The 48124-nt window shown below is 66.3% G+C and carries 42 protein-coding genes and 1 pseudogene (1 of these 43 running past the window's edge); 15 read left to right on the forward strand and 28 right to left on the reverse strand.

The features are described 5' to 3' along the window. Window positions 1-37: the 3' end of a glycine zipper domain-containing protein gene (locus tag E4487_RS10375; RefSeq protein ID WP_150607647.1), read on the forward strand. Its footprint begins 407 nt before the window's first position; only the last 37 of its 444 coding nucleotides appear in the window; its start codon lies beyond the left edge, outside the window; it ends in the stop codon at window positions 35-37. On the opposite strand, the gene E4487_RS10380 is transcribed toward E4487_RS10375, so the two are convergent. The 6 genes from E4487_RS10380 to E4487_RS10405 form a co-directional block, all read right to left on the reverse strand. Continuing rightward, window positions 34-801, reverse strand: coding sequence for a DUF4824 family protein (locus tag E4487_RS10380; RefSeq protein WP_175253289.1), 768 nt, complete (start codon window positions 799-801; stop codon window positions 34-36). The two genes, E4487_RS10375 and E4487_RS10380, sit on opposite strands and share 4 nt — an antisense overlap. Continuing rightward, window positions 798-1862, reverse strand: coding sequence for a DUF2157 domain-containing protein (locus tag E4487_RS10385; RefSeq protein ID WP_175253290.1), 1065 nt, complete (start codon window positions 1860-1862; stop codon window positions 798-800). The genes E4487_RS10380 and E4487_RS10385 overlap by 4 nt, the downstream gene beginning before the upstream one ends. A 150-nt stretch (window positions 1863-2012) precedes the next feature. Beyond that, window positions 2013-2447, reverse strand: a complete 435-nt coding sequence (locus E4487_RS10390; protein WP_037050180.1) for a thioesterase family protein — start codon at window positions 2445-2447, stop codon at window positions 2013-2015. Window positions 2448-2464: 17 nt separating this feature from the next. Then, the gene (locus E4487_RS10395; protein ID WP_175253291.1) at window positions 2465-3628 is read right to left on the reverse strand and encodes an iron-containing alcohol dehydrogenase; all 1164 of its coding nucleotides are present in this window, start codon (window positions 3626-3628) and stop codon (window positions 2465-2467) included. 85 nt (window positions 3629-3713) lie between these two features. Continuing rightward, window positions 3714-5504 carry an acyl-CoA dehydrogenase C-terminal domain-containing protein gene (locus E4487_RS10400; RefSeq protein ID WP_175253292.1) on the reverse strand — a complete coding sequence of 597 codons (1791 nt, stop codon included), beginning with the start codon at window positions 5502-5504 and terminating at the stop codon, window positions 3714-3716. Beyond that, window positions 5501-6742: a 3-hydroxyacyl-CoA dehydrogenase gene (locus E4487_RS10405; RefSeq protein WP_175253293.1), complete on the reverse strand. Its 1242-nt coding sequence runs from the start codon at window positions 6740-6742 to the stop codon at window positions 5501-5503. Before E4487_RS10405 ends, E4487_RS10400 begins: the two co-directional genes overlap by 4 nt. 96 nt (window positions 6743-6838) lie before the next feature. Between E4487_RS10405 and E4487_RS10410 the strand changes: the two genes are divergently transcribed. Then, window positions 6839-7735: a LysR family transcriptional regulator gene (locus E4487_RS10410; protein ID WP_175253294.1), complete on the forward strand. Its 897-nt coding sequence runs from the start codon at window positions 6839-6841 to the stop codon at window positions 7733-7735. A 13-nt stretch (window positions 7736-7748) separates the two neighbouring features. On the opposite strand, the gene E4487_RS10415 is transcribed toward E4487_RS10410, so the two are convergent. The 4 genes from E4487_RS10415 to E4487_RS10430 all read right to left on the reverse strand — a co-directional run bounded on the left by E4487_RS10415 (window position 7749) and on the right by E4487_RS10430 (window position 11983). Then, window positions 7749-9038 carry an NTP/NDP exchange transporter gene (locus tag E4487_RS10415; protein ID WP_175253295.1) on the reverse strand — a complete coding sequence of 430 codons (1290 nt, stop codon included), beginning with the start codon at window positions 9036-9038 and terminating at the stop codon, window positions 7749-7751. Window position 9039: 1 nt separating this feature from the next. Then, window positions 9040-9960, reverse strand: a complete 921-nt coding sequence (locus E4487_RS10420) for an aldo/keto reductase (RefSeq protein ID WP_175253296.1) — start codon at window positions 9958-9960, stop codon at window positions 9040-9042. 225 nt (window positions 9961-10185) lie between these two features. Next, entirely contained in the window at window positions 10186-10353 is a 168-nt protein-coding gene (locus E4487_RS10425; protein ID WP_167494397.1) for a hypothetical protein, read from the reverse strand. A 145-nt stretch (window positions 10354-10498) separates the two neighbouring features. Then, a complete protein-coding gene (locus E4487_RS10430; protein ID WP_175253297.1) occupies window positions 10499-11983 on the reverse strand; it encodes an NAD(P)/FAD-dependent oxidoreductase in 1485 nt (494 codons plus the stop codon). A 140-nt stretch (window positions 11984-12123) separates the two neighbouring features. On the opposite strand from E4487_RS10430, the gene E4487_RS10435 reads away from it, so the two are divergent. Genes E4487_RS10435 through E4487_RS10450 form a run of 4 tightly spaced genes read left to right on the forward strand, consistent with a single transcriptional unit; the run spans window position 12124 to window position 15556 of the window. Beyond that, window positions 12124-13263 (forward strand): ABC transporter permease, encoded by a 1140-nt coding sequence (locus tag E4487_RS10435; protein ID WP_134678159.1) that lies wholly within the window; start codon window positions 12124-12126, stop codon window positions 13261-13263. Further along, window positions 13260-14045: an ABC transporter ATP-binding protein gene (locus E4487_RS10440; protein WP_037050207.1), complete on the forward strand. Its 786-nt coding sequence runs from the start codon at window positions 13260-13262 to the stop codon at window positions 14043-14045. Before E4487_RS10435 ends, E4487_RS10440 begins: the two co-directional genes overlap by 4 nt. After that, the gene (locus tag E4487_RS10445) at window positions 14046-14963 is read left to right on the forward strand and encodes an MlaD family protein (protein WP_037050208.1); all 918 of its coding nucleotides are present in this window, start codon (window positions 14046-14048) and stop codon (window positions 14961-14963) included. Beyond that, on the forward strand, window positions 14960-15556 hold the full coding sequence (locus E4487_RS10450) for an ABC-type transport auxiliary lipoprotein family protein (protein ID WP_037050211.1): 597 nt from the start codon (window positions 14960-14962) through the stop codon (window positions 15554-15556). The genes E4487_RS10445 and E4487_RS10450 overlap by 4 nt, the downstream gene beginning before the upstream one ends. Before the next feature lie 29 nt (window positions 15557-15585). On the opposite strand, the gene E4487_RS10455 is transcribed toward E4487_RS10450, so the two are convergent. From E4487_RS10455 to hslO, 3 genes are all read right to left on the reverse strand, one after another. Next, window positions 15586-17517 (reverse strand): ATP-dependent DNA helicase RecQ, encoded by a 1932-nt coding sequence (locus E4487_RS10455; protein ID WP_175253298.1) that lies wholly within the window; start codon window positions 17515-17517, stop codon window positions 15586-15588. 260 nt (window positions 17518-17777) lie between these two features. Further along, on the reverse strand, window positions 17778-19319 hold the full coding sequence (locus E4487_RS10460; protein WP_134678155.1) for a phosphoenolpyruvate carboxykinase: 1542 nt from the start codon (window positions 19317-19319) through the stop codon (window positions 17778-17780). A gap of 158 nt (window positions 19320-19477) precedes the next feature. Then, on the reverse strand, window positions 19478-20365 hold the full coding sequence (hslO, locus tag E4487_RS10465; protein ID WP_037050218.1) for an Hsp33 family molecular chaperone HslO: 888 nt from the start codon (window positions 20363-20365) through the stop codon (window positions 19478-19480). Window positions 20366-20581: 216 nt separating this feature from the next. Here hslO and E4487_RS10470 point away from each other — a divergent pair, with 216 nt between their 5' ends. Continuing rightward, window positions 20582-21376, forward strand: coding sequence for a phosphatase PAP2 family protein (locus E4487_RS10470; protein WP_175253299.1), 795 nt, complete (start codon window positions 20582-20584; stop codon window positions 21374-21376). A 12-nt stretch (window positions 21377-21388) separates the two neighbouring features. Here E4487_RS10470 and E4487_RS10475 read toward each other — a convergent pair whose 3' ends face one another. Next, window positions 21389-21817, reverse strand: a complete 429-nt coding sequence (locus E4487_RS10475; RefSeq protein ID WP_037050222.1) for an RNA-binding S4 domain-containing protein — start codon at window positions 21815-21817, stop codon at window positions 21389-21391. Window positions 21818-21964: 147 nt separating this feature from the next. Between E4487_RS10475 and E4487_RS10480 the strand changes: the two genes are divergently transcribed. Genes E4487_RS10480 through E4487_RS10490 form a run of 3 tightly spaced genes read left to right on the forward strand, consistent with a single transcriptional unit; the run spans window position 21965 to window position 24197 of the window. Then, a complete protein-coding gene (locus E4487_RS10480; protein WP_167494399.1) occupies window positions 21965-22402 on the forward strand; it encodes an ATP-dependent zinc protease in 438 nt (145 codons plus the stop codon). Continuing rightward, window positions 22399-23304: a 30S ribosomal protein S6--L-glutamate ligase gene (gene rimK, locus E4487_RS10485; RefSeq protein WP_037050224.1), complete on the forward strand. Its 906-nt coding sequence runs from the start codon at window positions 22399-22401 to the stop codon at window positions 23302-23304. Before E4487_RS10480 ends, rimK begins: the two co-directional genes overlap by 4 nt. After that, window positions 23301-24197, forward strand: a complete 897-nt coding sequence (locus E4487_RS10490; protein WP_175253300.1) for an LD-carboxypeptidase — start codon at window positions 23301-23303, stop codon at window positions 24195-24197. The genes rimK and E4487_RS10490 overlap by 4 nt, the downstream gene beginning before the upstream one ends. Here E4487_RS10490 and E4487_RS10495 read toward each other — a convergent pair. The 3 genes from E4487_RS10495 to ompR form a co-directional block, all read right to left on the reverse strand. Further along, on the reverse strand, window positions 24187-27954 hold the full coding sequence (locus E4487_RS10495; RefSeq protein ID WP_175253301.1) for an EAL domain-containing protein: 3768 nt from the start codon (window positions 27952-27954) through the stop codon (window positions 24187-24189). The genes E4487_RS10490 and E4487_RS10495 overlap by 11 nt on opposite strands. Before the next feature lie 95 nt (window positions 27955-28049). Further along, window positions 28050-29363, reverse strand: a complete 1314-nt coding sequence (locus E4487_RS10500; protein WP_037050228.1) for an ATP-binding protein — start codon at window positions 29361-29363, stop codon at window positions 28050-28052. A gap of 85 nt (window positions 29364-29448) precedes the next feature. Beyond that, window positions 29449-30183 (reverse strand): two-component system response regulator OmpR, encoded by a 735-nt coding sequence (ompR, locus tag E4487_RS10505; RefSeq protein ID WP_037050229.1) that lies wholly within the window; start codon window positions 30181-30183, stop codon window positions 29449-29451. 202 nt (window positions 30184-30385) lie between these two features. Here ompR and E4487_RS10510 point away from each other — a divergent pair, with 202 nt between their 5' ends. The 4 genes from E4487_RS10510 (at window position 30386) to rmf (ending at window position 35099) form a co-directional block, all read left to right on the forward strand. Beyond that, complete coding sequence (locus E4487_RS10510; RefSeq protein ID WP_175253302.1) at window positions 30386-32713, forward strand: Tex family protein; 2328 nt, start codon at window positions 30386-30388, stop codon at window positions 32711-32713. Next, window positions 32710-33096: a PaaI family thioesterase gene (locus E4487_RS10515; protein WP_051800559.1), complete on the forward strand. Its 387-nt coding sequence runs from the start codon at window positions 32710-32712 to the stop codon at window positions 33094-33096. The genes E4487_RS10510 and E4487_RS10515 overlap by 4 nt, the downstream gene beginning before the upstream one ends. Before the next feature lie 102 nt (window positions 33097-33198). Beyond that, complete coding sequence (gshA, locus tag E4487_RS10520) at window positions 33199-34779, forward strand: glutamate--cysteine ligase (protein WP_047588517.1); 1581 nt, start codon at window positions 33199-33201, stop codon at window positions 34777-34779. A gap of 128 nt (window positions 34780-34907) precedes the next feature. Next, entirely contained in the window at window positions 34908-35099 is a 192-nt protein-coding gene (gene rmf / locus E4487_RS10525; RefSeq protein ID WP_037050232.1) for a ribosome modulation factor, read from the forward strand. A gap of 56 nt (window positions 35100-35155) precedes the next feature. On the opposite strand, the gene argA is transcribed toward rmf, so the two are convergent. The 4 genes from argA to E4487_RS10545 all read right to left on the reverse strand — a co-directional run bounded on the left by argA (window position 35156) and on the right by E4487_RS10545 (window position 39741). Then, complete coding sequence (gene argA / locus E4487_RS10530; RefSeq protein WP_037050234.1) at window positions 35156-36454, reverse strand: amino-acid N-acetyltransferase; 1299 nt, start codon at window positions 36452-36454, stop codon at window positions 35156-35158. A 66-nt stretch (window positions 36455-36520) separates the two neighbouring features. Next, window positions 36521-37687 (reverse strand): acetylornithine deacetylase, encoded by a 1167-nt coding sequence (gene argE / locus E4487_RS10535; RefSeq protein ID WP_175253303.1) that lies wholly within the window; start codon window positions 37685-37687, stop codon window positions 36521-36523. 69 nt (window positions 37688-37756) lie between these two features. Beyond that, complete coding sequence (locus E4487_RS10540; protein ID WP_037050236.1) at window positions 37757-39025, reverse strand: inorganic phosphate transporter; 1269 nt, start codon at window positions 39023-39025, stop codon at window positions 37757-37759. Window positions 39026-39063: 38 nt separating this feature from the next. Beyond that, window positions 39064-39741 (reverse strand): TIGR00153 family protein, encoded by a 678-nt coding sequence (locus tag E4487_RS10545; RefSeq protein ID WP_037050237.1) that lies wholly within the window; start codon window positions 39739-39741, stop codon window positions 39064-39066. 112 nt (window positions 39742-39853) lie between these two features. On the opposite strand from E4487_RS10545, the gene E4487_RS10550 reads away from it, so the two are divergent. Then, window positions 39854-41218 (forward strand): inorganic triphosphatase, encoded by a 1365-nt coding sequence (locus E4487_RS10550; protein WP_150607608.1) that lies wholly within the window; start codon window positions 39854-39856, stop codon window positions 41216-41218. A 116-nt stretch (window positions 41219-41334) separates the two neighbouring features. Here the strand turns inward: E4487_RS10550 and E4487_RS10555 are convergent, their stop codons facing one another. The 7 genes and pseudogenes from E4487_RS10555 to E4487_RS10585 all read right to left on the reverse strand — a co-directional run. Further along, entirely contained in the window at window positions 41335-42225 is an 891-nt protein-coding gene (locus E4487_RS10555) for an ABC transporter permease subunit (protein WP_037050240.1), read from the reverse strand. After that, window positions 42222-43103: an ABC transporter permease subunit gene (locus tag E4487_RS10560; RefSeq protein ID WP_167494398.1), complete on the reverse strand. Its 882-nt coding sequence runs from the start codon at window positions 43101-43103 to the stop codon at window positions 42222-42224. The genes E4487_RS10555 and E4487_RS10560 overlap by 4 nt, the downstream gene beginning before the upstream one ends. 23 nt (window positions 43104-43126) lie before the next feature. Then, on the reverse strand, window positions 43127-44281 hold the full coding sequence (gene potA, locus E4487_RS10565; protein WP_037050245.1) for a polyamine ABC transporter ATP-binding protein: 1155 nt from the start codon (window positions 44279-44281) through the stop codon (window positions 43127-43129). Between the two features lie 54 nt (window positions 44282-44335). Next, complete coding sequence (locus E4487_RS10570) at window positions 44336-45427, reverse strand: polyamine ABC transporter substrate-binding protein (RefSeq protein WP_037050248.1); 1092 nt, start codon at window positions 45425-45427, stop codon at window positions 44336-44338. Between the two features lie 69 nt (window positions 45428-45496). After that, the gene (locus E4487_RS10575; protein WP_175253304.1) at window positions 45497-46591 is read right to left on the reverse strand and encodes a polyamine ABC transporter substrate-binding protein; all 1095 of its coding nucleotides are present in this window, start codon (window positions 46589-46591) and stop codon (window positions 45497-45499) included. A 68-nt stretch (window positions 46592-46659) separates the two neighbouring features. Next, window positions 46660-47757: a polyamine ABC transporter substrate-binding protein gene (locus E4487_RS10580; RefSeq protein WP_037050251.1), complete on the reverse strand. Its 1098-nt coding sequence runs from the start codon at window positions 47755-47757 to the stop codon at window positions 46660-46662. Window positions 47758-47889: 132 nt separating this feature from the next. After that, a pseudogene (locus E4487_RS10585) lies at window positions 47890-48124 on the reverse strand (aspartate aminotransferase family protein); the annotation flags it as partial.

A 48124-nucleotide genomic window follows, 5' to 3' on the forward strand; every position in this document is an offset into this window, starting at 1 on the left:
GCATCGGAAACACCACAAGCACTGGCACCGTCGCTAACGCACGCCCAGTACCCAGGGTTCGTGGCGGCGACCGAAAGCGACATCGACCTGCGCCTTGAACCCTGACTGCTGATAGGCAGGCGTCCAGCCGCGCGCCTGCTCCCGGTAGGCATGGGGAACGCTCAGGCGTCCATTGTCCAGGCGGATGCTGGCGCCATAACCGCCTTGCTCCGAATGGCGGTAAGGTTCGATGCGTCCGGCCAGCAACACCTGACGCTGCCGATCCGGCCAGCGCTGGCGCAGCGCCTCAGGGTCCACCCCCGCATCCACCAGCATCAGGCGACTGGCCCGCTGTTCCTCGTGCTCCAGACGACGGCGACGCTCGTCCCGCTCCTGCTGCAGCAGTTCGCTGTCGGGGCTGGCCTGCAACTCGGCCTCGGCCAGGTTCAGCGCCTGGCGCACCTGCTCGACCTGGCGCCGGTAGCTCGGCCCATCCAGTTCCAGCACCAGCCAGACCTCGCGCGCCGGCTGTCGCCCCAGCTCGACCTGCCCGTCACCCACAGCGAACCCCAGCGCCCTGAGTTTGGCCGCGTCCAGCCAGGGCAGCTGCCAGTCGTCACCGGGGCGGCGCCAGAGCAGCTGCAGACGCGTCACGGCATCCCCCTCATCCGCCAGCCAGCCACTGGAAAAGCGCTGCAGCTCGCGCTCGCTGAGCGACAGGCGCGCCTCGGGCTCACCGCTGCGGTTGTACCAGACCCCCCCCAGGGTAACGGCGTTGCTCAGCAGCACGATACCCAGGGCCAGCCACAGGGGGCGCTTCATGCTGCACCGCCATTGGCCGTGCGCCGCCAGCGCTGCAGCAGCACCAGCAGCAGCAACGCGATCAGACCGAGCAGAAGGAAGAACAGGTAGCGTGGCAACAGCTGCCACCACCAGTCGAACAGTTTGGCGAACAGCATGATCAGGGCGAAGACCAGCCCGGTGCTGACCACTTCGCTCCAGCCACGGCGAATGCCCAACCAGATCGCCAACCCTGACAGGGCGAAGCCGAGGGTCTGATAGAACGCCTCGATCCAGCCCGTGGACCAGCCGAGATAGCTGCCGCCGCCCCAGTAGGACAGTACCAGCACCGGGCCGAGCAGATAGAGCAGCCCCATCACCCGGTAGCAGGCCGCGAACCCCAGGTAGCGGCGCTGATCCCACCCCTGCGGCACGAGCAGCAATGCGGTCAGCGGCATGAACAGCTCCGGTCGCTCCGCCAGCGACCACCAGTGCCAGCCGGCCCAGTTCCCCAGGCGCGCGGCGACGAACAGGCCGAAACAGAGCAGCGCCACCACCAGCAGCAGGCGCTGGCGGCACTGATAGGCCAGCAGCAGGGCCAGCGCGCCCCAGGGCAGCAAGGCCTTGTCGGACGGGGCGATGTTGAAGATCTGCCCGAGCATCGACAGGTTGAGCACGAAGCACACGAACGCCAGCACGGCTGCCAGCCTGGCGTAATAGCCGGAGCTGTCGCGCCGCTGCAGCCAGTGGCACAGCAGCAGGCTGCCCAGGGTACTGCCGAGCAGGATGGCGACCTGAGCGGAAGCGGCGAACAGCCCCCAGAACTGGTAGAAGAGGAAGAACAGGCCGGCGGCCAGCGCCAGCGCGCCGAACAACGAGGCCAGGCGCATGCCTAGCGACAACTGGCGGGCACGAGCGTCGGCGTCGATGTCCAGCGTCTGGCGAAAGTGCGCCAGCAGGCGTTGATGGTGGCTGCTGACCGCCTGCGCCTGAGCCTCGCTCAGTTGCAGGACCTGCTCCGCGCTCAGTGCGCTCAACTCCTCACGGAACGCAGCGATGCGGGCAGCGCGCTGCTGCGCCTGCTCACGCTCGAAATCGGACATGGGCACTCCCTGGCGAATGACTGCCCACAGCCTAGCAGGCCATCGCAGAACTACCTATGCCGGCAAGGTAGCGCTGAAAGCAGCGTCACATCGCGGCTTCACTGCAGGCCACCGGTCATCTTCTGCCGGTGCGCCAGCCGACGCAGCCGATCAGGCGCTGAGCAGGCTCGCCAGCGCCGCGCGCAAGGCATCGGGTATGGCCACCGGGCGATTGCTCGTGCGCTCGACGAAGACATGCACGAAGCGCCCCGCCGCGCAGGCCTGCTCCTCGCCCGCCCGGAAGATCGCCAGTTCGTACTGCACCGAGCTGTTGCCCAGCTTGCCGACGCGCAGCCCCACCTCGATGGCATCTGGGAAGGCGATGGAAGCGAAGTAGTCGCAACTGGAGCTGACCACGAAGCCCACCACCTCGCCGGCATGGATATCCAGGCCGCCCTCGGCGATCAGGTAGGCATTCACCGCACTGTCGAAGTAGCTGTAGTAGGTCACGTTGTTGACGTGGCCATAGATGTCGTTGTCGTGCCAGCGCGTGGTGATCGGCTGGAAATGGCGGTAGTCGCCACGCAGGTGCTGGGGTGGGTTCATGCAGGTTCCTTGGCGCGTCAGTAGGCGGACTGGTAGATGGCCAGGGCCTGCTGTTCGTTCATCTCACGTGGATTGTTCACCAGCAGGCGCTGCTGCAGCATGGCGTCCGCCGCCAGCGTCGGCAACATGGCCTCGCTGACAGCGGCGTCGCGCAGGCGCGTCGGCAGGCCGCTGCGCTCGCTGAAGGCGGCCAGGGCCTCGATCAGTTGCCCGGTCTGCGCAGCCGCAGTGCCAGGTCGCAGTCGATCGCCAAGCACCAGCGGCGCCAGCTCGGCATACAGCGGTGCGGCAACCGGCGCATTGAATGCCAGCACCTGCGGCAGCACCAGGGCATTGGACAGGCCATGGGGAATATGGAAGTGCCCGCCCAGCGGATAGGCCAGCGCATGCACCGCCGCCACCGGCGCGTTGGCGAATGCCTGGCCGGCCAGGCAGGCGCCGAGCAGCATGGCCTGACGGGCCTGGCGGTTGCCGCCATTACCCACCACCTCGTCGAGATTCCCGGCCAGCAGACGCAGCGCCTCACGCGCCAGGAGATCGGAGATGGGGTTCTTCTTCAGCGCGCTGGTGTAGGCCTCGATGGCGTGCACCATGGCATCGATGCCGGTCGCGGCGGTCACCGCCGGCGGCAGCCCCAGGGTCAGGTCGGCGTCGAGCAGTGCCAGATCGGGCAGCAGCAGCGGGGAGACCACGCCCATCTTGGTCGTCTCGCCGGTGGTGACGATGGCAATGGGGGTAACCTCGGAGCCGGTACCGGCGGTGGTCGGGATCTGGATCAGCGGCAGGCGCCGACCACGCGCGTTGCCCACGCCGTAGATCTGCGCCAGCCCCTGGTCGCAGTCGGGATGCCCGAGCAGCGCCACCAGCTTGGCCACGTCCATCGAACTGCCGCCGCCAAAGCCGATCACCAGCTCCGCCTGCTGCTCGCGGGCCTGGGCCACGGCGGCCAGCACCACCGCCTCGGGCGGGTCGGCCAGCACCTGATCGAATACCCGCACGTCCATCCCGGCACGGGCAAAGCCCGGCAACAACGGGGCGAGCAGACCGAGCCGGGTGATGCCCGGATCGGTGACGATCAGCACGCGGCGAGCGCCACGCTCATGGCAGAGTTCGGCCAGCCTCAGGCTGGCGCCGGATTCGCAGAGAATCTGCGCGGTGGTGGTGAAGCTGAAAGGGTGCATGCAGTGCTCCTCTTGTTGTAGTCGTGGCCTCGGGTATCACTGACGGTGCAAGCGCCGGCTTGCCGGGCCCTGCACCGTCGCTCGGTCAGAAGGCGAAGCTCTCCTCGGCCATGGCCATCAGGCAGTCCGCACCACCCAGCAGCGCCTCGCGGTGGGCACTGGCGCGCGGCAGCACACGGCGCAGGTAGAACTGCGCGCTGTGCAGCTTGGCCTGGTAGAAGTCCGCCTCGGCGCTGCCGGCGTCCAGCGCCTGCTGGGCTCGCGCCGCAGCCTGCAACCAGAAGCCGGCCAGCAGTACGTAGGCCGAGTACTGGAGAAAGTCCACCGAGGTGGCGCCAATCTCCTGCGGGTCGCGCTGGCAAGCCGCGAGCAGCGCCGCGCTCAGCTCCCGCCACTCGCCGATTCGGCCCTGCACGACCCTGGCCATCTCCGCCAGGCGCGGATGCTCGGCCTGAGCATCGCACAGCTCGCTGAACTCGGCCTGCAGCGCAGACAGTTCGCTGCCGCCATCACCCAGGACCTTGCGGCGGATGTAGTCCAGCGCCTGGATGCCATTGGTGCCTTCGTAGAGCTGGGTGATACGGCTGTCGCGCATCAGCTGCTCCATGCCCCATTCACGGATGAAGCCATGGCCGCCGTAGACCTGCACCGCATGGCTGGCCACCTCCTGGCCCATGTCGGTGAAGAACGCCTTGACCACGGGGATCAGCAGCGCCGCACGCTTGCCAGCCGCCTTGCGGCTCTCGCCGTCCTCGGCGGCGTGTTCCAGGTCCAGCTGGCGCGCGGTATAGGCGGCGAGCATGCGGCAGCCTTCGAGCAGGCTTTTCTGGGTCAGCAGCATGCGCCGCACGTCAGGGTGATTGATGATCGGATCGGCCGGTTTGTCCGGCGCCTGCACGCCTGTCAGCCCCCGCGACTGCAAACGCTCGCGGGCATAGCGCAACGCGCCCTGGAAGGCCGCCTCGCCGATCCCCAGGCCCTGCAGACCGACCTGGAAGCGCGCGTCGTTCATCATGGTGAACATGCAGGCCAGGCCCTGATTGGCCTCGCCGACCAGCCAGCCCGTCGCACCGTCGAAGTTCATCACGCAGGTGGAGGCGCCCTTGATCCCCATCTTGTGCTCGATGGCGCCGCAGCTCAGGGCATTGCGCTCGCCCGGCGTGCCGTCGGCCGCGGCGATGAACTTCGGCACCAGCAACAGGCTGATGCCCTTCACCCCGGCAGGCGCATCCGGCAGGCGCGCCAGCACCAGGTGGACGATGTTCTCCGACAGGTCCTGCTCGCCGCCACTGATGAAGATCTTGTTGCCGCTCACCCGGTAGCTGCCATCGGCCTGCGGTTCGGCACGGGTGCGCAGCAGTGCCAGGTCGGTGCCGGCCTGCGGCTCGGTCAGGCACATGGTGCCGGCCCACTGACCGCTGACCAGTTTGTCCAGGTAGCCCTGCTTGAGCGCTTCGCTGCCATGCCGGTGCAGCGCCAGCACCGCCCCCTCGGTAAGCCCGGAGTACACGCGGAAGGACAGTGACGCGCCCATCAGCATCTCGTGAAAGGCGAACGCCACCAGCTGCGGGAAACCCTGGCCGCCATGTTCCAGCGGCCCGGTCATGCTCGCCCAGCCGTTGTCCACGTACTGCCGGTAGGCCTCGCGAAAGCCCCGGGGCGTCGTCACGCAGCCATCCTCGAGCCGGCAGCCCTCTTCATCGCTGTTGCGATTGAGCGGGGCGACCTCGCCCGCAGCGAAGGCGGCAGCCTCCTCGAGAACCCCGTCGATCAGCTCGCGATCCAGGCCGTTGCCCAGGCGTTCGCAGTGGCCGGCGGCATCGAACAGTTCGTGCAGCACGAAGCGCATGTCGCGCAGAGGTGCCTGGTAGCTCATGCCTTACCCTCCTGAACATCGGCAAAGGTCTTGTGCTCCTGCACCAGGCGCTCGATCAGCGCCGCAGGCTGCCAGTGTGCGCCGAAGCGTTCGGCCAGCAGCAACAGGCGCTGGCGGATGGCGGCCAGGCCCTGAGCATCGGCCCAGCTCATCGGCCCGCCACGCTCGGCGGGGAAGCCATAACCGTTGAGGTAGACCCGATCGATATCCGCGCTGCTGACGGCGATGTTCTCCTCGAGGATCTTCGCCCCCTCGTTGACCAGCGCCAGCAGGCAACGCTCGACGATCTCCTCGGTGCCGACATCGCGACGGACGAACCCGAGGCGCTCCGATTGCATCTGCACCAGGCCGTCGACGGCCGGATCATGTTCCGCCTGACGGCTACCCGGCGCGTACAGGTAGTAGCCCTTGCCGCTCTTCTGGCCGAAGCGTCCCAGTTCGCACAGGCGGTTATCCACCTGCACGGCCGGGTCGTCCTGGCCCTGCCCGGACAGCTCGCGGGCCCGCCACTCCAGGTCGATACCGACCACGTCGTACATGCGGAACGGCCCCATGGCGAAACCGAACCCCTGCAATGCCGCGTCCACCTGGTGCGGCCAGGCGCCTTCGAGCAGCAGCATGCGCGCCTCGCGTACGTAGGTGTGCAGCATGCGATTGCCGATGAAACCGTGGCAGTTGCCGGCGACCACCGCCACCTTGCCCATGCGCGTGCCCAGTGCCACGGCGGCCTGCAGCACGGCCGGCGCGGTGCTGGCGCCGCGTACGATTTCCAGCAGTTTCATGATGTGCGCCGGGCTGAAGAAGTGCAGCCCGAGCACCGCTTCGGGGCGCGAGGTGACCGCAGCGATGGCGTCGATGTCCAGCGCCGAGGTGTTGCTGGCGAGCAACGCCCCGGGCTTCATCACCGCGTCCAGCTCACGGAAGATCTGCTGCTTGAGCTCGAGATTCTCGTACACCGCCTCGATCACCAGGTCGGCATCGGCCAGCGCCGGATAGCCATCCACCGCCTCGACGAGGGCACGCCGCGCGGCCGCCTCGGGCGCATCGATACGGCCCTTGGCGACGTTATGCGCCCAGGTCTCCTCGGCCATCTGCAGACCGGAGTCGAGCATCTGCCGGTTGTTGTCCAGCCAGAGCACCCGCAGGCCGGCATTGGCCAGGCTGATGACGATACCGCGGCCCATCGTGCCGGCGCCGATCACGGCGGCACAGCGAAGCGGCGAGACGGTGTTGTTCATTGTTGTTCCTCTCGAAAGCGCCCAAAAGCTTGGGTCACGATAAGCAAGCCGCTACTATTTTTGAAATTTAGTCTTGTGATACGACGTATTCAGCAGATGAATTTCAGCAACTTCGACCTCAACCTGCTGCGCGTGCTCGACGCCCTGCTGCGCGAGCAGAACGTCTCGCGCGCCGCCGAACGCCTGGCACTGAGCCAGCCGGCCGTGAGCAATGCCCTGAACCGCCTGCGCGAGCTGCTCGACGACCCGCTGCTGGTGCGCGTGGGCAGGCGCATGCAACCCACGCCACGGGCGCTGGCCCTGGAGGCGCCGATCCGCAGCGCCCTGCGCCAGCTGGAGCAGAGCCTGAGCGCCGGCGAGTCCTTCGTGCCCGGCGAGAGCCGCCAGCGCTTTCGCATCGCCGTCACCGACTACGTCGAGCTGGTGTGCATGCCTCGCCTGCTCGACCGCCTCAGCCGTCACGCACCGGGCGTCGGCATCGACATTCGCCACCTCAGCCCAAGCCTGCCGATGGAAGCGCTGGACAAGGGCGAGCTGGACCTGGTGCTGGGACGCTTCGACGAGCTGCCCGCACGCTTCGCCCGCCGCCACTGGATGAGCGAGACGCTCAAACTGGCGGCGCGCAACGACCATCCGCTGTTGCAGGAGCCGCCGGAGCTCAGTGTGTTCCTGCGCCTGCGCCACCTCTGGGTACACGGTGGACAGACCCGTGGCATGGTCGATCAGTGGCTCGGCGAACAGGGTCTGTCGCGGCAGATTCTCTACACCACGCCGAACTACCTGCAGGCCGCGCACATCGTCGCCGGCAGCGAGCTGACCGCCGTGCTGCCCACCGCCCTGGCCCGGCATTTCGCCAGCCTGCTGCCGCTGCGGCTGTTCGACCTGCCCTTCACCCTCGGCCCGTTCCACCTGGAGGTGGTCAGCCTGGCCCAGCGCCAGCGTGACGCCGCGCTGCAATGGCTGATCGAGGAGATCATCGCGGTGGCCGGTTGATCAGCACACCGCGCTATTGCCGCTCACCCGCCCGTGCATCGGCGCGGCCACCCAGGTACCAGCCGAGCAGGCCCCACAGCGCGGCGCAGAACGCGCCGACCACGGCGACCAGCCAGGTACCCTGGCCGAGCATGTCCAGGCCGGCCTTGGCCCAGCCACTGAGGGCGTCGCCGCCGCGATAGACCACCGTGTCGATGAAGTTCTTCACCTTGTACTTGCTCTCGGCATCCAGCGGCGCGAACAGCATCTCGCGCCCCGGACGCACGAAGGCGTACTCGCCGATGCGCCGCACGATCATCAGCCCCGCCAGCATGGCGAAGGTCGGCGCCAGCGCCAGGCCGATGAAACCGAGGCTGACCAGGGCCGGCACCAGCGCCAGCAACACCCGCACCCCGAGCCGCTGCGCCAGCCGCCCGGTGATGAACAGCTGTGCGCTCAGCGCACCGGCCTGCACCACGAAATCGATCCCCCCGAATACCCGGACCTGCTCGGCACGGTCCGGGAACAGCGCAGCCACCAGGCGTGCCTGCTCGAAGTAGAGAAAGGTGCTCACCGAGGTCAGCAGCAGAATGAAGGCGCCGATGCCCAGCAGGTAGCGCGAGCGCAGCAGGCGGGTCAGGCCACTGAACGGATTGCCCGCCACCGGCCGGAGCGGGCTTTCACTGGCCTGCGCCCCGGGTCGACCGGCGCCCCGCCCTTCGCGCCAGCCCATCAGGTAACGCTTGAGCGAGATGGCCACGCCCAGCAGCACGGCGGCCATCAGCATCAGGCCCGACTCCCCCACGTAGCCGACCAGCAGCGTGCTCAGCAGCGGACCGCAGAGCCCGCCGACACTGGCGCCGGCGGCGATGAAGGCGAACAGGCGGCGGGCCTGGGCCGCATCGAACACATCGGCCATCAGGCTCCAGGCCACCGACACGACGAACAGGTTGTAGACCGATATCCACACGTAGAACACCCGCGCCAGCCAGACGCTGTCGTGATCGAGGCGAAACAGCAGGACGAAGGCGAGCAGGTTGAGGCAGAAGAAGCCGTACACCCAGTCGATGAACTGAATGCGCGGGACCTTCGAGTTGAGCCAGGCGAACAGCGGCACGGCCAGCAACATGACGACGAAGGTGGCGCTGAACAGCCACTGCAGGTTGCTCACCCCACCCGTGATGCCCATCGCCTCGCGGATCGGCCGCAGCATGAAATAGCCGGCGAACAGGCAGAAGAACAGGGCGAAACCGGCGAGCACCGCCGGCAGTTCCCCGCATTCGGCATTGACTGCCCGTGCCAGGCGCCGGGTGAGCGCCTGCATCTCAGGCGAACAGCTCGACGATGCGCTGGCGCTGGGCCGCGTCGGGCAACTTGCCCTGCCCGGCCAGCAGGTTGTCGGCCATGTAGCGCGGCGTGGAGGTGGCCGGAATGACCGCCGTCACGGCGGGCTGGGCGAGGATGAACTTGAGCATCAACTGCGCCCAGGAGGTCGCACCCAGCTCCACGGCCACCCAGTCGGGCAGGCTCCTGCCGCGCACCCGGTCGAACAGTGCGGCGCGCTGGAAGGGGCGGTTGATCAGCACCGCGATGCCCTTGTCGGCACAGAACGGCAACAGCTCGCGCTCGGCGTTGCGTTCGCCGATGGAGTAGTTGAACTGGACGAAGTCCACCGGCTCCTGGCGCAGCACCTGCAGCAGGCGCTCATGGGCGGAGTCCAGGTAATGGGTGACGCCGATGTAGCGCACCCGACCCTGCGCCTTCAGTTCACGCAGCAGGCCGAGCTGGGTGTGGGTGTCCTGCAGGTTGTGCACCTGCATCAGGTCGATGGTGTCAGTGCGCAACGCGGCGAAGCTGGCCTCGACCTGGCGCTCCCCGGCCGCACGCCCCGTGGACGATACCTTGCTGGCCAGGAACAGCCGCTTGCGCATGTCGTCCTCCGCCGCCAGCGCACCGCAGACCGCCTCCGCCCGCCCGTAGCTGGGCGCGGTGTCCACCAGGCTGGCACCGCCATTGGCCAGCGTGCGCAGCACCTCGCGCAGGGGCTCCAGCGCTGCGTCCGTCATGGCGACATCGTGCGTGCGCGACGTGCCCAGCCCCACTACCGGCAGCAGCTCACCGGTACTGGGTATGGGCCTGCTCATCAGGCCGCTGGAGGCGAAGGCGGATGATGGCAACCAGGGCATCAGGGCGGCGAGCGCCGCCAGGCTGGCGCTACCGTGCAGGAATCGACGACGGCTGGGCATGGCGTGGAACCTCTAACGGTGACCGAAGGGTTATAGGCACAGACCACGCCCGGACCAAGGCGTTACAGCGATCGACACATCATCAGCAAAGAGGGGCAGGATGGGCGCAGCCCAGATGAACCGGGGTGCAGGCGTGAAGCGAGGGGATTGGCGGCGCAATATCCGGTAACCAAAAACGCCGCTGCGCCAAGGCGGGATGGGGGGCGCAGCGGTCGGGAAACCTGCTCAGGCAGCGCGCGAGGCGGATTCGCTGATCAGCATGCCGTGGGAGACCAGATAACAGCGTCGTCCGTTCTGCAACGTCAAGGGGGTACGGCTGGAGATCACCCAGCCGCTGCTGAGCAGGTGCTCGATATGGGCACGCAGTGCAGGTAAATGGCGCTGTTCCTTCATGGCCGACCTCTCGTTGAATGGGTGATCTCACACCCGCTGACTCATCCGTGACGCATATCGCAAAATGGTAGTAGCCCTGTGCCAGGGCTGTCAGCGGCGCGATCGTGCATTTTTTTGTAGGACATTCGCTATACCCCCCACGCCATCAGGGCTGGGCCAGTTCCGCCTGCCCCTCATCCTGCTCCGCCGTGAAGACCAGGTAATCGTCCTCCAGCCTGCCGTAGCGCAACTGCAGCAGATCCAGCAGGTAGTTCTGGTGCAACTTCCAGGGCACCCGGTCGCCCTGCGCCGGCAGCAGGTGCGCAGCGCGCTCGATGTAGCCGGACTGCAGGTCGAGAAACGGCTGTGGACGCACCTGGCCGTCGCCGTCGCGTGGCGTCACCTGGCGCATGCCGGTGGCGTCCATGTGCCGTATCAGGCGGCAGAAGTATTCGCTGGACAGGTCGGCCTTGAGCGTCCAGCTGGCGTTGGTGTAGCCCATCACCACCGCCAGATTGGGCAGATCACGCAACATGATGCCGCGATAGCCCATGCTCTTCGGCGCCTCGAACGGCGCGCCATCGACGCTCACGGCAATGCCGCCGAACAACTGCAGCTGCAGGCCGGTGGCGCTGACGACCACCTCGGCCTCGAGCTCCTCGTCATTGCTCAGGCGCACGCCGTGCACGGTGAAACGCTCGATCTCGGCCGTCACCACCTGCGCCTTGCCCTGCCGCAGCACGCGGAACAGATCACCGTCCGGCACCGCGCACACGCGCTGGTCCCAGGGTTTGTAGCTCGGGCTGAAGTGCTGCGGATCGACCGTCCCCAGCTGCCGCCGCACCAGCCCCAGCAGCACCCGGCGCACCAGCCCCGGGAACCGCTTGGCCAGCTTGTAGAAGATCAGCTGCAAGGTCACGTTGCGCCCGCGCGCCAGGCGGTAGACCCAGGTTTCCGGCAATACCCGGCGCAGCGCGTTGGACAGCGCATCGCGTTGCGGCAGGTTGATCACGTAGCTGGGCGAACGCTGCAGCATGGTGACCTGCGCGCCCGCCTCGGCCAGCGCCGGCACCAGCGTCACGGCGGTCGCACCGCTGCCGATCACCAGCACCCGCTTGCCGCTGCAGTCGAAGCCCTGCGGCCAGGACTGCGGATGGATGAAGGTGCCCCGGTAGGCCTCGCGCCCGGCGAACGCCGGGGTGTAGCCCGCCTCGTAGCGGTAGTAGCCGGTGCACATCATCAGGAAGCGGCAGCTCATGCGCAGCGGCTCGTCCTCATCACCCCGCTGCACCCGCAGTTGCCAGGTGGCGCTGGCACTGCACCAGTTCGCCTCGAGCACCCGGTGCTGATAGCGGATCAGCCGATCGACGCCCTGCTCACGAGCGGTGTCCTCGATGTAGCGGCGAATCGACGGCCCGTCGGCGATGGCCTGCGGATCGCTCCAGGGCCTGAAGTTGTAGCCCAGCGTGTACATGTCCGAGTCGGAACGGATGCCCGGATAGCGGAACAGGTCCCAGGTCCCGCCCATGACCTGTCGCCCCTCGAGAATGGCGAAACGCTTGTCGGCGCACAGGCGCTTGAGATGGCAGGCGGCGCCGATACCGGACAGGCCGGCACCGATGATCAGGACATCCAGGTGTTCCACGGACATGGCACGCACTCGCGAGAGAAGGACGGTCGACACAGACTCACCTTAGTTGATCGCCCTGTCATCCGACCTTCGATTGGTCCGTCACGGCGCGCGCGTGCCTCGACTGGCCGGCGAGGCCTCTGCGGCGCTAAGCTGTCTCCATGACCACGCCCTACCTGACCCCGCTTCAGACCAGCAGCAAGGATGCCGCCAACGGCCTGCGGATTGGCGGCGACTGGACGCTGGCCCACTACGCCCGGCTAGAACCCCAGGTGCTGGCTCTGCGCGAGCGCCTGCAGGGCGAGGAGCCGGTCGATCTCAGCACCTTGGCCGCACTGGATACCGCGGGCGCCGCGCTGCTGGTGGAGCTGTTCGGCAGCGCGCGCCTGCGCCAGCTCACGGAGCGGAGCGCGCTGAACAGCCAGCGCCGTGCGCTGCTGCTGGCGGTGGCCGATGCCATGGCCGACAGCCGGCAGGCGCAGACACCTGGCGAGCCGTCGGTGCTGCGCGAAGTGCTTGGGCATATCGGCGAGGTCGTCGAGGGCATGTGGCACCAGGGGCGGGCGCTGCTCGGTTTCATGGGCCTGACCCTGAGCGGCATGCTCGCCATCCTGATACGCCCACGGCGCTGGCGCCTGACGTCGCTGGCCGCGCACCTGGAGCAGTGCGGGCTCAACGCCGTACCCATCGTCGCCCTACTGACCTTCCTGGTCGGCGCCGTGGTGGCCTTCCTCGGCGCCACCATCCTCGCGGACTTCGGCGCCAGCATCTACACGGTGAACCTGGTTGCCTTCTCCTTCCTGCGCGAGTTCGGCGTGCTGCTCACCGCCATCCTCATGGCCGGACGCACCGCCAGCGCCTTCACCGCGCAGATCGGCTCGATGAAAGCCAACGAGGAGATCGACGCCATCCGCACCCTGGGCCTGAGCCCCGTCGAGCTGCTGGTGCTGCCTCGGGTGTTCGCCATGCTCATCGCCCTGCCGATCCTGACCTTCATCGCCATGCTCAGCGGCATGCTCGGCGGCGCCCTGGTCTGCGCAGTGGCGCTGGACATTCCGTCGGCGATGTACCTGTCGATCCTGCAGGACAGCGACCTGCTGCGGCATTTCCTGGTCGGCCTGCTCAAGGCGCCGATCTTCGCCTTCCTGATCGCCCTGATCGGCTGCCTGGAAGGCTTCAAGGTCAGCGGCAGCGCCCAGTCGGTGGGCGAACACACCACTTCGGCGGTGGTGCAGTCGATCTTCGTGGTCATCCTGCTCGACGCGCTGGCTGCCTTGTTCCTGATGGAGATGGGCTGGTGACGCGCGAGGCGATCATCGAGGTGCGCGACCTGAGCAACCGCTTCGGCAGCCAGGTGGTGCACGAGCACCTGGATTTCGATCTCTATCGCGGCGAAATTCTCGGCGTGGTCGGCGGCTCCGGTACCGGCAAGTCGGTGCTGTTGCGCAGCATCGTCGGCCTGCGCCGCCCCAACGCTGGCACCGTGCGGGTATTCGGCGAAGAGCTGCTGAGCCTGCCGGCCGAGAAGCGCTCGCAGCTGGAGCGCCGTTTCGGCGTGCTCTACCAGCGCGGCGCGCTGTTCTCCTCGCTGACGGTCAGCGAGAACATCGCCCTGCCACTGATCGAGCATGCCGGCCTGTCACGTGCCGCCGCCGAGCGCCTGGCACGGGTCAAGATCGCCCTGGCCGGCCTGCCACAGGACGCCGCCGACAAGTACCCCAGCTCGCTGTCCGGTGGCATGGTCAAGCGTGCCGCACTCGCCCGGGCGCTGGCGCTGGACCCGGACATCCTGTTTCTCGATGAACCCACTGCCGGCCTCGACCCGATCGGTGCGGCGGCCTTCGACCAGTTGATCCGTACCCTCAGCGACAGCCTGGGGCTGAGCGTGTTTCTGGTGACCCACGACCTCGACACGCTCTACAGCATCTGCGACCGGGTCGCGGTGCTGGCGCAGAAAAAGGTGCTGGTGGCCGACCGCCTGGAGGTGGTGGCCGCCACCGACGACAGCTGGATTCAGGCATATTTTCACGGCCCGCGTGGACGCGCAGCCGCACAGGCCGCGACCGCGGCAGGGAGTCAATGAATGGAACCCAGAGCCCATCACGTGCTGATCGGCCTGTTCACCGTGCTCACGGTGGGTGCCGCGCTGCTGTTCGGCCTGTGGCTGAACAGCAGCAGCTCCGATCGCGCCTTCACCGACTACGAGGTGATCTTCAACGAGGCAGTCACCGGGCTGTCCCAGGGCAGCGCCGTGCAGTACAGCGGCATCAAGGTCGGCGACGTGGTCAGCCTCGGCCTCGACCCGAACGATCCACGCACCGTACGGGCGCGCATCCGCATCGTCGGCAACACCCCGATCAAGCAGGACACCCGCGCCCGCCTGGCGATCACCGGCATCACCGGCCTGGCGGTGATCCAGCTGCATGGTGGCAGCCCGGAAAGTCCGGCGCTGGAAGGCGAGCACGGCCAACCGGGGATCATCATCGCCGATCGCTCGCCACTGTCACGCCTGATGGCCAACGGCGAGGACCTGCTGGTCAACATCACCCGCCTGCTCAACCGGGCCAACCGCATGCTGTCGCGGGAGAATGCCGAACGGGTGTCACGCACCCTGGACAACCTGGAGCGCACCACCGCCGGGCTGGCCGATCAGCGCGACGATCTCGGCGCCGCCATGCAGCAGGTCGGCGCCGCCACCCGCGAAGCCGCCGCACTGATGCGCACGGCCAACCGCCTGCTCGACGGCCAGGGCACGCAGGTGATGGAGAACGCCGAACGCCTGATGGCCTCGCTGGAACGCAGCAGCCGCAACATCGAGGAGCTGCTGGCGAACAACCGCAGCGCCCTGGACAACGGCATGCAGGGGCTCAGCGAGCTTGGCCCGGCCATCGCCGAGCTGCACGAAACCCTCAGCGCCCTGCGCGGCTTCTCCCGCCGCCTGGAGCAGGACCCCACCGGCTACCTGCTGCGCAACGACAGCATCAAGGAGTTCCAACCATGAAGCACCTGCTGCCGCTGCTGATGGCCGGCCTGCTCGGCGCCTGTTCGATCCTGCCGCAGAGCGAACCGCTGGATATCTACCTGCTGCCCGGCAGCACGCTGCCGGCGCAGCAGCAGCGCGTCGACTGGTCATTGCGGGTGAGCAGCCCGAGCAGCGGCCAGTTGCTCGATGGCACGCGCATCGTCGTGCTGCCCGAGCCCGGGCGAGTCAACACCTACCAGGGCGCGCGCTGGAGCGAACGCACGCCGCAGTTGCTGCGCGGCCGGCTGCTGGACGCCTTTCACGATGACGGGCGGATACAGGCGCTGAGCAACGATGAACAGCGCCTGCAGGCCGACCTGGAACTGGTCAGCGACCTGCGCAGCTTTCACAGCCAGTATCAGGACGGTCGTCCGGTGGCGCTGATCCAGCTCGATGCGCGCCTGGTCAACCCGCGCGATCAGCGCATCCTCGCCAGCCGCCGTTTCAGCGCCAGTCAGCCGGCGACCGACACCTCGATAACGGCGGTGGTGGCCGCATTCGGCCAGGCCGGCGATCGTCTGTCTCGCGAGCTGGTGGACTGGACCCTGAGCGAAGGACAGCGCAAGCGCTGATCGACACCGGGTAGGGCACGGCCACTGTTTTATGTGGCCCAGGCGCCCTGCAGCCAGTCACGCACCTGGGCGTAGGGATAGTCCTCCAGCGCGGCGAAACCGGCCAGCTGGCGCGCCTTGAGCCTGGTGAACAGCGGCGTGCTGATGCCACAGAGGAAGCGCGTCAGGCATTCCCGACTCGGCACCTGCCCGGCGTGCTGCGCGTGCTTCTCGACGAACGCCGCGCACAGCGCCTGGGCATCACGCCCCTGCAGCGACGGCAGCTCCGGCGGAGCTGGCAGGACGGCGACGCGCCCCAGGCACACCGAGCAATGCCCACAGCGCTCGGGGGCCTGCTCGTCGCCGAAATACAGCGCCAGGCGTCGGCTCAGGCACTCACGGCTCTCGAACAGTCCCAGCATGGCCTGGATACGCGTGATCTCGCTGGCTTCGTGGGCAACGAAATGCGCATGCAGCTCAGCCGTCAGCGCTTCCAGGTCGAAGGCGCCATCGAGCACCGCGTAGACCTCGGTCATCTGCTTGCTTTCCAGTTCCAGCCAGCCCTTCTCCTGGAAGTAGTCCAGCGCCTTGACCACCCGCGCGCGCTCGGCGCCGTGCTCGCGGTAGAGCAGGTCGAAGTCCAGGGTGTTCCAGGTCCGCGCGCGACGCGAGCTGGAGAGAAGCGCTTCGACGAACTGCCGCCGCTCGCCCTCGAACTGCGCCAGCAACGCCTGGTCATCTAGCAGCAACTTGAAGCGATATTCGGCGAAGTAGGCATAGCGTGGCGCGATCACGCCACGCAGTTCGAGCTGCACCAGCAGGGTCTTCAGTGGCAATGCGCGGATGTTGCTCAGGTCCGCCAGCTGCCCGAGCATCAGCTCCCACTGCCCGCCCGTGCCGACGGCACGCAGATCCTCGAGCACCGCGCGAATGCCGCCGGGCTCCGGCGTATCGCCGTAGACGAAGTTCTCCAGCACGCTCAAGCCATCGCGACTGGCCAGCACCAGGCAGTCGGAAGGTTGGCCATCGCGCCCGGCACGGCCGATTTCCTGGCTGTAGTTCTCCACCGATTTGGGCAGGTCGAAGTGCACCACGTTGCGGATGTCACGCTTGTCGATGCCCATGCCGAAGGCGATGGTGGCGACGATGCACGCCAGCTCACCGGCCATGAAGCGCCGCTGGATCGCCTCACGCGCCTCATGGCCCATGCCGGCGTGGTAGGCACTGACCGCCAGCCCCTGTCCCTGCAGGTGCTCGGCGACCTGCTCGGCGGTTTTCTGCTGGGTGACGTAGACGATGCTCGCCTGCTCCCGGCGCGGCGACAGCCATTGCTGCAGGCGTTGCAGCCTGGCGCCGCCGGGCTGTGGCTCGACCAGCAGGTTGAGGTTGGCGCGGTAGAAACCGGTGGTGACCACATCGGCCTCGGCGATGGCGAACTTGTCGCGCATGTCGGCGATCACCCTGGGCGTGGCCGTGGCGGTCAGCAGCAGCACCTGGGCGATGCCGAACTGGCGCTGATAGTCCGGCAGCTTGAGGTAGTCCGGGCGGAAGTTGTGCCCCCATTCGGAGATGCAGTGCGCCTCATCGACCACCAACAGGGAAATCGGCACCTGGGCGATGAAATGGCGAAAGCGCTCGTTCTTCAGGCGCTCCACCGAGATCATCAGAATCTTCAGCTCGCCACTGCGCGCACGGTTCATCACCTGCTGGGCCTGCTCGCGGTCCTGCGCCGAGTCGATGCTGGCGGCGGCAATGCCATGGGCATGGAGGAAGGCCAGCTGATCCTGCATCAGCGCCAGCAGCGGCGAAATGACCAGGGTCAGGTGCGGCAGGTGCAGCGCCGGCAACTGATAGCACAGCGACTTGCCCGAACCGGTAGGAAAGATCGCCGCCGCCGAACGCCCCGCCAGCACGGCGCTGATCACCGCCTCCTGACCGGGGCGCAGGCGATCGAAGCCGAAGACACGTTTGAGGGTGGACATGCGCGATCACTCCTTTGAAATGCTTCAGGCGGCAGGCTGAGAGTCCCGTCGGTTACGGCGGGTTGCACTCGCCCCAGGGCGAAATGGCGATACGGGTCGTGCGCCTTGCGGCTACGAACCTCGTAGGGCGGGTGAACCCCGCCACATTGGCTACAAGCCTACTGCATTGACTGCGAGCCTGCGGACAACGGCCTTTGCTCCTGCCTGCAGCCCCAAAAAAAGAAACCGCCCGAAGGCGGTTTCTTTTGCTTGCACAGCGCTTACAGCTGCGGGCCGGCGCTCTTGATGGCGTCGCTGACATCGAACTTGGTGAAGTTGTCGATGAACAGCTTGGCCAGGCCCTTGGCGGCTTCGTCGTAGGCGTTCTTGTCTGCCCAGGTGTTGCGCGGGTTGAGCAGGTTGGTCTCGACGCCAGGTACCGACTTCGGCACGTCCAGGTTGATGATCGGCAGGTGCTCGGTCTCGGCACCGATCAGCGCACCGCTCTGGATCGCGGAGATCACGCCACGGGTGGTGGGGATGTTGAAACGCTTGCCGACGCCGTAGCCACCGCCGGTCCAGCCGGTGTTGACCAGGTAGACCTTGGAGCCGAAGGCGTTGATGCGCTTGATCAGCAGCTCGGCGTAGACGCCGGCCGGACGCGGGAAGAAGGGTGCGCCGAAGCAGGTGGAGAAGGTCGACTTGATGCCGCCGCCCGAACCCATTTCGGTGGAACCGACCAGCGCGGTGTAGCCGGACAGGAAGTGATAGGCCGCCTGCTCGTTATTGAGGATCGACACCGGCGGCAGTACGCCGGTCAGGTCGCAGGTCAGGAAGATCACGGCATTCGGCTCGCCGCCCAGGTTCTTCTCGCTGCGCTTCTCGACGTACTCCAGCGGGTAGGCCGCACGGCTGTTCTGGGTCAGGCTGTCATCGGCGTAATCCGGCGTGCGCTGCTCGTCGAGCACGACGTTTTCCAGCACGGTGCCGAACTGGATGGCTTTCCAGATCACCGGCTCGTTCTTCTCGGACAGGTCGATGCACTTGGCGTAGCAGCCGCCTTCGACGTTGAAGACCACACCCTCGCCCCAGCCGTGCTCGTCGTCACCGATCAGGTAACGCGACTCGTCGGCGGACAGGGTGGTCTTGCCGGTGCCGGACAGACCGAAGAACAGGGTCACGTCACCCTCTTCGCCGATGTTGGCAGCGCAGTGCATCGGCAGCACGTCTTTTTCCGGCAGCAGGAAGTTCTGCACGGAGAACATGGCCTTCTTCATTTCACCGGCGTAACGCATGCCGGCGATCAGCACCTTCTTGGCGGCGAAGTTGATGATCACGCAACCGTCGGAGTTGGTGCCATCACGCTCGGGCGAGCACTCGAAGTTGGCGACGTTGAGGATCTGCCACTGCTCCCGACCGGCCGGGTTGTAGGCCTCGGGATTGATGAACAGCTGGCGGCCGAACAGGTTCTGCCAGGCAGTCGCGGTGGTCATCTTCACCGGCAGGTAGTGAGCTTCGGCAGAGCCGACGTGCACGTGGGAGACGAAATGCTCCTGTGCATTGTTGAACGCCTCGACGCGATCCCAAAGGGCATCGAACTTGTCGGCCGGGAACGGACGGTTGATGTTGCCCCAGGCGATCTGCGCCTCGGTGCTCGGCTCCTGCACTATGAAACGGTCAGCCGGCGAGCGGCCGGTGCGATGGCCGGTGCGTACCACCAGGGCGCCATTGGCGGCCAGTTCCCCTTCACCACGGCGAATGGCTTCTTCGACCAGTTGCGCGGCGCTGATGTCGGTGTACACGGCGTTGTTGGCTTGCGTCATGAGGGTCCCCGTCGGCCGCTGGGCCGAGTCTTCCGAACGTTGTGTAGTCCAGGGGCAACTGGACTACACGGTAAAAAAGTCGCGGGAGTATGCCAGAAAAGCGAACTTCTTGGCATCCTCCGATCCGATAGAGAACTTCTATAAGGTGGAAAAGTTCATCAATGACGGGTCTGCGACGGCGCCTCGCTACCGGCCCCTGCGAACAGCTGGGCGATGTCCGCGGCGTCGAACAGGTAGCGCTCGTTGCAGAACTGGCAGTCGATCTCGACCTGGCCGCCCTGCTCGGCCAGCAGCAGCTCGGCATCGGCCTGGCCCAGGCTGATCAGGGCGCTGGCCGAGCGCTCACGCGAGCAGCTGCAACGGAACTGCAGCAGTTGCTCGTCGAACAGGCGCACGTTCTCTTCATGGTAGAGACGATGCAGCAGCGTCGGGTTGTCCAGGCCCAGCAGCTCTTCGGCGGTCAGGGTATCGGCCAGGGTCAGCACATGGTTCCAGCTTTCCTCGCGCTCCTGCGGCTCGGTCTGGTGATGCGCGGGCAACTGCTGCAGCAGCAGGCCACGGGCACGCTGGCCGTCGGCCTTGAGCCAGAAGCGCGTCGGCAGCTGTTCGGAGCTGGCGAAGTAGTTGCTCAGGCACTCGGCCAGGTCGACGCCGTCGAGGTCGACGATACCCTGGTAACGCTGGCCCTTGGCCGGGTCGATGGTGATCGCCAGCATGCCGTTGGGCATCAGGCTGTGCAGGTCGGCGTCCGCGCCGATCTGCTCGGCGTCGTAGCGGGCGATGCCACGCAGTTCGCGCGCGCTGGAGCACTCCACCATGAGCAGCGACAGCGGCCCTTCCGAGCGCGCCTGCAGCACCAGCAGGCCATCGAACTTGAGCGTGCCGACCAGCAGCGCGGCGGCCGCCATCATCTCGCCCAGCAGTTGCGCCACGGGCTGCGGGTAGGCATGCTTGGCCAGCACGTGAGCGTAGCTCTCGCGCAGCGCGACCATCTCACCACGCACGTCGGTGTCGTCGAACAGGAAACGTTGGCTGAAGTCGTTCATAGCGGCGGGCTCAGGGTCTGCAAAAAAAGGCTGGCGATTTTATGCACAAATGCCCGCACAACCAAGGGCCAGGCGCCGAGCGTCACCTGCGCGGAAGCCGGGGCCTGCTCTGAACCTGACCTGAACCGAGCACGGAGTCACATTGCATCCTGGCCATAAGGGTCTACCATGCGCGCGCTCGGGTAGAGCTGTCATATTTCTGCAAAGGGACTTCTCATGTCGACCGTCTTTCTCAATACGCAGTGGCGCGTGAAGCCCCTGCTGGCCTGCCATGTCGTCAGCCTGCTGCTGCTCGCCAGCTGGTTGTGGCAGCCGACGCGCCAGCTGTGGGACGCCTTCGATCTGCAGCTGTTCCACCTGCTCAACGACCCGGTGCATGCCGCCGGCGTGTGGGCGCACATCTGGGCCATCGGCAGCATGCGCCCGGTCGACGCCGGTGTCGGCGTGGTGATGCTGGCGGTGATGCTCAAGGCCGGCCTGGTGTTCGAAGGCCCGCAGGTGCGCCGCGCGCTCTACGCCTTCCTGGCGATGCTGATCGTGATGCTGCTGATCCGCGTGCTGTTTTCCGACCTCGTCGACTACATGGGCTGGCAACGCCAGAGCGCCTCGCTGGCCGTCGAAGGCAGTGCGCGCCTGACCGAGATGTTCCCGGCCTGGGAAGAACGCTGGGACCTGAAGGACAGCGCCAGCCGCAGCTTCCCTGGCGATCACGCCTCGGTGCTGATGATCTGGGCCTTCTTCCTCAGCTTCTTCGCCCGTGGCTGGCGCCTGGCGCTGGTCTGGGCCATTGCCGTGATCGGCATGCTGCCGCGCCTGGTGGCCGGTGCGCACTGGGGCTCGGATGCCTTCGTTGGCGGCGTGCTGCTGAGCCTGACCGGCCTGGCCTGGGGCTGCTTCACCCCGCTGGGCTACCGCGCCAGCGAGTGGCTGGAGAAGATCACCCTGCCGCTCACCTCGCGCCTGGCCAGGCTGCCGCTGCTCGGACGCATCAGCGTGGTCAGCGGACACTGACCGCGCCGCGCGCTATTCCTCGTCCGCCCAGGGGTGGCGCAAGCCGCCACCCTGCTGTTCGTTGAACTGCTGAATCTGCCGCCGCTGCTTCTTGCTCGGCCGGCCGTCGGTCTGCACGCCGATGGCCCCGGCCTTGCGCATCGCCGCAGCCTGCTCGCGGCGCGCGATGCTCTCGTCCGTCTCGCGATACAGCAACTGCGCCTCGGGCGCCCCCCGGCGCACCGTGGACAGCGCCAGCACCTGCACGGTGCGCTCGTCGAAGCCGGTGCGCAGCACGTACTCGTCACCGATCTTCGGCTCCTTGCCCGGCTTGCAGCGTTCCCCCCGGTGATGCACCTTGCCACCTTCTATGGCGGCCTTGGCCAGCGCCCGGGTCTTGTAGAAGCGTGCCGCCCACAGCCACTTGTCCAGGCGGACCTTGTCGTCGTCTTTCTCGCTCATCTCACTCTCTGAAGGGATTTCGCATTCGCCAAGCGCGGCAGATGCAGTTGTCACAGCACACAACTAGAATGCGCGGAATCATAGGCGCTGTCGCCTCAGGGGAATACCACTGCCTTGAAGACTTTCGACCAGCTCAGCGTGATCGGCCTGCGCGAGTGGATCAACCTGCCGGAGCTCGGCATCATCGGTTTGCGCGCCAAGATCGACACCGGCGCCAGCACGTCGAGCCTGCACGCCAGCGATATCCAGCCCTTTCAGCGCGACGGCGAGGACTGGGTGCGCTTCACCGCCTACCTCGGCACCCAGGTGCAGCGCCGCCACCGTTGCGAGGCGCAGCTGGTCTCGGTGAAGCGCATCAAGAGTTCCAATGGCCAGGCGCAGAGCCGCTACGTCATCCGTACCCACCTGGCCCTGGGCGATCGCCTGTGGCCGGTGGAGTTCACCCTGGCCTGCCGCAAGACCATGCGTTATCGCGTACTGCTCGGTTCCAAGGCGCTGATCACCGGCCAACTGGTGGTCAATCCGGCACTCAGCTATGTGCAGGAAAAACCCTCTCTCTCCTCGTCCCTTCCAGGTGCCCAATGAAGATCGCCGTGCTGTCGCGCAACCCGCGTCTGTATTCAACCCGCCGTCTGGTGGAGGCCGGTCAGCAACGGGGCCATGACATGCAGGTGATCGACACCCTGCGCGCCTACATGAACATCGCCAGCCACAAGCCGCAGATCCACTACCGTGGCCAGGCGCTGGAGGGCTTCGACGCGGTCATTCCACGCATCGGCGCCTCGGTGACCTTCTATGGCTGCGCGGTCCTGCGCCAGTTCGAGATGATGGGCGTCTACCCGCTCAACGAGTCGGTGGCCATCAGCCGCTCGCGGGACAAGCTGCGCGCACTGCAGCTGCTGTCGCGCAAGGGCATCGGCCTGCCGGTGACCGGTTTCGCCCACTCGCCGGACGACATTCCCGACCTGATCCAGATGGTCGGCGGCGCACCGCTGGTGATCAAGGTGCTGGAAGGCACCCAGGGCATGGGCGTGGTGCTGGCCGAGACGCACAAGGCCGCCGAATCGGTGATCGAGGCCTTCCTCGGCCTCAAGCAGGACATCATGGTCCAGGAGTACATCCAGGAGGCAGGCGGCGCCGACATCCGCTGCTTCGTGGTCGGCGACAAGGTGATCGCGGCGATGAAGCGCCAGGCCAAGGCCGGCGAGTTCCGCTCCAACCTGCACCGTGGCGGCAGCGCCAGCCTGATCAAGATCACCCCGGAAGAACGCATGACCGCCGTGCGCGCCGCCCGCGTCATGGGCCTGAACGTGGCCGGGGTGGACATCCTGCGCTCCAACCACGGCCCGCTGGTGATGGAGGTGAACTCCTCGCCAGGCCTGGAAGGCATCGAAACCACCACCGGCAAGGACGTGGCCGGCATGATCATCCAGTACCTGGAGAAGAACGCCGAGCCCGGCCAGACCCGCACCAAGGGCCGCGGATGAGCCCTGCGTTCGACGGCCGCGTGGCGCTGATCGCTCCGGCAGCGGCGCTTGCCGAAGATGTGCTCGAAGCGACCCTGGCGCAGCTCGACGTCCTGGGTATCCGCTACCACCTGGGCCGGCACGTGCGCGCTCGGCACCGCTACCTGGCCGGCACGCCGGAGCAGCGCCTGGAAGACCTGCACCAGGCCTTCGCCCTGCCCGACATCGATGCCGTCTGGTGCCTGCGTGGCGGCTACGGCTGCGCGCAGCTGGTGGCCGACATCGACTGGGCCCTGCTGCGCCAGGCCAGCCCACGCCCGCTGATCGGCTTCTCCGATCTGTCGATCCTGCTCGACGCCTTCCGCCAGCATGGCCTGCCGGCCATTCACGGCCCGGTGGCCAGCGCCCTCGGGCACCAGGCGCTGGCGGCGCCAGGTGGCCAGCGCGAGCGCCTGGCCTCGATGCAGGCGCTGTGGCGCCTGCTCGACGGGCAACCGCAGGAACTGCCCGTGCGCCATATCAGCGGCCCTGCGCAGCACCTCGAGGGCCGCCTGCAGGGCGGCAATCTCACGGCACTGGCCAGTGCCTGCGGCAGCACAGCGCAGCTGCACCTGATGGACGATGCCATCCTGATCCTGGAGGACGTCGGCGAACCCTACTACCGCCTGGAGCGCAGCCTCTGGCAGTTGCTCCAGAGTTTCGCCGGGCGACGCCCGCGTGCGGTGTGCCTCGGCGGCTTCACCGACTGCCCGCGACGCGGCGTGCACCACAGCCTGGAGCAGATCTTCAGCGAATACCTGACGCCGCTGGGCATCGCGCTCTACAGCGAGCTGCCCAGCGGGCACGGCGACAGCAACTTCCCCTGGCCCTGCGGCCAGCAGGCGCGCCTGGGCGGCAACCGCCTCAGCTGGTGACGCGGCTGTCCATCCAGGCGAGAAACTCGGCCTCGGCCATGGGCCGGCCGAACAGATAGCCCTGGCCCAGCGTGCAGGCCTGCTCGCGTAGCAACTGCAACTGGCTGTCGCGCTCGATGCCTTCGGCCACGCACTCCAGGCCCAGGTTGCGCGCGATCATCAGGATGGTCTGCACCAGCATGCGCCCGCTGCTGTCGCCATCGAGGTCGGCGACGAAACTGCGGTCGATCTTCAGGCGATCCAGCGGCAGGCGCTTGAGGTAGGTGAGCGACGAATAGCCGGTGCCGAAGTCATCGATGGCGAAACGCACGCCCTGCTCCTTGAGCCGCTGCATGTTGCCGATGCAGCGCTCGACGTCCTCGAGCAGCACGCCTTCGGTGATCTCCAGCTCCAGTGCCTGCGCCGGCACGCCATGCCGCTGCAGGCAGGCCTCGACGCGTTCCACGCACTCGCTCTGGCGCAGCTCGCGCGGGCTGAGGTTGACCGCCAGCACCAGCTGCGGCCACTGCGTCTGCCAGCGCGCCAGCGCCGCGCAGGCCTGCTCCAGCACCCACTGGCCGATCTCCTGGATCAGGCCGGTTTCCTCGGCCAGGGGGATGAACTGGTCCGGGCCGATCTCGCCGCGCTCGGGGTGCATCCAGCGCAGCAGCACCTCGGCACCGGCAACGGAGTCGTCGGCCAGCATCAGCTGCGGCTGGAACACCAGCTGCAACTGCTGGCGGGCGAGTGCCTGGCGCAGCTCGCTCTGCAGCTGCAGGCGCTGGTCGATGGCCGCCTGCATCTCCGGGGCAAAGAAATGCAGGGCGTTGCGCCCGGCGTGCTTGGCCCGGTACATCGCCGTGTCGGCCTGTTTGAGAATGTCCGAGGCCTGCTGCAACCCCAGCGGGTGCAGGGCGATCCCGATGCTGGCGCTGATCGCCAGCTCATGCCCATCGATCAGGCAACTGCCCTGCAGGCCCCGGAGCAGCTTCTCGCCAACCGCCGCCGCATGCTCGGCCACGGCCTTGGGCTCCTGGCCGAGGGCCTCGAGCAGGACCACGAACTCGTCACCGCCGAGACGGGCGAGGGTGTCCTCGGTGCGCAACTCGCCCGCCAGGCGGGTGGTGACCTCGCAGAGCAAGGCATCGCCGACCAGATGGCCGAGGCTGTCATTGACCGTCTTGAAGTGATCGAGATCGATGAACAGCAACGCGCCCAGGCTGCCCTCGCGGTGCTCGCGGTCCATGGCGTGCTGCAGACGGTCGAGCAGCAGCCGGCGGTTGGGCAGGCCCGTCAGCTCGTCGCTGTAGGCCAGGCGCTCGATCTCGCGCTGGTAGCGCTGGCGCTCGGAGATGTCGGTGACGCTGGCGCGGATCAGCAGCTGCTCGCCCGGCATGCGCACCAGACGCACCTCGCAGGGTAACTGACGACCGGCGCTGTCGCGGTGGTTCCACTCGAACACCGGTGCCTCGCCCTCGATGGCGCGCTTCAGGTACTCCTGGCCGGCCCGCGAGGACAGCCGCCCGTCGCCCTGGCGCAGCGGACTGATGCTCTGGATCGAGCGCCCGAGCAGCTCCTCGCGGCGATAGCGGAACAGCTGCAAGGCGTTCTCGTTGAACTCGACGATGCCGCCATCGGGGCTGAACAGCAGAATGGCCTCGGGGGCGTGCTCGACCAGGGTGCGGTAGCGCGCCTCGGCCTCGCGCCGTGCGCTGATGTCCTCGACCAGCAGCAGGAACAGGGTCGGACGACCGCCAGTGCCACGCACGACGCTCAGGCTGACGCGGGTGTAGACCACCTGGCCATCGCCGCGCAGGAAGCGCTTGTCCATCTCGAAACCGTCGCTGGAGCCCTGCAGCACGGGTTCCAGCCGCGACTGCTCCGTCGGCAGGTCGCCCGGGTGCGACAGCTGCTGCCAGGAGCTGGCGAGGAGTTCGTCGCGCTCCAGCCCGAGGATGTTGCACAGCTTCTGGTTGACCTCTTCCCAGCCGAACGACTGAGTCGTCAGCGCCATGCCGATCAGCGGCGCCTCGAAGAACAGGCGCAGGCGCTCGTCGCGCTCACGCAGTTGCGACTCCGCGCGCTTGCGTTCGCTGATGTCCTGCACCACGCCGTAGATGCGTACCAGGGTGCCGTCGGCATCACGCTCGGGAATCCCGCGCAGGCGCACCAGCCGGCCGCCCAGGCGCGCGACCAGGCGCGCCTCGACGTCCAGCTCCTCGACCCCGCCCAGCGCAGCCTGCAGGGTCTGCATGATCAGCGCCTGGCTCGGCGTGTCGTAGTAGTCGAGCGCCTGTTGCAGGTCGGGCGGGCCCTGCTGGATGTCGCGTTCGACGATGCGGTAGCAGCCCTCGCTCCAGAACATGCCGTAGTCGCTGAGCTCCAGCACCCAGCCGCCCAGGTTGGCGATGTCCTCGGTCTGAGTGAACAGATGACTCTGGCGCAGCATGGCCAGCCGTTGCCGCTCGACCTGCGCCGCCAGTTCCTCGCGCTCGCTGACATCGTGCTGCAGGCCAACGAAATGACTGATGCCCTGCTCGTCGCGCATCGGGGCCAGCACCACCTCGTTCCAGAAGCGACTGCCATCCTTGCGCACGTTGCGTACCACGGCCTGTGCGGCGCGCCCTTCGCGCAGCGCCGTACGCAGCTTCTGCAGGCCATGCTGGTTGTGTTCATCGCCGGCCAGGAACAGGCACTCGCGCCCCTCGGCCTCGGCGGCGGAGTAACCGGTGATCTGGGTGAAGGCCGGGTTGCAGTAGACCAGCGGCATGTCGGCCTGCCGCGCATCCGCGATGGTCACCCCGAGCGGGCTGGCTTCCATCGCCAGGTTGGCGCGCGCCAGTTGCTGCTGTATCTGCGCGCTGAGTGCCAGGGTCTGGCGCAGGTCGCTCAGCGCCCGGCCCACCAGCAGGACCGCGCCCATCAGCAGGAGGACAGCCAGCTGCAACTGGTTGCGCTGCAGGTCCAGGTCCTCCTGACCGAGGCTGGTACGCAGCAGGGGCAGCACCAGGGTCGCGCAATAGCCGAGGATGACGCCGTACAGGGCGCCGACGAACGCATGGCGCAGCGCCAACACCAGCATGCTGATGCCCAGTACCGGCAGGGCGAGCAGCAACGGCAGGCTGCCCAGCAACACCAGCAGCAGCACGAATACGCCCACGGCGAGCAACCAGGCGGACGGCGAGGCACTGAGCAACGAGGTCGTCCCGGGCGTCTCGGCCCATTTGCGCAGCCAGCCACGCGCGCGCAACAGCGGCGTGGCGAAGGCCAGCAGCGGCGCACACAGGGCGAGCAGGTTGATCGCGTCGGTCAGCCAGATCGACAGGCTGGCCAGCGCCCAGCGCTCGCCGATCTGCAGGCCGGTCAGCCACAGGTTGGTCTGCAGCCCGAGGGCCAGCAGGGTGGCGGGCACCAGTACACCAAGGGCGAAGAAACGCAGCAGATCCGACAGGCGCCCCAACGCGGGGTCGAAGACCTGCCGCTGCAGCAACCACCAGCCCAGGGCGACCGCCGCCGTTTCCGGCAAGGCATAGAGCGGCGCCCACTGCCAGGGCAGGCCCCACAACGGCACGCTGAACAGGGCGTTGAGGTAGAGCGCCGGCAACACCCGCGGCCCCCACCAGAGGCACAGCGTCAGGCCGAGCACCAGCGGCAGGTAGCACAGCGCCACGCCATCGTTCAGGCGGGTTGCCAGGGATATCCAGGTGCCCAGGTGAAAGATCGGCAGCGGCAGCCACCAGGTCCAGCTGGGCAGGCGGTCAGGGAAGGCGGCGGACATGCGGGCCTCGAATCGATTCGCAGGCACAGCATAGCCCAGCGCCAGAGCGCTTGGCAGCGTATTGCCAGCACGCCGCCGCCGGGCAGGCCGCTCAGCTACACCGCGTCACGCGGCAGCAGCAGGCCGAGGGGCAGCCGCACGCGCGCCTCGAGGCCACCGCCGCTGCGGTTGCGCAGCTCGACACTGCCACCATGCAGGGCCGCGATGCGCTTGACGATGGCCAGGCCGAGACCGGTGCCCCGCCCGCCACGCGCCCGGTCACCGCGAATGAAAGGGTTGAAGATGCTGTCCAGTTCGGTCGGATCAATGCCGTTGCCACGGTCGAGGACGCTCAGCACCACATAGGGCGCGCTGTGGTCACCGGCCAGGCTGGCAACCACCTCCACGGCATCGCCGCCGCCATGATTGAGCGCGTTCTCCACCAGGTTGGTGAGCAGCCGCTTGGTCGAGACGCGGCGCAGCGGGAAGGGAGGAATCGGCTCCAGGCACAGGCGAACACGCTCGCCGCCCTGGTTGTAGGGCGCCAGGGTTTCACGCACCAGCTCGGGGAAGTCCGCCTCCTCCACCGGCTCGTCGCGTCCGTCGCGGATGAAGGCGAGGAACTGATCGAGAATCGCGTCCATGTCCTCGATGTCGCGCACCATGTCCTCGGTTTCCGCATCGTTCTGCATGAACTCCAGGGCCAGGCGCAGGCGGGTCAGTGGCGTGCGCAGGTCATGCGAGACGCCCGCCAGCATCAGCTCGCGTTCACGCCCGGCCTGCTCGACGTCCTCGGCCATCTGGTTGAAGGCGCGATAGACCTCGGTCATCTCGCTGGGCGTGTCGCTGATCGGCAGGCGCACGCTACGCCCCTGGCCCAGCTGGCGAGCCGCGTAAACCAGACGCTTGAGCGGTGCGCTGAGCTGGCGCACGAAGATCCAGGCGGCGGCGGTGGACAGCAGGCCGATGCCGAGGAACCAGCCCAGCACGCTCCAGATGCGCTGGCCACGCAGCGGATGCGGGTACATCGGCACGCGCACCCAGCCGTCGCCGAGGCTGGGGGCATGCACCCACAGCGCAGGCGGTGTGGTGGCACGCACCCGGGTGTCGGTGTCGGGACCGAGCTCGGTCTGCATCTGCCGCTGGAAGATCTCGCTGTAGGGCCAGTGCTGTTCGCTGGCCGGCACCTTGTCACGCGGGATGCGCTTGAGCCCTGCCGCCTGGGCGATGTGGTCGCGGTCATCGGGGTTGGCCGCCCAGTAGGCGCGCAGGGTCAGCGCCGCACCATGGCTGTACTGGCGGTCGACCAGCACGTCCTCGTTCATCATCAGATAAACCAGCGTCAGCGCCTTGGAGAAGAGCACGACCACCAGCACCAGCCAGAGGGTGCGGGCGAAGAAGCTTTGCGGGAACCAGACGGGAGTCTTCACGAGCGGCAAGCCTCAAGCTGCAAGCCGCAAGAAGAAGCCGCCCAACCTCCGATCACCTGCAGCGTGTGACTGGCAGCGTGCAACTTCACTTATTGCCATCCGGCACGAACACGTAGCCCACACCCCAGACGGTCTGGATATAACGCGGCTTGGACGGGTCCGGCTCGATCAGGCGGCGCAGGCGGCTGATCTGCACATCGATGGAGCGCTCCAGCGCATCCCACTCGCGGCCACGCGCCAGGTTCATCAGCTTGTCCCGCGTCAGCGGCTCGCGCGCGTGCTGCACCAGGGCCTTGAGCACGGCGAACTCACCGGTGGTGAGCATGTGCACTTCGTCGCCTTTCTTCAGTTCGCGCGTGGCCAGGGACAACTCGTAGTCGCCGAAGCTGACGCTCTCGTCCTCGGAGCCCGGCGCGCCCGGCACCACGGGCGCCTGGCGGCGCAGCACGGCCTTGATCCGCGCCAGCAGCTCACGCGGGTTGAAGGGTTTGGCCAGGTAATCGTCGGCGCCCAGTTCCAGGCCCTGGATACGGCTCGACTCATCACCCTTGGCGGTGAGCATGATGATCGGGATCTGGTTGTTCGACTCACGCAGACGACGGCAGGCGGACAGGCCATCCTCGCCCGGCAGCATCAGGTCGAGCACCACCAGATTGAACAGTTCGCGCGCCAGCAGACGATCCATCTGCTCGACGTTCTCCACCGCACGTACCCGGTAGCCCTGCTCGTCGAAGAAGCGCTCGAGCAGGCGGCGCAGACGGGCGTCATCATCGACGATGAGGATCTTCTCGCCTTCGGCGGCGGGGGCGGACTGGGTCATGGCGTCTCCTTGGACAGCCGTACGATGGACGGCGAGTGGCGGCATTATCGCTCAGGCGCATGGATGGGCGCCTTAGCCATTGTTAGCAGATTTTTCCCCGAACGGTTCTCAGCGTCGGTGGATGCGGTGTTTATAATGCGCCGCTTTCGTATCTGGCCGCCCTGGCGCGGCCGCCTTGTCGTACCAGCGTGGGTAGCACTATATGGACAGCATCAACAACCGCATCGCCGAAGAACTGGGCGTGCGCCCGCAACAGGTTGCCGCCGCCGTGGCCCTGCTCGACGAAGGCTCCACCGTGCCCTTCATCGCCCGCTACCGTAAGGAAGTGACCGGCAGCCTCGACGACACCCAGCTGCGCCACCTGGAAGAGCGCCTGCGCTACCTGCGCGAGCTGGACGAGCGTCGCGGGGCGATCCTCGCCAGCATCGAGGAACAGGGCAAGCTGACCGCGGAACTCAAGCGCGAGATCGACCTGGCCGACACCAAGACGCGCCTCGAAGACCTCTACCTGCCGTACAAGCAGAAGCGCCGCACCAAGGGCCAGATCGCCCTGGAAGCCGGCCTCGGCGAGCTGGCCGACGCACTGTTCAACGACCCGAACCTGACCCCCGAGCAGGAAGCCGAGCGCTTCATCGACGCCGAGAAGGGCTTCGCCGACGTCAAGGCCGTGCTCGAAGGCGCCAAGTACATCCTCATGGAGCGCTTCGCCGAGGATGCCGCGCTGCTCGACAAGCTGCGCAGCTTCCTCAAGGACAACGCCACCCTCAGCGCCCGCCTGGTGCCCGGCAAGGAAAACGAAGGGGCCAAGTTCAGCGACTACTTCGAACACGACGAAGCGCTCAAGGGCGTGCCGTCGCACCGCGCGCTGGCGATCTTCCGCGGGCGCAACGAAGGCATCCTCAGTGCCAGCCTGAAGGTCGGTGAAGAACTGCCCGGCACCCTGCACCCGTGCGAGCTGATGATCGGCGAGCGCTTCGGCCTCGCGAACAAGGGTCGCGCCGCCGACAAGTGGCTGGCCGAGGTGGTGCGCTGGACCTGGAAGGTCAAGCTGTACAACCACCTGGAAACCGACCTGCTCGGCGAGCTGCGCGAGAAGGCCGAGGACGAGGCGATTTCCGTGTTCGCCCGCAACCTGCACGACCTGCTGCTGGCCGCGCCGGCCGGCCCGCGTGCCACCCTGGCACTGGACCCCGGCCTGCGCACCGGCTGCAAGGTGGCCGTGGTCGATGCCACCGGCAAGGTGCTGGACACCGCCACCGTCTACCCGCACGCGCCGCGCAACGACTGGGACGGCACCCTGGCGACCCTGGCCAAGCTGTGCGCCAAGCATGGCGTCGACCTGATCTCCATCGGCAACGGCACCGCCAGCCGCGAGACCGACAAGCTGGCCGCCGAGCTGATCAAGAAGGTACCGGGCCTGAAGCTGACCAAGGTGATGGTCTCCGAGGCCGGCGCCTCGGTGTACTCGGCCTCCGAGCTGGCCGCCCGCGAATTCCCCGATCTCGACGTGTCGCTACGCGGCGCAGTCAGCATCGCCCGTCGCCTGCAGGACCCGCTGGCCGAGTTGGTGAAGATCGACCCGAAATCCATCGGCGTCGGCCAGTACCAGCACGACGTGTCGCAGCTCAAGCTGGCACGCTCGCTGGATGCCGTGGTCGAGGACTGCGTGAACGCCGTCGGCGTGGACGTGAACACCGCGTCCGCCGCACTGCTGGCGCGCATCTCCGGCCTCAACGCGACCCTGGCGCAGAACATCGTGCAATACCGTGACGCCAATGGCGCGTTCGCCTCGCGCGCCGCGCTGAAGAAGGTGCCGCGCCTGGGCGACAAGACCTTCGAGCAGGCCGCCGGCTTCCTCCGCGTGATGAACGGCGACAACCCGCTGGACGCCTCGGCGGTGCACCCGGAAACCTACCCCCTGGTGGAACGTATCGCCCAGGACACCAGCCGCGACATCCGCTCGCTGATCGGCGACTCGGGCTTTCTCAAGCGCCTCGACCCGGCCAAGTTCACCGACGAGCGCTTCGGCCTGCTCACCGTCGGCGACATCCTCAAGGAGCTGGACAAGCCGGGGCGCGACCCGCGTCCGGAGTTCAAGACCGCCGAGTTCCAGGAAGGCGTCGAGACCCTGGCCGACCTCAAGCCCGGCATGGTGCTCGAAGGCGTGGTGACCAACGTGACCAACTTCGGCGCCTTCGTCGACATCGGTGTGCACCAGGACGGCCTGGTGCATATCAGCGCGCTGTCGGAGAAGTTCATCAAGGACCCGCACGAAGCGGTCAAGACCGGCGACGTGGTCAAGGTCAAGGTGATGGAAGTGGACATCCCGCGTAACCGCATCGGCCTGTCCATGCGCATGGGCGACACGCCCGGCGAGAAGGTCGAGGGCGCACGCGGCGGCCAGCGTGGCAACGGCAACCGTGGCGGCAACACGCCGCGCAGCGAGCGTCACTCCAGCCAGGACAAGCCGGCCCCGGCCACCGGCGGCATGGCAGCGCTGTTCGCCAACGCCAAGCAGCTCAAGCGATGAGCGGCAAGCAGGAGGTAGGCGCGAGCAGCGCCTTCTCCCGCCTGCTCGGGCTGGAGATCCTGCAGGTCGGCGGCGGCGAGGCGCGCATCCGCCTGGCCCTGACCGATGACCTGCGCAACCTGCACGGCAAGCTGCATGGCGGCGCGCTGTTCTCGCTGATCGACACCGCCATGGGCCAGGCCAGCCACAGCCTGGGCGACGGCGGCCCGAGCAGCGTCACGCTGGAATGCAAGATCAACTACATCCGCCCGGTTTCCGACGGCAGCGTGCTGTGCCATGCCAAGGTCCTGCACGCCGGCCGCCGCACCCAGGTGGTCGAAGCCGAGGTCTGGCAGGACGACAAGCTGGTCGCCAAGGCACAAGGCACCTTCGCCTGCGTGTAATCCGCGCTGAGCGAACTCGTCTACTGTGGGTGAAACTGTGCCCCTTGCAGAGTGCGGGGGCGATCCCCATATTGTGGCGACTGCCCAGTTAGGAATTGCATCTTGAGCGATCTTCTCTCCCGCCGCCTGGCCCAGCTCGGCGAGCCGGCCAACCTGTCCCTGCTGGGTGAGTGCCTGCACGGTATCGAGCGCGAGTGCCTGCGCGTCGACCGTGACGGCCAACTGGCCCTGACGCCGCACCCGCAAGCGCTGGGCTCGGCGCTGACCCATTCGCAGATCACCACCGACTACTCCGAGTCGCTGCTGGAGTTCATCACCGGAACGGCCGCCGACCCGGCCGAGACCCTGGGCGAGCTGGAACGTATCCACCGCTTCGCCTACGACAAGCTCGGCAGCGAACTGCTGTGGAGCCCGTCGATGCCTTGCGCCCTGCCGGACGAGGCGACCATTCCCATCGCCCGCTATGGCAGCTCCAACATCGGCCGCCTCAAGTACGTGTACCGCAAGGGCCTGGCCCTGCGTTACGGCAAGACCATGCAGTGCATCGCCGGCATTCACTACAACTTCTCGCTGCCCGAGCGCCTGTGGCAACTGCAGCAGCAGGCCGAAGGCGACACGCTGAGCGCACGTGACTACCAGTCGGCGCGCTACATCGCGCTGATCCGCAACTTCCGTCGCTACAGCTGGCTGCTGATGTACCTGTTCGGTGCTTCGCCGGCGCTGGACAAGGGCTTCATGCGCGGTCGCCCGCACCAGCTGCAGGAGCTGGACGCCAGCACCCTGTACCTGCCCTACGCCACCAGCCTGCGCATGAGCGACCTGGGCTACCAGAGCAGCGCCCAGTCCGGCCTGACGCCGTGCTACAACGACCTGGCCAGCTATACCGACAGCCTGCGCCTGGCGGTCGGCACGCCCTACCCGGCCTACGTCGAGGCGGGCACCAAGCGTGGCGACGAGTGGCTGCAGCTGAACACCAACATCCTGCAGATCGAGAACGAGTACTACTCGAGCATCCGCCCGAAACGCGTCACCCACAGCGGCGAGCGCCCGATCCAGGCGCTGACCAGCCGTGGCGTGCAGTACGTGGAAGTGCGCTGCCTCGACATCAACCCCTTCCTGCCGCTGGGCATCGACGTGGCGCAAGCGCGCTTCATCGACGCCTTCCTGCTGTTCTGTGCACTGGAAGACAGCCCGCTGCTGGAAAACGGCGAGTGCGGCGACTGCACCCGCAACTTCCTCAAGGTGGTCAAGGAAGGACGTCGTCCCGGCCTGCACCTGCAGCGCCAGGGGCGCTCGGTGGAGTTGAAGGCCTGGGCGGGCGAACTGCTCGAGCGCATCCTGCCGCTGGCCGAGCTGCTCGACCGCAGCCAGGACAGCCAGGCCCATGTCGAGGCGCTGGCCCATCAGCAGGCCAAGGTCGCGGATGTCGAGCTGACGCCGTCGGCGCAGGTGCTGGCGATCCTGCGCCAGGGCACCAGCTTCGCCGAGTTCGCCCTGCAGCAGAGCCTGCAGCACGCCGAGTACTTCCGCGCCCAGCCGCTCGACGCCGGGCAGCAGGCTGCCTTCGAGCAGGCCGCGCAGAACTCGCTGGCCGAGCAGGCCGAGCTGGAAGCGCAGCCCGCTGGCGACTTCGACGCGTTCGTCGCCGCCTACCAGGCGAGCATCCTGGCACTGGCGGTGTAACGAAACGGCAATAGTCGACTGCGTCACAAAGCCAACCAGCGGAGCAAAAGCCGGGATGGGCGGCCACACTGCAGGCCGCCCGGCCAGCTAGCATTGCCGGGTAACGGACGAAAGACGAGCAGCGCCCCATGGCCGACGAAGCCACGCCGCAATGGAGCCTGGAAAGCCTGACCAAGGCCTACCAGCAAGGCTATATGGCCGGCCTTACCGGCCAGGCCAGAAACCGCCAACCCTACCCCGACGAAATCCCCGCCGCCGCCTGGGAGGCCGGCTGGGACGACGGCCATGAACAGATGCGCCTGCAGCAGCACAGCGCCTGATCGACGCCTCTCGAGCTGGTAACTGAAGCCGTTCCCAGCGGTCGCGGCGTTGCGGGTTACAACGCCTTCTCGAACACCTTGGAATTGCGCTGGTAGTTGTACAACGATGCGCGCGCCGTCGGCATGCGCTCGACGCTGCTCGGCTGGAAACCGCGCTCGCGGAACCAGTGCGCCGTGCGGGTGGTGAGCACGAACAGGGTCTTGATCCCCTGCGCCCGTGCCCGCGCCTCGATCCGCTCCAGCAGCTCGTCACCGCGACCGCCATGGCGGTAGTCCGGATTGACCGCCAGGCAGGCCAGCTCGCCGCAGTCGGAATCGGCGATCGGGTAGAGCGCCGCACAGGCGATGATCAGCCCTTCACGCTCGACGATGCTGAACTGCTCGATCTCGCGCTCCAGCACGTCGCGCGAGCGACGCACCAGAATGCCCTGTTCCTCCAGCGGGCTGATCAGCTCGATCAGGCCACCGACATCCTCGATGCTCGCCTCGCGCAGCGACTCGAACTGCTCCTGGGCAACCAGGGTACCGTTACCGGTGCGGGTGAACAGTTCGCTGAGCAGGGCACCATCGGTGGCGTAGCTGACGATGTGACTGCGCTTCACGCCACCCCGGCAGGCCTGGGCAGCGGCGTCGAGCAATTCGCCCTGGTAGTGGCCGCCCAGGCGCGTCAGGTGCGCGGGCACCTGCTGCGGGCGCAGCTCGCGCACCAGCTTGCCCGCCTCGTCGAGCAGGCCGTCCTCGGCGCCGAACAGCAGCAGCTTGTCCGCCCCCAGGTCGATGGCGGCGCGGGTGGCGACGTCCTCACAGGCCAGGTTGAAGATCTCCCCGGTGGGCGAATAGCCCAGCGGCGACAGCAGCACGATGCTGCGCTCGTCGAGCTGGCGGTTGATGCCCTTGCGGTCGATGCGGCGCACTTCGCCGGTGTGGTGGTAGTCGATGCCGTCGACGACGCCGATTGGCCGCGCGGTGACGAAGTTGCCGCTGGTCAGGCGCAGCCGTGCGCCCTGCATCGGCGAGGCGGCCATGTCCATGGACAGGCGTGCCTCGATGGCGATGCGCAGCTGGCCGACGGCATCGATCACGCACTCCAGGGTCGGCGCATCGGTGATGCGCAGGTCGCGATGGTAGTGCGGGGTCAGGCCACGCGCGGCCAGGCGTGTCTCGATCTGCGGGCGCGAGCCGTGGACCAGCACCAGGCGCACGCCGAGGCTGTGCAGCAGCACCAGGTCGTGGACGATGTTGGCGAAGTTCGGGTGGGCGACGCCCTCCCCCGGCAGCATGACCACGAAGGTGCAGTCACGGTGAGCATTGATATAGGGCGAAGCGTGGCGTAGCCAGTTGACGTAGTCGTGCATGACAAATCCGTTAGCGTCGAGACGTAGGGCGGAAATCACCCGCCATGTTCGGTTCGAGAGGTCCGCTCATCGTCGCTGCACGTCTTCACTCCGAATCAGGCAATAGTGTTGGATCAGTTGGCGCAGCAGTGTCACCGTAGGTTCGATACGGGAGAGTGCCAGGTGTTCCCCGGGCTGATGCGCACAGTCGATGTCGCCCGGGCCAAGCACCAGGGTCTCGCAGCCAAGGTGTTGAAGATAAGGCGCCTCGGTGCCAAATGCCACCGCTTGCGCCGCATGTCCGGTCAATCGCTCGGCCACGCGCACCAGCTCCGCATCCGCAGCCTGCTCGAACGGCGGCACGGCGGGAAACAGCGGCCCGTAGTCGATGCGTACCTGATGCTTGAGCGCGAGCGGCTGCAGCTTGCCACGGATCGCCTCGCGCAGAGCCTCCGGGTCCATGCCCGGCAACGGGCGCAGGTCGAACTCCAGCGCGCACTGCCCGCAGATACGGTTGGGGTTGTCGCCGCCGTGGATGCAGCCCAGGTTGAGCGTCGGTTGCGGCACGCCGAACTGCGGGTTGTTGAACTCGCGCTGCCACTGCGCACGCAGGGCGCGCAGCTCGCCCATCACGTCCTGCATGGCCTCCAGCGCACTGTGGCCAAGGCCAGGGTCGGAGGAATGGCCGCTCTGCCCGAGGATGTCGATGCGTTCCATCATCACCCCCTTGTGCAGGCGGATGGGCTTCAACCCCGTCGGCTCGCCGATCACCGCCGACCGGCCCAGCGGCCGGCCGGCATCGGCCAGGGCACGGGCGCCGGCCATGGAGCTTTCTTCGTCACAGGTGGCGAGAATCAGCAGCGGCTGCTGGAAAGGTTGTTCGAGAAGCGGCCGAACGGCCTCGATGACCAGGGCGAAGAAACCCTTCATGTCGCAACTGCCGAGACCGACCCAACGGTCGCCGACCTCGGTCAGCTTGAGCGGGTCGCTCTGCCACAGCGCTGCGTCGAAAGGCACGGTGTCGCTGTGCCCGGCCAGCACCAGGCCGCCAGGACCGCTGCCATAGCTGGCCAGCAGATTGAATTTGCCCGGCGCGACCTGCTGGGTCTCGCAGCGGAAGCCGAGATCGCTCAGCCAGGCGGCGAGCAGGTCGATCACCGGTGCGTTGGTCTGGTCCCAGTTCGGCTGGGTACAGCTCACCGAGGGCGCTGCAATCAACGCGGCGAACTGCTCCTGAAAGGACGGCAAGGGCATCGGCGCTCTCCTGGGTCGGAGCTCCCATCATAGGAGCATCCAACCTCAGGGGAAACCGCCGGCGCCGAATCAGACGCCGCCGAACAGCCCGCGCAGGATGAAGAAGAAGAAGATCGACAGCGCGGCGCCGACCGGCAGGGTGATCAGCCAGGACATGAAGATCTTGCCGATCACGCCCAGGTTCAGCGCGCCGATACCCCGGGCGATGCCCACGCCGAGCACGGCGCCGACCAGCGTGTGCGTGGTGGACACCGGCAGGCCGATGGCCGAGGCGCCGACCACGGTGGTGGCGGTCGCCAATTCGGCGGCGAAGCCACGGCTGGGGGTCAGCTCGGTAATTTCCTTGCCGATGGTGGCGATTACCTTGTAACCGTAGGTGGCCAGGCCGACGACAATGCCGATCGCACCCAGCAACAGTACCCAGGCCGGCAGGGCCGCCTTGGCGCCGACCATCTCGCCGCCACTCTGGATCACCCCGACGATGGCTGCCAGCGGACCGACCGCATTGGCCACGTCGTTGGAGCCGTGGGCGAAGGCCATGGAGCAGGCGGTGAAGATCATCAGCACCGCGAACACCTTCTCGACGCTGGCGAAGTGGAAGCTCTTGTCAGCCTCAACGTCGATCTTGATGCGGCTCAGCAGGGCGATGCCGATCAGCATGACCAGCACACCGATACCGGCCGAGAGCAGGAAGCCTTCGCCGCCGCTCAGGTGCAGGCCGACGTGCTTGAGGCCCTTGGTGACGGTCATGATCGACACCATGAAACCGGTGAGGAACATGTACACCGGCACGTAGCGCTTGGCGTTGGCGAAGGGCGTCTCGGTGTCGATGATCAGCTTCTGCACGCTCATGAACACGCCGAACGCCACCACCCCGGAGAGCACCGGCGAGATCACCCAGCTGGCCACGATCGGGCCGACGCCACCCCAGTGCACGGCATCCATCGACACGCCGACCGCGGCGAAGCCGATCACCGCGCCGACGATCGAATGGGTGGTCGACACCGGCCAGCCCTTGGTCGATGCGACCAGCAGCCAGGTGCCCGCCGCCAGCAGCGCGGACATCATGCCCAGCACCATCAGGTTGGGACTGATCATCGAGGCATCGACGATGCCGCTCTTGATCGTCTCGGTCACCTGACCGCCGGCCAGGTAGGCACCGGCGAACTCGAAGACCATGGCGATGAGGATCGCCTGCTTGATGGTCAGCGCACGTGAGCCGACCGAAGTACCCATGGCATTGGCGACATCATTGGCGCCAACACCCCAGGCCATGAAAAAACCGAAAAGGCAGGCAAGAACGAGCAGAACCAGCCCGTAGTCCGCAATCAGAGACATAATGAATTATCCGTAGATCCCAGAAAGGACACTGGCGCTTAGCGCGCCAGCAGTTGTTCCAGTCGGTTGCCCACTCGTTGGGCACGGTCGGCGACATCGCCGATCCAGTCGATGATCTGATAGAGGAACATCACATCGACCGGGGGAAGGTCCTTCTCCAGCTTGAACAGGTTGCGGCGGACCTCGATCTGCAGACGATCGGTATCGTTTTCGATATTGCCGAGCTCTTCGATCAGGGTTTCCACCAGCACCGCTTCACGCCCGGCAAAACCGGTCTCGAGCAGCTCATCCAGTTCGTTCATCGCCTTCAGCGCCTGGGCGCTGGCATCGACGCTGCGTTGCACGTAGGAAGCCATCAGCGGCTGCAGTGCCTGCGGAATGCTCATCTGACGGCCAAGCATCAGGCCGGCAATGTCCTTGGCACGGTTGGCGACTTTGTCCTGTACACTGAGCAGCTCCAGCAGGTCCGAGCGCGGCACCGGCAGAAACAGGCTCTTGGGCAGATGCAGGCGCACGCTTTTCTTCAGCTTGTCCGCCTCGTGCTCCAGCCGGGACATCTCCTGTTGTACCTGTTCAACCCTGGTCCAGTCTTCGGCCATCACGGCCTCGAAGAAGGGCACCAGGTTCGCCGCGCACTCGTGGGCCTTGGCGATATGCTGCTGCATGGGGCCGATGGGTGAACGGCCGAACAGGCTGACAAAGGGATTGATAGGCATAGGGTAAGCCCCCGTTTTGAGAAGGCCGCAAGTATAGGGACCGACTTCGTCATCCGCCAGCGCGCGTCATCGGTCTGTCACATTTTCATAAAAGGCTATCTAGCTCTCCACCATGGTCAAAGAAACCGAAATCAAACTGCGTGCCAGCCGCGCCACCCTGGCCGCACTGCGCGAACACCCGCTGCTGAAGAAACGCAACAAGAGCGGCTGGCAACGCGTCGAACTGTTCAACCAGTACTACGACACGCCAGCGCGTGACCTGGCCGCCGCCAAGGTCGCGCTGCGCCTGCGGCGTGACGGCGAACAGTTCATCCAGACCCTGAAATCACGTGGACAGAGCGTCGCCGGCCTGTCCGAACGCAACGAGTGGGACTGGTACCTGAGCAAGGCCAAGCTCGACCTGAGCAAGCTCGATGACAGTTGCTGGCCCGCCAGCCTGGCCGAGCTGGACAAGAAGAGCCTGCAGCCGCTGTTCACCACCGATTTCGTGCGCGAGAAGGCGGAAATCGCCTGGGGCCGCGGCAAGGCCAAGGTGGTCATCGAAGCGGCGCTGGACCTGGGCAAGGTGCTGGCTGGCGAGGGTGAAGAGGAAATCTGCGAGCTGGAACTGGAGCTGCGCCAGGGCGAGCCGGCCGCGCTGCTGGAGCTGGCCTGCGAGCTGGCCGCCGACCTGCCGCTGATGCCCTGCGATATCAGCAAGGCCGAGCGCGGCTATCGCCTGTTCGATGCCGGCAGCTACAGCCTGAGCCTGCCTGCGCCCGCGCTGGATGCCGAGATGAGCCTCGACGACACCGTCGCCGCGCTGGCCTGGCACCTGCTCGGCGCCAGCCAGCGCCTGGCCGAGCAGTACCGCTGGAACGGCCACTGGAGCCTGCTGCAGCAGTGGCTGGAGCAACTGGTCGACCTGCGCGCCCTGCTCGCCAGTCTCGGCCAGGCCGCCCCGCGCGCCAGCTCGCGGGAGCTGCGCGAAGCACTCGACAGCCTGCTCGATGATTGGCGCCCGCGCCTGGCTGCCGGGCAGAACGACGACAGCATGCGCCGCAACGCGCCGGCCCTGTTCGCCGCCGAGCTGGACGGCTGCCGCTGGGGCCTGCTGTCGCTGAAGCTGTCGTACTGGCTGCTGCAACGCAGCTGGACGGCGGCGCGCAATGCACGGGGCGAGCGCCAGGGCAAGGCGGCCCTGGGCAGCTGGCTGCCGACCTTGCTGGCCGAGGAAGGGGCGGCCCTGCAACTGCGCCGCTACCAGCAGCAACCGGAAGACCTGGCCGAACAGATGCCACGCCTGGAGCGCCTGCTGGTCTGGCTGCGCCTGGCGCGCGGCGTGCTGGACGTCGCCGAGGTCGACCGCCTCTACGGCGAGCTGAGCAAGCTGCAGGGGCTGGCCCTGCAACCCCTGGACGACGAACAGCGCCAGCTGCGCATGACCCAGACTCAGGTCGTGCAAAGCCTCAAGGCCTGGAAAGCGCTGGTGAAATGACCGCCACACCCCTGTGGCAGGCGCTTTGCCGGCGAGCCCTTCGTCACCGTTGAAGCGCTGCCGCTCCCCATGAAAAACGGGCCCCGAAGGGCCCGTTTTTCATTTCAGCACCAGGCTCAGCTGTCGCTGCGACGGCTGTCGACTACCTGCTGCCAGGACGGATTGACGCTGTTGGCGGTCTCGTCCATGGCCTGCTGCAGGGCCTTCTTGCGCTTCTCTTCGGCACGCTGGCTGAAGAACCAGGCCAGGAAGGTGGCGAAGGACACCGCCAGCAGGATCAGGCTGGCCACCGCGTTGATCTCGGGCTTCACCCCCAGGCGCACGGCGGAGAAGATCTCCATCGGCAGCGTGGTGGAACCCGGACCGGAGACGAAGCTGGCCAGCACCAGATCATCCAGCGACAGGGCGAAGGACATCATCGCCCCCGCCGCCAGCGACGGCGCGATCATCGGCACGGTGATCAGGAAGAACACCTTCCATGGCTTGGCGCCGAGGTCCATGGCCGCTTCCTCGATGGACAGGTCCAGCTCACGCAGACGCGACGACACCACCACCGCCACGTAGGCCGAGCAGAAGGTGGTGTGGGCGATCCAGATGGTGGTCATGCCACGCTGCATCGGCCAGCCGATCAGTTGCGCCATCAGCACGAACAGCAGCAGCAACGACAGACCGGTGATCACCTCCGGCATGACCAGCGGTGCGGTGACCAGGCCACCGAACAGCGTACGCCCCTTGAAGCGGGTGATACGGGTCAGCACGAAGGCCGCCAGCGTGCCCAGCGCCACCGCCGCGATGGCGGTGTAGCAGGCGATTTCCAGCGAGCGCATCACCGAGTTCATCAGCTGGGTATTGTCGAGCAGGCCGACGTACCACTTCACCGACCAGCCACCCCAGACGGTGACCAGACGCGAGGCGTTGAACGAGTAGATGACCAGGATGACCATCGGCAGGTAGATGAACACCAGGCCCGCCCAGAGCATCAGACTGGAGAAACTGAAACGCTTCATGGGCGGCCCTCCAGTTCTTTGGCCTGGTTACGGTTGAACAGAATGATGGGCACGATCAGGATCGCCAGCATCACCACCGCCAGGGCGGAAGCCACCGGCCAGTCGCGGTTGTTGAAGAATTCCTGCCACAGCACCTTGCCGATCATCAGGGTCTCCGGACCGCCAAGCAGTTCGGGGATGACGAACTCGCCGACCACCGGAATGAACACCAGCATGGAGCCCGCGATGATGCCGTTCTTCGACAGCGGCACGGTGATGCGCCAGAAGTTGTTGAGGTTGCTCGAGCCCAGGTCGGAAGCGGCTTCCAGCAGGCTGGGGTCATGCTTCACCAGGTTGGCGTAGAGCGGCAGGATCATGAACGGCAGATAGGAATACACCACGCCGATATAGACGGCGATGTTGGTGTTGAGGATCTGCAGCGGCGAGTCGATCAGGCCGATTCCCATCAGCAGGCTGTTGAGCAGGCCGTTGTTGCCGAGGATGCCCATCCAGGCGTAGACGCGGATCAGGATCGCGGTCCAGGTCGGCATCATGATCAGCAGCAGCAGCACGGTCTGCTGCGATTTCGGCGCACGGGCGATGGCATAGGCCATCGGGTAGCCGATCAGCAGGCACAGCAGGGTGCTGAAGAACGCGACCTTGAGCGAGCCCAGGTAGGCCGACAGATAGAGTGCGTCCTCGGTGAGGAAGATGTAGTTGCCGAAGTTCAGCAGCAACGTCAGCTTGCCGTCCGCCCATTCGTAGATTTCCGTATAGGGCGGAATCGCGACGTCGGCCTCGGCGAAACTGATCTTCAGCACGATGATGAAGGGCAGCAGGAAGAACATGAACAACCACAGGAAGGGTATGCCGATCACGGCATGCCGCCCCCTGGGCAGATAGCGCAGGAGTTTGCTCGGTTTCATGATTGCAGTACCACGCCGCTGTCGTCTTCCCAGTACACCACCACCGGGTCATCCCAGGTCGGACGCTTGCCGCGGCGCTCGGCGTTGGCGATGAAGCACTGCACGACCTGCCCGGACGTGAGCTTGACGTGGTACACCGAGTGACCGCCCAGGTAGGCGATGTCGTGGACGTGGCCATGGCTCCAGTTGTACTCGGGATGCTCGTGGTCGTCCGGCAGGGCGGTGGCCATCAGCAGCTTTTCCGGGCGCAGGGCGTAGCTGACCGACTTGTTCTCGGCACGGGTACTGACGCCGTGACCGATGTAGATCGGCTTGTCCACGTGCGGGCAGTCGATGATCGCGTGGTCGGCTTCGTCGGTGGTGATCTGCCCTTCGAACAGGTTGACGTTGCCGATGAACTCGCACACCAGACGGCTGGTGGGGGTCTCGTAGATATCCACCGGGCTGCCGGTCTGGGCGATCCAGCCCAGGTGCATGATGGCGATGCGCTGGGCCATGGTCATGGCCTCTTCCTGGTCATGGGTCACCATCACGCAGGTCACGCCCACGCGCTCGATGATCTCCACCAGTTCCAGCTGCATCTGCGAACGCAGCTTCTTGTCCAGCGCGCCCATGGGTTCGTCGAGCAGCAGCAGCTTCGGCCGCTTGGCCAGCGAGCGGGCCAGGGCCACACGCTGACGCTGGCCACCGGAGAGCTGGTGCGGCTTGCGCTTGGCGTACTGGGTCATGTGCACCAGTTTGAGCATCTCGCTGACGCGCTCGTCGATCTCCGCCTTGGGCAGCTTGTCCTGCTGCAGGCCGAAGGCGATGTTCTGCGCCACGGTCATGTGCGGGAACAGCGCGTAGGACTGGAACATCATGTTGATCGGCCGCTGGTACGGCGGCATGTCGGTGATGTCCACGCCATCGAGAATGATGCGCCCCTCGGTGGGCCGCTCGAAGCCCGCGAGCATGCGCAGCAGCGTGGACTTGCCCGAACCCGAACCGCCCAGCAGGGCGAAGATCTCGCCCTTGTTGATGGTCAGCGATACATCGTCGACTGCTACTGTCTCATCGAACTTCTTGGTCACCCGATCGATTTTGACCAACACCTCTTTCGGTGTCTGATCCCCCTCGAGGGCTTTTTTGTAGGCGCTGGAGGCAACAGCCATTTAGGAAAACTCCCGGAAGATTGTGCCCGGCCCCTGCGGCCGGGCTGGAAACGATTACTGACCCGACTTGACCTTGGTCCAGGTACGGGTCATCAGGCGCTGTACCTTCACTGGCAATTCAGCGGAGATGTACAGCTTGTCCAGTACGGCCTGCGGCGGGTACACGGACGGGTCGTTGCGAACCTCCTGATCCATGAGCTCGCCCGCCTTAACGTTGGGGTTGGCGTAACCGACGTAGTCACTGACTTCGGCGATCACTTCGGGCTCGAGGAGGAAATTGATGAACGCGTGGGCCTGCTCGACATTCGCGGAGTCGGCCGGGATGGCCATCATGTCGAACCAGAGGTTGGCGCCTTCCTTGGGAATGCTGTAGGCGATCTCGATACCCTTGCCGGCTTCTTCGGCACGGTCGGCAGCCTGCAGGATGTCACCGGAGAAACCTGCCGCCACGCAGATGTTGCCGTTGGCCAGGTCGCCGATGTACTTGGAGCTGTGGAAGTAGGTGACGTAAGGACGCACTTCGAGCAGCTTGGCTTCGGCCTTGGCGTAATCCTCGGCCTTGGTGCTGTTGGGGTCGAGGCCCAGGTAGTTGAGCATGGCCGGGATCATTTCATCGCCGGAGTCGAGGAAGGCGACGCCGCACTCGCTCAGCTTCTTGATGTTCTCCGGCTCGAACAGCACGGCCCAGGAGTCGATCTCGTCGATGCCCAGAGTGGCCTTGACCTTCTCGACGTTGTAGCCGATGCCGTTGGTGCCCCACAGATAGGGCACGGAATACTGGTTGCCCGGGTCGTTGGTTTCCAGCTGCTTGAGCAGGGCCGGATCGAGGTTGTCCCAGTTGCTCAGCTTGGCGCGATCCAGCGGCTGGAAGGCACCCGCGCGGATCTGCTTGCCGAGGAAGTGGTTGGAGGGCACCACCACGTCGTAGCCACTACGGCCAGCCAGCAGTTTGCCTTCGAGCGTTTCGTTGGAGTCGAAGACGTCATAGACCGGCTTGATCCCGGTTTTCGCCTCGAACTTGGCCAGGGTCTCTTCGCCGATGTAGTCGCTCCAGTTGTAGATGTGCACCGAAGGTTGGGCCAGGGTGACACCACAGAAGGCGGAAGCCGCCAGGGCGATCAGAGACTTGGGCAGGGTAACTCGCACAGTTTCATCCTCGTTTTTGTGTGCCGCCCGGAAAAAGGCGCGGCACTTTATAGGAAAATCTTCCGACGATCAGCGACCGCTCTTGATTCGTGTCCAGTCGCGGGTCAGCCAGCGCTGCACGTCACGCGGACGTTCCTCGGCGACGTAGAGCTTGGCCATGACCTCGGCACTGGGATAGACGCCGGGGTTGTTACGCACGTCTTCGTCGACCAGCGCGGTGGCCTTGCTGTTGGGGTTGGCGTAGGCGACGTAATCGCTGATCTTGGCGATCACTTCGGGACGCAGCAGGTAGTTGATGAACGCGTGCGCCTCATCGACGTTCTTGGAGTCCTTCGGGATCGCCAGCAGGTCCGCCCACATGGCGGTGCCTTCCTTGGGAATGATGTAGGCGATCTCGTCGGTGCGGCCGGCCTCTTCGGCGCGATCGGCCGCCTGCAGCACATCGCCGGAATAGCCGAACGCGGCGCAGATGTTGCCGTTGGCCAGGTCGGAGATGAACTTGGAGCTGTGGAAGTAGGTGATGTAAGGACGCACCTTCATCATCTGCTCGTAGGCTTTCTCGTAGTCTTCGCGCTTCTTGGTGTGCGGCGACATGCCCAGGTAGTTGACCATCTGCGGCAGCACTTCGTCGCCCGAGTCGAGCAGGGCGATGCCACAGGAGGCGAGCTTCTCGGCGTACTTCGGATCGAACAGCAGCTCCCAGGAATCCAGCGGGGCGTCTTCGCCAAGCACGGCGCGCGCCTTGGTCACGTTCAGGCCGATGCCATTGGTACCCCAGAGATAGGGCACCGAGTATTCGTTGCCGGGGTCACCCGCGGCCAGGTTCTTCATGATGGTCGGGTCGAGATTGACCAGGTTGGGCAGCTTGGACTTGTCCAGCTTCATGTAGGTGCCGGCACGCACCTGCTTGGCCAGGAAGTGGTTGGTCGGGACCACCACGTCGTAGCCGCTCTGGCCGGTGGCCAGCTTGCCATCGAGGGTTTCGTTGGAATCGAAAACGTCATACACCACCTTGATACCGGTTTCCTTCTCGAAATCGGCGATGGTGTCTGGCGCGATGTAGTCGGACCAGTTGTAGACCTTGACCACGCGATCGGCTGCCTGAGCTACGGACATACCGAGGGCGGCGGCGATCAGGCCAGCCAGCAGGGTAGAACGACGCATAACGTTTCCTCTTCGGGCTTTTTTGAGTGCCTGGCGGGCGAACCCGCCAGGCGGCGTTGCTTCGTTGCTTAGCGACCGGACTTGATCTTGGTCCAGCTGCGGGTCATGGTGCGCTGCACGGCAGGCGCCAGATCCGGGAAGGTGTAGATCTTCTTCAGCACTTCGGGAGTCGGGTAGACGCCCGGGTCGGTGCGCAGTGCCTCGTCCACCAGCGGCGTGGCCGCGGCATTGCCGTTGGGGAACTGCACGTAGTTGGTGATGCTGGCCATCACTTCCGGCTTCATCAGGTAGTTGAGGAAGGTGTGCGCCTCCTCGACGTTCTTCGCATCGGCCGGTACGGCCAGCATGTCGAAGAAGGAACCCGCGCCTTCTTTCGGGATGTTGTAGCCGACTTCAACGCCGTTCTTCGCTTCTTCGGCGCGCGCCTTGCTCTGGTAGATGTCACCCGAGTAACCGATGGCGACGCAGATGTTGCCGTTGGCCAGGTCGGAGATGTACTTGGAGCTGTGGAAGTAAGCCACCGAAGGACGGATGGAGAGGAACAGTTCCTCGGCCTTCTTCAGCTCGTCCTTGTTGCTGCTATCCGGGGCGTAACCCAGGTAGTGCAGCGCGGCCGGCAGAATTTCTGTCGGCGAGTCGAGGAAGGAAACGCCGCAGGACTTCAGCTTTTCCATGTTCTCCGGCTTGAACACCAGGTCCCAGGAGTCGACCGGAGCGTCGGCGCCGAGCACGGCCTTGACCTTCTCGACGTTGTAGCCGATGCCGATGGTGCCCCACATGTAGGGGATCGAGTACTGGTTGCCCGGGTCGCTCGGCTCCAGGGCCTTGAGCAGGTCCTTGTCCAGGTTCGACCAGTTCGGCAGCTTGGACTTGTCCAGCTTCTGGAATACGCCAGCCTTGATCTGCTTGGCCAGGAAGGGGTTGGACGGTACCACCACGTCATAACCGGAGCTGCCGGCCAGCAACTTGGCTTCCAGCACTTCGTTGCTGTCGAAGACGTCGTAGACGACCTTGATGCCGGTTTCCTTCTCGAAATTGGCCAGGGTGTCTTCGGCGATGTAATCGCTCCAGTTGTAGACATGCAGCACTTTGTCGTCAGCCTGAGCAGCGCCAGCCACGGCCGCGGTCAGGGACAACGCGAGAAGGGTCTTGCCGAATGTTTTCATGCGTACAGCTCCTGTTGTTGTGTCGGTATTCCAGACGTCGCGCAAGCCGCTCGAATCAGGCTGGCCAACGCGCTCTGGCGCAGTCTGGCAAGGTCATGGCACCGCTGACAACTTTCCGTGACTGCGGCTTTTTCAGACCGACAGGTCACGCAAAGTCAGATCCAGGCACTTGCGTGCTTTTTCCACCAGTTCGTCCACTTCCGCCTGGCTGATCACCAGCGGCGGCGCGATAATCATGGTGTCGCCCACGGCGCGCATGATCAGACCGTTATTAAAGCAGTGGCCGCGACAGATCATGCCCACCGCCTTGTCACCCGGGTAACGGGTACGCGTCGCCTTGTCCTGCACCAGTTCGATGGCGCCGAGC

The sequence above is a fragment of the Pseudomonas sp. BMW13 genome, assembly GCF_013357275.1.
Classification (GTDB): Bacteria; Pseudomonadota; Gammaproteobacteria; order Pseudomonadales; family Pseudomonadaceae; genus Aquipseudomonas; species Aquipseudomonas khazarica.

What these genes read in the sequence shown, in the direction of transcription:
- E4487_RS10540 (WP_037050236.1), bottom strand. Translation starts at nt 39,025, where the DNA reads ATGTCTCTGATTGCGGACTACGGGCTGGTTCTGCTCGTTCTTGCCTGC.
- E4487_RS10470 (WP_175253299.1), top strand. Translation starts at nt 20,582, where the DNA reads ATGTCGACCGTCTTTCTCAATACGCAGTGGCGCGTGAAGCCCCTGCTG.
- E4487_RS10390 (WP_037050180.1), bottom strand. Translation starts at nt 2,447, where the DNA reads ATGAACCCACCCCAGCACCTGCGTGGCGACTACCGCCATTTCCAGCCG.
- E4487_RS10495 (WP_175253301.1), bottom strand. Translation starts at nt 27,954, where the DNA reads ATGTCCGCCGCCTTCCCTGACCGCCTGCCCAGCTGGACCTGGTGGCTG.
- potA (WP_037050245.1), bottom strand. Translation starts at nt 44,281, where the DNA reads ATGGCTGTTGCCTCCAGCGCCTACAAAAAAGCCCTCGAGGGGGATCAG.
- E4487_RS10580 (WP_037050251.1), bottom strand. Translation starts at nt 47,757, where the DNA reads ATGAAAACATTCGGCAAGACCCTTCTCGCGTTGTCCCTGACCGCGGCC.
- E4487_RS10385 (WP_175253290.1), bottom strand. Translation starts at nt 1,862, where the DNA reads ATGTCCGATTTCGAGCGTGAGCAGGCGCAGCAGCGCGCTGCCCGCATC.
- E4487_RS10490 (WP_175253300.1), top strand. Translation starts at nt 23,301, where the DNA reads ATGAGCCCTGCGTTCGACGGCCGCGTGGCGCTGATCGCTCCGGCAGCG.
- ompR (WP_037050229.1), bottom strand. Translation starts at nt 30,183, where the DNA reads ATGACCCAGTCCGCCCCCGCCGCCGAAGGCGAGAAGATCCTCATCGTC.
- E4487_RS10475 (WP_037050222.1), bottom strand. Translation starts at nt 21,817, where the DNA reads ATGAGCGAGAAAGACGACGACAAGGTCCGCCTGGACAAGTGGCTGTGG.
- E4487_RS10515 (WP_051800559.1), top strand. Translation starts at nt 32,710, where the DNA reads ATGAGCGGCAAGCAGGAGGTAGGCGCGAGCAGCGCCTTCTCCCGCCTG.
- E4487_RS10420 (WP_175253296.1), bottom strand. Translation starts at nt 9,960, where the DNA reads ATGCCCAGCCGTCGTCGATTCCTGCACGGTAGCGCCAGCCTGGCGGCG.
- E4487_RS10455 (WP_175253298.1), bottom strand. Translation starts at nt 17,517, where the DNA reads ATGTCCACCCTCAAACGTGTCTTCGGCTTCGATCGCCTGCGCCCCGGT.
- E4487_RS10405 (WP_175253293.1), bottom strand. Translation starts at nt 6,742, where the DNA reads ATGAACAACACCGTCTCGCCGCTTCGCTGTGCCGCCGTGATCGGCGCC.
- E4487_RS10410 (WP_175253294.1), top strand. Translation starts at nt 6,839, where the DNA reads ATGAATTTCAGCAACTTCGACCTCAACCTGCTGCGCGTGCTCGACGCC.
- E4487_RS10400 (WP_175253292.1), bottom strand. Translation starts at nt 5,504, where the DNA reads ATGAGCTACCAGGCACCTCTGCGCGACATGCGCTTCGTGCTGCACGAA.
- E4487_RS10550 (WP_150607608.1), top strand. Translation starts at nt 39,854, where the DNA reads ATGGTCAAAGAAACCGAAATCAAACTGCGTGCCAGCCGCGCCACCCTG.
- E4487_RS10395 (WP_175253291.1), bottom strand. Translation starts at nt 3,628, where the DNA reads ATGCACCCTTTCAGCTTCACCACCACCGCGCAGATTCTCTGCGAATCC.
- rmf (WP_037050232.1), top strand. Translation starts at nt 34,908, where the DNA reads ATGGCCGACGAAGCCACGCCGCAATGGAGCCTGGAAAGCCTGACCAAG.
- E4487_RS10435 (WP_134678159.1), top strand. Translation starts at nt 12,124, where the DNA reads ATGACCACGCCCTACCTGACCCCGCTTCAGACCAGCAGCAAGGATGCC.
- E4487_RS10510 (WP_175253302.1), top strand. Translation starts at nt 30,386, where the DNA reads ATGGACAGCATCAACAACCGCATCGCCGAAGAACTGGGCGTGCGCCCG.
- E4487_RS10425 (WP_167494397.1), bottom strand. Translation starts at nt 10,353, where the DNA reads ATGAAGGAACAGCGCCATTTACCTGCACTGCGTGCCCATATCGAGCAC.
- E4487_RS10445 (WP_037050208.1), top strand. Translation starts at nt 14,046, where the DNA reads ATGGAACCCAGAGCCCATCACGTGCTGATCGGCCTGTTCACCGTGCTC.
- E4487_RS10460 (WP_134678155.1), bottom strand. Translation starts at nt 19,319, where the DNA reads ATGACGCAAGCCAACAACGCCGTGTACACCGACATCAGCGCCGCGCAA.
- argE (WP_175253303.1), bottom strand. Translation starts at nt 37,687, where the DNA reads ATGCCCTTGCCGTCCTTTCAGGAGCAGTTCGCCGCGTTGATTGCAGCG.
- E4487_RS10415 (WP_175253295.1), bottom strand. Translation starts at nt 9,038, where the DNA reads ATGCAGGCGCTCACCCGGCGCCTGGCACGGGCAGTCAATGCCGAATGC.
- argA (WP_037050234.1), bottom strand. Translation starts at nt 36,454, where the DNA reads ATGCACGACTACGTCAACTGGCTACGCCACGCTTCGCCCTATATCAAT.
- rimK (WP_037050224.1), top strand. Translation starts at nt 22,399, where the DNA reads ATGAAGATCGCCGTGCTGTCGCGCAACCCGCGTCTGTATTCAACCCGC.
- E4487_RS10430 (WP_175253297.1), bottom strand. Translation starts at nt 11,983, where the DNA reads ATGTCCGTGGAACACCTGGATGTCCTGATCATCGGTGCCGGCCTGTCC.
- E4487_RS10555 (WP_037050240.1), bottom strand. Translation starts at nt 42,225, where the DNA reads ATGAAGCGTTTCAGTTTCTCCAGTCTGATGCTCTGGGCGGGCCTGGTG.
- E4487_RS10575 (WP_175253304.1), bottom strand. Translation starts at nt 46,591, where the DNA reads ATGCGTCGTTCTACCCTGCTGGCTGGCCTGATCGCCGCCGCCCTCGGT.
- E4487_RS10545 (WP_037050237.1), bottom strand. Translation starts at nt 39,741, where the DNA reads ATGCCTATCAATCCCTTTGTCAGCCTGTTCGGCCGTTCACCCATCGGC.
- E4487_RS10450 (WP_037050211.1), top strand. Translation starts at nt 14,960, where the DNA reads ATGAAGCACCTGCTGCCGCTGCTGATGGCCGGCCTGCTCGGCGCCTGT.
- E4487_RS10380 (WP_175253289.1), bottom strand. Translation starts at nt 801, where the DNA reads ATGAAGCGCCCCCTGTGGCTGGCCCTGGGTATCGTGCTGCTGAGCAAC.
- hslO (WP_037050218.1), bottom strand. Translation starts at nt 20,365, where the DNA reads ATGAACGACTTCAGCCAACGTTTCCTGTTCGACGACACCGACGTGCGT.